We start from the raw sequence: 56,221 nt of genomic DNA on the forward strand, positions 1-56,221 counted from the left end.
GGACAAGCACCGTTCCGGCGACTGGTTTGTCAGCAAGCTTTTCGTCCGCCGCGGCCACTCCCTCTCCCCGTTGAGCCGGCTGCGCCGCAACGAGACCATGATCATCGACTGGGCAGACGCGCAGCAGGGCGCCAAGACGGAGCCGCAGGCCGCCACCCAGTTCGTCGCCACCCACGAGGACCTGAAGCCTGCCGACTTCGCCGAGGCCCTCCAGGAAATGAGCGATAAGCGCCGCTTCGAGGTCGCCAGCGAACTCCAGGACGAGCGCCTGGCCGATGTCCTCCAGGAGATGCCCGAAGGTGACCAGGTGGAAATCCTCTCCGCCCTCGACGTCAACCGCGCCGCCGACGTGCTGGAGGAAATGGACCCGGACGACGCCGCCGACCTCCTCGCCGAACTCCCCAGCGCCCAGGCGGAGGAACTGCTCCAGCTCATGGAACCCGAGGGTGCCGAAGACGTCCGCCGCCTACTGGAGTACGACGAGGACACCGCCGGCGGTCTGATGACCCCGGTCCCGGTCATCCTCCCGCCAGAGGCCACCGTCGCCGAGGCCCTCGCCCACGTCCGCCGCGAGGAACTCTCCCCTGCCCTGGCCTCGTCGATCTTCATTGCCCGGCCTCCGCTGGAGACGCCGACCGGCCGTTTCCTCGGCGTCGTCCACATCCAGCAGCTGCTGCGCTACCCGCCGCCGGAACCGCTGGGCAACCTCGTGGACAAAACCCTGGAACCGGTCTCGGACCAGGCGCACATCAGCGAGGTGGCTCGTACCCTGGCCACCTACAACCTCAACTCGCTCCCCGTGGTAAACAGCGACGGTCGGCTTGTGGGGGCGGTGACTGTTGATGACGTGTTGGATCACCTACTCCCGGATGACTGGCGCGCCCACGAGGACGACGCCCCGATAAGGAAGCTTGGAGGCCGCGTTGGCTGATAACAGCACACCCAGAACCTCCACTGCCCGGCCGGGCGGTAAGGGCGGCGGCAAAGGCGGCCTCGACACGCCCCTCAGCGGCCGTCAGCGCATCCTGCCTAATTTCCGGCCTGACCCGGACGCCTTCGGCCATGCCACCGAGGGCTTTGCCCGCTTCATGGGCACGCCGCAGTTCCTGCTCTACATGACGGTGTTTTGTGTGTTCTGGCTGGGCTGGAACACCTGGGCCCCGGTTGAATGGCAGTTTGATTCACGGGCACTCGGCTTCACGCTGCTGACCCTGATGCTGTCCCTCCAGGCCTCCTACGCCGCTCCGCTGCTGCTGCTCGCGCAGAACCGCCAGGATGACAGGGACAAGGTCTCGCTCCAGCAGGACCGCCAGCGCGCCGAGCGGAACCTCTCGGATACCGAGTACCTCACCAGGGAACTGGCGTCGCTGCGCATCGCACTGCGCGAAGTTGCCACCCGTGACTACGTCCGTGCCGAACTTCGCAGCCTCCTGGAGGACATGCTGGAGGCGCAGGAAGAACTCCGCACGCATGACCCGTCCGGTGCCGGCAGCCACGAGTCGCCCAAGGACAAGGTCAAGGAGCGGCTGAAGGAACGGCGCGACAAGCAGCGCAACCCGCGGACCCAGCAGATCCCCAGGGTCAGGCCGGAACATCCCGGATACCCTGCGCACCTAAATACCCCCGAAAGCTGAGCACCGACCGTATGAGCACCCCCCTGGCGCAGGCACTGGACGCTGCACTGGCCACTGTCATCGATCCCGAACTGCGCCGCCCCATCACCGAACTCGGCATGGTGGAGTCGGTGGATATCACCGACGACGGCCGGGTCCGGCTCGTTGTGCTGCTCACCATTGCGGGCTGCCCGCTTCGCGGCACCATCACCGCGGACTCAACGGCCGCCCTGTCCGCGGTCCCCGGAGTGACCGCGGTCGCCGTCGAGCTTAAAGTCATGACGCAGGAGCAGCGGGACGCCTTGAAAGAGCAGCTCCGCGGACCCGGCGGCCAGCGCGGGATTCCGTTCAACCAGCCCGGTTCACTCACCAAGGTCTTTGCCGTGGCCAGCGGCAAGGGCGGAGTGGGCAAGTCCTCCGTGACGGTCAACCTCGCCTGCGCCATGGCTGCCCAGGGCCTGCGCGTCGGCATCATCGACGCAGACGTGTACGGCTTCTCGGTCCCGGCCCTGATGGGCATCGACCAGGCCCCCACCCGTGTGGACGACATGATCCTGCCGCCGGTGGCGTACGGCGTGAAAGTTATCTCCATCGGCATGTTCGTCAAGGGCAACCAGCCGGTGGCGTGGCGCGGGCCCATGCTTCACCGGGCCCTTGAGCAGTTCCTCACCGACGTCTACTTCGGCGACCTGGACGCCCTTCTCCTTGACCTTCCGCCGGGCACCGGCGACATCGCCATTTCCGTGGCGCAGCTGCTTCCGAAAGCAGAGATCCTGGTGGTCACCACGCCGCAAACCGCCGCCGCCGACGTCGCCGAGCGGGCGGGTGCCATCGCCATGCAGACGGGTCAGTCCGTGGCAGGGATCGTGGAGAACATGTCCTACCTGGAAATGCCCGACGGCGGCAGGATGGAACTGTTTGGCAGCGGCGGCGGCGCTGTCCTCGCCGAGCGGCTGACCGCAACGGTCGGGTCCGACGTCCCGCTACTGGGCCAGGTGCCCCTGGACATCCTGCTCCGCGAGGGCGGTGACGCCGGCCGGCCGATCGTGCTGGGCCGGCCTGAGACTCCTGCAGCCAAGGCACTGACGGAAATTGCGGGGAAGCTCGCGGCAAGGCCGCGTGGGCTGACGGGAATGAAGCTGGGCCTGCAGCCCCGGTAATTGAGCCGTCAGCCCCGGTGATTGAGCCTGCCGAAACCGGGCCTAGGTGGCCTCGGTGTCGAACGGTGCCCGCTCGCCGTCGGCCAGCCGTTCAATAACGCGTGCCGGGCGCTCCTCCGCGTAGGACGCGGCCGAGGCCGAGGCGACGGCCGCAACCGCTGCGGGCGCCCCGGCGCTGACGGGCTTGGTGTCGTCGTCGAGCAGGGCTTCCTTGATAATCCGGCGGGGATCGTACTGGCGCGGGTCGTATTTCTTCCAGTCAACCTCGTCGATGTCGATCCCGACTTCGTCCTTGATCTGTTCCCGGGCGCCGGACGCCATCCGCCGGACTTCCTTGACCAGGTTCGCCAGCTTCTGGGTGTATTCGGGCAGCCGGCTGGGGCCGATCACCAGGACGCCGATGATCAGCAGAAGAAGAAATTCCGGACCGTTGATTCCAAACACCCTAGGAAGATTACCCTCTCCGGCACACTGGTGACGATTCTGACGCGGACCACAGCACGCCGCCCCCGGCGGGCTGGCAGCTCATGGCGTGAGCAGCTCGATCATGCGGCCCAGTCCGCGCTGCAGCCTCGCGGTCAGCTCTTCCGGAGCCGCGGCGGCAGTTCCGGCCGCTGCGTCCCTTGCGGGCTCCTCGATGGCGCGCACGGGCTTCACGGAACCCGTGCGGACCAGCTCTGCCACGCCGTCGTCCGCCGTGTCAGCGGGCAAATCCGAAATGTAGGTGAACGTCACACCCGGTGCCTGGTAAATGGCCCGCCACGGCGCCGCAGCGTTGATCCACAGTGCCCCGCCTGCGGAAGCGCCGGCAGCGCCGTCGGGCGCAGGCACGAACCCGTCGTCCGCGGCAGGACGGCCTGTCAGGATATTCGTGGGCGAGGACGCCGGCACCGCCGATGATTCAGCGCCCACTGCGTCCGGCTGCGGATGCTGTTCCAGGACGGTGGCAAAGTGCTTTCCGTCGGTAAGCCTCAGCTCCAGGACGCCCTGCCCCGCCACCGCTTCACGGCGGGCCCACAGCATGTGGAAGCCCATGTCCCGGAGCTCCGGGCATGACCATCCCTGCGCGCGGAGCCCCTCAAGGTCGGCGCTTGTCAGCATGCCGGCGGCCCCCAGGGACGCGGAGCCGGTCGACGACTGCAGCCCGAACGTGGTTTCCTCCTGCTGAACCGACGCTACGGGGGCTCCCTGTGCCACGGGCTGAGGGTCTCCGGCCATGAAATAAGCGGCTGCGGTGACTACGCCTGCCGCGGCAACGGCTCCGCCGGCTGCGAGGCCCAGCAGCCTCAGCGGCTGCGGCCCCGGGGCGCCGGCACCGGCTGCGTGCCAGGCCGCGGTGTTTCCGCCCGGCCCCGCGGGCGCGCTGGCGAGTTGCTGGGTCCGGGCCAGCAGCCTGGCCGTGAAGTCGTCGCTCGCCGCGGGGATCGAGGCGCGGCGCATGCGTTCAAGATACTGGCGCTCACGCCACTGCAGGGACGTGCATTCGGGGCAGGACTTAATGTGGTTGGCACTGCGGCCGCGCTTGCTGCGCGGCAGAAGTCCGCGCGTACAGCTGCCTCCAAGGCCACGCAGCAGGTTTATCAGCTGACCCATGGAGCCGATCAGAGGATGCCGGCGATGCGCGGCAGTTTGAGCCGCGGCTTGAGGGACTGCCTGGTGCGGGGATCACGGTGCGCCAGCTTTTCCCGGAGCATGGTGCGCCCGCGGTGGATGCGGGACCGCACGGTTCCGAGTTTGACGCCCAACGCCTCGGCCACCTCGTCATAGGACAGGCCTTCGAGGTCGCAAAGTACGACGGCGGCCCGGAAGTCCGGGGGCAGTTCCTCCAGGGCCGCCTGCACGTCGAGGTCCAGGTTGTTGAATTCGAAGCTCTGTTCCGGGCCGGGTTCGCGGCCGGGCAGCCGCGATTCGGCGTCTTCCGCGAGGGCGTCGAAGCGGATGCGGCTCTTGCGGCGGGCCTGGTCCAGGAAGAGGTTGGTGGTGATCCGGTGCAGCCAGCCGTCCAGGGTGCCGGGCTTGAAGTTCTCCAGCGACCGGAAGACGCGGACGAACACCTCCTGGGTGAGGTCTTCGGCGTCGTACTTGTTGCCGGTCAAACGGTAGGCAAGGCGGTAGACCTTGGCGGAGTGGTTCGTGACCACTTCCTCCCAGGTTGGCCTGACCCACTCGGCTTCTGACTGGGCCACTGAATCTTCAATTGCCGGGACAGGTGCCACAACTGATGCTGACATCGTCCACTCCCCTCGTGGATGGTACTAACGCCTGAATGGTGCTGACACCAGTACTTCGGCGCCGATCACCTCCTGGATGAGCGGATAATCATCATTTCAAAGTTGGCTGGGAATTTCCTGACTTTCCCGGGGCTTCAGCCTTGGGCGGAAACATGCCTCCCATGCCGGCGGACCGGAAACGGTGGTTCCTGTCACATCGGGCCGGAGCCACAGGCCGCCCGGCCGTCACCTCCGGGCCCGGCACCCCCGGACACAGTACGCTGTTAGGAACAATCCCCTGCCGCCCAGAAAGCGAATCCTCATGAGCGCCGATAAGTCCACGAGCTGGTCCTATGCAGAAGATCTGCCTGCCGAGGATGAAGTATTGCTGCATGCTCGGGAGCGTTCCTTTGAACTGGGCGTGACCCCGGTCGGACCGGGCGTCGGAGCGGTGCTGACCGTACTGGCGGCAGCTTCGAAAGCACAGACAGCGGTGGAAATCGGCACGGGCGCCGGCGTGTCCGGTGTCTGCCTGCTCCGCGGCCTCGGCCCCCAGGCGGTCCTGACCACCATCGACGTGGACGTGGAACACCTCAGGGCGGCACGGGAGGCATTCCAGGAAGCCGGAAGCCCTGCCAACCGCACGCGCACCATTTCCGGCCGTGCCGGCGACGTGCTGCCGCGGCTGACCGACGGCGCCTACGACCTTGTGTTCATCGACGCGGACAAGCCGGGCATCCCGGGCTATGTAGAGCAGGCCATCCGCCTGTTGAAGCGCGGGGGCCTGCTGATCATCAACGACGCCCTCGACAAGGACCGTGTGGCCAACCCGGCGGCCCGGGATTCAACCACGGTGGTTCTTCGCCAGGTGGGCAAGGCAATCCGCGACGACGAACGGCTGGCCTCGGCCATGCTGCCCACCGGTGACGGTTTGTTGGTAGCGGTCAAGAAATAAGGAAGGACCCGCAGCCATACGGCTGCGGGCCCTTCCCGAGCAAATCTATTCGGTAACGCCGACGAGGCATTCCTTGAGGTTTGCCGCCTCTGCCGCGTTAAGTTCGACCACAAGCCGCCCCCCGCCTTCGAGCGGCACACGCATAATCAAGCTGCGGCCCTCTTTGGTTACTTCCATAGGGCCGTCGCCGGTGCGTGGTTTCATAGCCGCCATGAGGAAAATCCCCTCCAATAGTCCCAGGACCTACCAGCCCGGGCGGGCTGTGGCCGCGTCGTCAATCAAGCCGCTATGGCGGCCTTGCAGCTACCGCCATGGCTGAACAGATGTGAATGCAATTTGTTCATGCTTAACCCCTATTATCCTGTAATTACCCGGCTGTAGCTAATTGATGGATTTTCTTCATCACTTGGAAAATTGTGGCCGACTGTGGCCTCCGTCATAATGCCGCGGACCGGCTCAGGGCGGATAGTCTCCCCCGCCCGGCAGCTGGGCCCAGGCCCACAGCCACACGATCCAGACAATCTGGAGCAGGACGAACATGGTGACCACGGTTCCCCGGTAGGCGCGGGAACGCGACAGGAGGGCTGCGCTCAGCGCCAGCGGAAAGAGCGGCAGCAGCATCCGGAATGTGCTGGTTTGCGGGTGCAGGAACACAAGCAGGTAACCCATGTAGCAGACACACCAGAGCCGCAACTCGGCCCCCAGGGCCACCACGGGCGGAGAACTCATCAGCAGCGCGAAGGCGGCAACGAACACAAATGGCGCCAGGATGCCCAGCACGGGCCCGAAAAGCTGGATCCCGGTGTCGAACCAGGGTTTAAAGGGAACCAGGTCATGGCCGCGCCAGACGGTTTCCGTCTTGGTATAGGCAGCGGGATCACCGGTTACCGCCCAGGCGATGGCGGGCCACATCAGGGCGCTGAGTCCGCTGATGGCGGTCAAAGCCGCAAGGGCCAGGAGGTCACGTCTGCTGTGCGGCGGGTCCGTCCGGCCACCCGGGACGGCGGGACGGGTGCGCTCCCACAGACGGTAGGCGAGCAACCCTCCGGCCATGGCGGCAAACGGAACCCCCGTGGGCCGGGAAAGGCACATCAGGACGACTACCGGCATAGCCCACAGATATCGCCTCTGCATGACCAGGAGCAGTGCCGACGCCAGCAGCAGCAGGTTCAGCGACTCGGCATAGGGAACCTGGAGGACGGCGGCCACGGGGAAGGTGGAGAAGAAGGCCACCCCCCACATCGCCGTGCGGTGGGCGGCTTTCTGCCGGAAGAGGCAATACACCACCAGGGCGGCGCCCAGCCCGGCAGCCATTGCGATGAACGTGAGTGCCAGGGCGGGATCCAGGCCCGTCATGGCCGACACTGCCCGCCCCAGCATCGGAAAGAGCGCGTAAAAAGCCCAGGCGTTCTCCCGCACGTTACCGCCGTCGTCCACGGGAAGCTGACGCGGGTAACCGTTCAGGAGCACCTCGCCGTACCAGCGGGCGTCCCAGATGTTGATGAAGTTCCAGTAGTCAGGCTTGGCGGGGAACCATGGATTGACTCCCTGGTGCAGGGCGGCCGCCATAAAGATGCAGGCGCTGACAATCCGTGCAGCGACATAGACGCATGCCACCTGCGCCCACCATGGCCACCCGCCCGCGCGTGCAGCGGCCGATCCCATCCTTTTCCGAACCAAGGCGTTCAGTCCCGGGTTTCCCTCCTGCACCACCCGTCCCGCGGAAGCGCCCTGTTGGCTCAAGGCCCGCTCTCCCCCCGCTGCGCCGGCGCGTGGAGTTCCATCCGCAGCCGTTCAATTTCGCGGTCCTTGGCGGCAAGCTGGTCCCTGAGATCGTCCAAGACCTGGTCAACCTGATCCATGCGGTAGCCGCGCAGTCCCAGGGCAAACCGGACCCGGTCAATATCGGCAGGCGAGGCCTCCGCAGGAAGCAGTACCGGGGGCAGCGAGGCGACGGGCTCGTCGAAACCGTCCAAAAGCGCGGACTCGGCGGCCCGCCGGCGACGAAAGACACCCGACGCGGAGTCAGCTCCGAAGAAGAGCGCGGCGCCGATCAGAGCGATGGCGAGGAATATCAGGAAGAAACTCACAGGCTCCATCGTGCCAGACGCCGGCGCAGCCGTTACTCCGGTCGCTGGTTGCCGTTCGGCCCGACCGCTCCGTTGCCTGCACTGGTTCCCGGCGACGGCCGGATGGCACCGTGGATCACCAGGTCCACAGCATGTGCAGGCTCGTCCACAACCTGGATGAGGCTCAGGTCCTTCTCGGAGATCATGCCGTCCTCCACGAGCGTGCCCCTGATCCAGTCGATCATCGGCCCCCAGAAAGCAGTGCCGAGGAGCACGATCGGGAACGAGGTGACCTTCCGGGTCTGGACCAGGACCATCGCCTCGAAGAGTTCGTCCAGGGTGCCCAGGCCGCCCGGAAGCACAATAAAGCCCTGGGCATACTTCACGAACATCGTCTTCCGCGCGAAGAAATAGCGGAAGTTGATCCCGAGGTCCACCCACTGGTTGAGGCCTTGTTCGAACGGGAGCTCAATGCCGAGACCTACGGAGACACCGTTGCCCTGGACGGCACCCTTATTGGCCGCTTCCATGGAGCCCGGCCCGCCGCCGGTAATGACCGCCACCCCGGCTTCGGCCAGCTTGCGGCCCACCTCAACGCCAAGCTCGTAGTAGACGGAGCCGGGCTTGGTGCGGGCGGACCCGAACACGCTGACGGCCGGCCCCAGATCCGCGAGTGCTCCAAAGCCTTCAACGAACTCGCTCTGGATCCTGAGGACCCGCCACGGATCCGTGTGGACGAACTGACCCGGCCCTTTCGTGTCCAGCAGGTGCTGGTCCGACATCTCCACTGCCGCCTGTTTGCGCCGCAGCTCCAGCGGACCCTTGTGACGGGTGGCAATGGGAGGTACTGGAGTTGGAGAAGGCTGCGGATCGGTACTCATCCACCAAGGCTAGCGCGGTTCGACAAGCGCGGCGGTCCGGCGCGTCCGAACCCGCAGGAGCAGGAACCCGGGGCGCTGACCTGCAGGTATCTCTTGAATTACGATCTGCATGAAGTTGGAGTGATTGCCGTCATATCCCGCTAATGTTCGCTAGATTCTCTCTTATGACTACTCAAGTGCCCGGCGATGCGCTCGTCTCCCTGAAAGCCGTGAACAAGCACTACGGCCAGCTGCACGTACTGAAGGACATCAACCTCAACGTCCGCAAGGGCGAAGTTGTTGTGGTCATCGGACCTTCCGGTTCCGGCAAATCCACTCTTTGCCGGGCCATCAACCGTCTGGAGACGATCGATGACGGCAAGATCGCCATCGACGGCAAGGAACTTCCGGAGGAAGGCAAGGAACTTGCCAAGCTGCGCGCCGACGTCGGCATGGTCTTCCAGTCATTCAATCTCTTCGCCCACAAGACCATCCTCGAAAATGTCACCTTGGGGCCCATCAAGGTAAAGGGTGTACCCAAGGCGCAGGCCGACAAGGACGCCATGGCGCTCCTGGAACGCGTCGGCGTCGGACACCAGGCACCCAAGCTGCCGGCCCAGCTCTCCGGCGGCCAGCAGCAGCGTGTGGCCATTGCCCGCGCCCTGGCCATGAAGCCGAAGGTCATGCTCTTCGACGAACCCACCTCTGCCCTTGATCCGGAGATGATCAACGAAGTCCTTGACGTCATGATCCAGCTGGCCAAGGAAGGGATGACCATGATCGTGGTCACCCACGAAATGGGCTTCGCCCGTAAGGCCGCCGACCGCGTGGTGTTCATGGCGGACGGCCAGATCGTCGAGGACGCGACTCCTGAAGAGTTCTTCACGAACCCGAAGAGCACCCGCGCCAAGGATTTCCTCTCCAAGCTCCTCACTCACTGATCACCCGAGTCCGCATCAACTCAGTTCGCACCCAGGCCACCACAGTGGCCGCCTATGAAAGGTAATGTCATGAAGGCATTTTTGACCCGACGAAAGTCCTTTGTGGTTGCAGCATCAGCAGCCCTCGCTCTGACACTGAGCGCCTGCGGCGGCGGCGGCGGAACCACCAGCAACCCCTCAGTCGCGGAGAAGCCAACCTTTGCGGCAGGCAGCACCATGGAGAAGCTCTCCAAGGCCGGTTCCATCAAGATCGGCACAAAGTTTGACCAGCCCCTCTTCGGCCAGGTTGGCCTGGACGGCAAGCCCATCGGTTTTGACGTTGAGATGGGGAAACTGATTGCTGCCAAGCTGGGCATCCCTGCCGACAAAATCGAATGGTCTGAGACCGTCTCGGCCAACCGCGAACCCTTCATCGAGCAGGGCAAGGTGGATCTGGTCATCGCCACCTACACCATCAACGACAAGCGCAAGCAGGTCGTCAGCTTCGCCGGACCGTACTACGAGGCCGGACAGGCCCTGATGGTCAACAAGGACAACGACACCATCAAGAAGCCCGAAGACGTCAAGGGCAAGAAGGTCTGCTCCGTGACCGGGTCCACCCCCGCTGGCACCATCGTTGAAAAGTACGGAGCCGAACTCGTTCCGGCAGCTACCTACTCGGCCTGCCTGGAACCGCTGCGCAACAAGCAGGTGGAAGCCATCACCACGGACAACGTGATCCTGGCCGGCTTCGTGGACAAGGAACCCGAAGCTTTCAAGCTCGCCTCGGATGAAACCTTCACCAAGGAGCCTTACGGCATCGGCCTGAAGAAGGACGACACCGTTTTCCGCAACTGGATCAACGACCAGCTGGAAGAGTTCAGCAAGGACGGGTCGTACAAGAAGGCCTGGGAAGCAACCGCTGGCTCCGTCATCAAGACGGCCCCGGAACTCCCCGCCATCAACCGCTACTAAGCAGCTCGGGGCGGTTGCCGGAGTCCGCTCACCGCGGTTCCGGCAACCGCCCACCCATCTTCGCTCCCGTCCGCGACACACAGCCGAAGGATGTTATGGACGTCATCATCGAAAACCTGCCACTTTACTGGGAGGGCTTTCTCCGAACCCTGTTCCTGTCTGCCGTATCCGGAGTCATCGCCCTGGTGCTGGGAACGGTGCTGGCCGCAGCCCGGGTCTCCCCCGTTGCTGCCCTCCGCGGCTTCAGCATGACCTATGTGGAGATCCTGCGGAACACCCCCCTGACGATTGCCTTCTTCTTTGCGGCGATCGTCCTCCCCAGGCTCGGGGTGAAATTCGAGCAGTTTGAAGTGGCCGCGATCATCGCCCTCAGCGCTTACACAGCAGCCTTCATCGCCGAAGCAGTGCGCTCGGGTGTCAACAGCGTTCCCGTCGGGCAGGCCGAGGCAGCACGCAGCATTGGCATGAAATTCGGCCAGGTGCTCTCCCTCATCATTCTTCCGCAGGCTTTGCGGACGGTGATCCCGCCGTTGATCAACATCCTGATTGCGCTCGTGAAGAACTCCTCCGTTGCCGGCGCGTTCTTCGTGCTGGAATTGTTCGGTTACGGCCGCCAGCTCGCCAATGCCAACGGTGATGCGGTGCTGGCCGTCCTCCTCGGTGTGGCCTTCTTCTACCTGCTGATCACTGTTCCGCTGGGCATCCTGGCGAGCACCGTCGAACGAAAGGTGGCGATCGCCCGATGAGCTCAGTCCTGTACGACGTCCCGGGGCCAAAAGCCCGAAGGGTCTCACTGATCGGCTCCGTTGTCGGTTCCCTCCTCATTCTTGGACTGCTGGCCTGGATCATCAGCACGCTTGCTCAGCAAGGCATTTTCGAGGGACGGCGCTGGGCCATCTTCACGCGCGCGGATGTCTGGACGCTGCTGGGCAACGGTATCGGCGCAACCCTCAGCGCTGCCGCTGTTGCCGCCGTCATCGCGTTCCCCTTGGGACTGCTGCTCTGCCTGATGCGTATTTCCGACCTCGCCGCCATCCGGGTTCCCACCCGGATCGTGCTGGAATTCCTTCGCGGCATGCCTGTCGTCCTGATGATGTTCTTCGTTCTGCTGGTCTTTGGCACCAACCAGTTCATCGCGGTGGTGGCAGGCCTTGTCCTGTACAACGCGGCCGTCTTCGCGGAGATCATCCGCGCCGGTATCCAGTCCCTCCCCAAGGGCCAGCGCGAAGCAGGTCTGACCATTGGTCTGACAAGCTTCCAGTCACGCATGATCATCGAACTGCCACAGGCGGTCCGAAGGATGATGCCCTCACTCGTGGCCCAGCTCGTGGTGCTGCTGAAGGACACGTCCCTGGGCTACATCGTTGCCTACGGTGAGCTGCTCCGTGCGGTACAGGTCATGGCGGACTTCCTGGGAACCCAGTTCCTGTTCCCGGTCTTCTTCGTGGCCGCCGCGATCTACATTGCCATCAACATCTGCGTTTCCCGCATCGCAGTCTGGATCGAACGCCGCGGCTCCAAGAAGGCCGCCGGCGGAGTCGCCAAGGCTGAGCCTGAGCCGATCGAGGCAGAAGTGGCATAGCAATCACGACGTGAAATACCAGGAAGGCCCGGATCGAGAGATCCGGGCCTTCCTGCATGTGAAGGGTCGTCGTCCTGCCTAGTTGGCCAGCCACATCCGCAGCGCCCGCAGGCATTCGCGGATCGCGTCGGCGTCGACGTGTTCGTTGTCCTTGTGCGCCAGCAGGGGATCGCCCGGGCCGAAGTTCACGGCGGGGATCCCCAGCTCACTGAAACGCGCGACGTCGGTCCAGCCGTATTTGGGTTTCGGCTCCGCGCCAACCGCGGCCACAAAAGACGCGGCAGCGGGATGGTTCAGTCCCGGCCGGGCGCCGGCGGCGCTGTCCGTCTTAACGACGTCGAACCCGTCGAGGAGCTCCCGTACGTGGGCTTCGGCCTGCTCCGGGGTCTTGTCCGGAGCAAAGCGGTAGTTGATTTCCACCACGCACCGGTCAGGAATGACGTTCCCGGCGGTGCCTCCGTTGATCTTCACCGCATTGAGGCTTTCGCGGTAGTCCAGGCCGTCCACATTAATGGTGGCCGGTTCATACGCGGCCAGCCTCGCGAGGACGGGCGCTGCGGCATGGATGGCGTTGCTGCCCATCCAGGCCCGGGCGGAGTGCGCTGCCTCCCCGACGGTGGTTGCCTCGAAACGCATGGTGCCGTTGCATCCGCCTTCCACTGTGCCGTGCGTCGGCTCCAGCAGGATCGCAAAGTCGCCGTTCAGCAGGTCGCCGTGGTTGCGGACCAGCCGCCCGAGCCCGCTCTTGACCGCCTCCACTTCTTCGTGGTCGTAGAACACGAAGGTGACGTCCTTGCCCGGCTCCGCGCCGCCGTCGAACATTGTTGCCGCCAGCGCCAGCTGCACCGCGACTCCGCCTTTCATGTCCGTGGTGCCGCGGCCGTACAGCAGTCCTTCCCCCGGGGCTCCGGACGGCCAGAACGAGGGGACGGTGCCGAGGGCCCCTTCGGTGGTCGGCAGGGGCACGGTATCCAGGTGCCCGGCAAGGATAACCCGCTCAGCGCGGCCCAGGTCGGTACGGGCAATGATGGAATCGCCGTCGCGGACGACGTCGAGCTGCGGAATCTTCAGCAGGGCATGTTCGACGGCGTCGGCCAGTTCCTTCTCGTTGGCCGAGACACTGTTGATGTCGATGAGTGCAGCGGTGAGGAGGGCAACGTCCTGGCGGAGATCCAGGCGGACAGAGGCGGTTTGAGCAGTCACGATGACAGTCTAGTTCGAGACCTGCTCCCGCCTCTCGATAGACTGGGGCCATGACTGAAACCGCTGCTGCTTCCGCCGTGCCCGCTGACAATTCCGCGTCCGCCGACGCCCGCTCCGCCTATGGCTACGGCGTGGCCACCATTTCCACCCGTAACGGCGAGGCTACGGTGCTGGACGTCTGGTTCCCCGCGCCGTCCCTTGGAACCGCAGCGGAGAGCCTCCGGAACGTGGAGGGTGCGGATCCCGTGCTGGCCGAGATCGCTGCAGCCGGTGCCGATGCGGACCGCGGCACCGAACAGCGCGTTGTTTTCGTCCAGGTGCACCTTGACGAAGCCCCTGCCGACACCGCGGATGCGTACCTCCGCCTGCACCTGCTCTCGCACCGTCTGGTCCGGCCCAACACCATTAACCTTGACGGCATCTTCGGCAAGCTCCCCAACGTCGTGTGGACGAATTTCGGTCCGGCTGCCGTTGACGGCTTCGAAGTGACCAGGGCCAAGCTGCGCAAGCGCGGCGCCGTGACCGTCTACGGCGTGGACAAGTTCCCGCGCATGGTGGACTACGTGGTTCCCGCAGGCGTCCGGATTGCCGACGCCGACCGCGTCCGGCTGGGAGCGTACCTTGCCGAGGGCACCACCGTGATGCACGAAGGGTTCGTCAACTTCAACGCCGGCACGCTGGGCACCTCCATGGTTGAAGGACGCATCTCAGCCGGCGTTGTCACCGGCGACGGCACGGATGTTGGCGGCGGCGCCTCGATCATGGGCACGCTGTCCGGCGGCGGCAAGGAGAAGATCTCCCTCGGCGAACGTGTGCTCCTGGGCGCCAACTCCGGTGTGGGAATCAGCATCGGCGACGACTCGGTGGTGGAGGCCGGCCTGTACGTCACAGCCGGAACCCGCGTCCGCGTGATCGGTCCGAAGGACGCCGACGGCGAGGACACCACCCGTGTGGTCAAGGCCGTTGAGCTCTCCGGTGTGCCCAACCTGCTGTTCCGCCGCAATTCGGCGAGCGGCGCCGTTGAGGTGCTCCCCCGCAAGGGCCAGACCGTGGAACTCAACGAGGCACTCCACGCCAACTGATTCCGCCCGCCCGCAGAAGTCGACCGGCCCGTCCAGGGCCTGAGGGAGTAGCCTCGTGTCACGGAGACGTGGCCTGCGCCGCCTGCTTGTACTGGGGCTGGCCCTGGCCCTGATTGCCGGCGGCGTCTACACGGCCGTGGCCTTTATCCAGCGCTCGGAAACGCTCATCGCCGAAAAGTGCACCGCCGCCGTCGGGTCCCGGAAAGCCGAACTGGCCACCGACCAGGCAGCCAATGCCGCACTGATCACCGCCGTCGCCGTTCGCCGGGGGCTGCCGCCCAGGGCGGCGAGCATCGCGTTGGCCACTGCCATGCAGGAATCCAAGCTGCGCAACATCGAGCACGGGGACACGGCCGGGCCGGATTCGCGCGGACTGTTCCAGCAGCGCCCCTCGCAAGGCTGGGGCACCGCGGAACAGGTCATGGACCCGTACTATTCGACCGGGGCCTTCTACGACGCACTGGTGAAGATTCCGGGATATGAGTCGCTGGAAGTCACGGCCGCCGCGCAGCAGGTCCAGCGCTCGGCCTACCCCGCAGCCTATGCCGAGCATGAGGACATGGGCCGGGCCTTTGCCTCCGCCCTGACCGGCCAGTCGCCCGCGGCATTGGACTGCACCCTCAAATCGCCCGAGCGCGCCGGGGATGTCCAGGCCGTCCTCGCTGAACTGAACGCGGCTTTCGGGAATGTCCAGGCGTCGGCGGACGGCAGCACGATCGCGCTCGAGGCGGACGGCAGCGAGGCCTGGGCCGTGGCGCAGTGGGCTGTGGCCAACGCGAAGTCGTTGTCCGTGACGGAGGTCGGGGTGGAAGGACGCAGCTGGGACCGGGCGTCCCGGAACGGCTGGCAGCCCTCCGCGGCCCAGGCCGGCCAGGTCACGGTCACGGTCGCCGCCGGGACTCCCTGACGGTCAGACGAGCAGTTCCACCACGGGCTGGACGTAGCTCCGGAACACCTCGGGCTGGGATAGCAGTTCCCTGCTCATGATGATTTTGTCCGGCTCCAGGTACCAGGCCCGTGGTTCAGTCAGCGGAAGTTCGATGATGGTCAAGTCGAAGTCCCGCGACCCGCGGCCCACTTCCAGCAGGCGGTCCTCCACCATGTCGCCCAGGAGTTGCGGTGCGCCGCTGGCCTCCCGTTCGGCTTCCAGCGCCGCGTATTCGGCGCGACGCTCCCGCGCCCACGTCAGGGCTGAACCGAAATGTGCCTGCAGCACGCGCTGGAGGGCCGGGGAGTTGCCAAAGGCCTCGAAGTCGGGCGGCGTCACGTCGGGAGTCATTTGGGGATGCGCCTTGAGCAGCTGCTCCCACCAGGCCTCCCATTCAGTCTTCAGCGCGCTGATCCCGCCTACTTCGGACGTGAGGTTGGTGTGGTCCACGGAACGGATTTTGGGTGCCAAATGGCAAAGTGCCGGGCGCCCGGCGGAGTTGAGGCCTGCGGCGTCGCGAACATAGAGCGCAATGAGCATGGGACCCGAGGTGTCCATGGTGATTCGCCAGCCAGGACCGCCTGTTTGGTGCATCCGAATGGCCTCCCTTGGCATGTTTACTGTCCCAGTGTATTCCCGATGACTACTGACGTTAATGGCTGGCTGAAGACTAGCCCAGACTCTGCAGATGCGAGGACAGGACGTCCCTGCACATGTCGGCAGTCATCCATTCCGGCTGCAGCAGGGCGTGCATCGTCAATCCGTCGAGGGTGGCCAGGAGCCGCTCCGCTTCGGTGACCAGGGCCTGGTGCCCGTCGCCGTCCCCCGGATCCCCGGCCGGCCGGAGTTCCATGATCAGCCACCCCACCAGGGCGGCCACTGCACGGTGGCTGCGGTCAGCTTCAGCAGCCAGGAACGGCCTGATCCGGGCGGCGTTCTTGAATGCCATCCAGACGCATGCGTCCACCGCCCGCTCCTCGTCCAGCGGGAGGAACTGGCCCAGCAGGGTTAAGACGCCTTCCCGGTGCCCGGGTGTCCCGGGTTCCTGCTGGCTGAGGTGTCCCCTGGCCTGGTCCAACCTGGCGGTGATCCTGTCCACCACAACCCCAAAGGAATGGGCCAATAACTCGTCGCTGCTGGCGAAGTAATGGCGGACGGAACCAACTGCCAGTCCGGCTTCGTCGGCCACCTCACGCAGCGAGGCCCGTTCCAGTCCGTCCGCCGCGATGATCCTGAAAACTGCTTCGACAACTTCCTGGCGCCGGACTGCGGCATCAACAATTTTGGGCACCCCTATTATTTAGCACAGTTGTGCCGCCAAGGTGTGGGCAACACGGGCGGAAGCCCTGCGACTTGGGATAGCGTTGAGTCCATGAGAATTCTGGTTACAGGCGGCACCGGCTACATCGGGTCCCACACTGTTCTGTCCCTGCAGGAAGCCGGCCATGAGGTAGTGGTCATCGACAACCTGGTCAATTCAAGCGAGGAGTCGCTGCGCCGCGTAGCCGAGCTCAGCGGCAAGGAAACTGTATTCCACAACGTCGACCTCGTGGACGAGCCGGCCGTCGACGCCGTCTTCGCGCAGGACCGGATCGATGCAGTGATCCACTTCGCCGGGCTCAAGGCCGTGGGCGAATCCGTCCGGGAGCCGCTGAAGTACTACTACAACAACCTCGTAGGCACCCTGAACCTCATCCGCGCCATGGACCGGCATGATGTACGCTCCCTGGTGTTCAGCTCCTCCGCCACTGTGTACGGCGAGCACAATCCCATCCCCTACGTGGAAAAGATGGAGATCGGCGCCAACAATCCCTACGGCCGGACCAAGGAACAGATCGAGGACATCCTCTCCGACCTCGGTGCCGCGGACAACCGCTGGCACATTGCACTCCTGCGGTACTTCAACCCCGTGGGAGCGCACCCCTCCGGCCGGATCGGAGAAGACCCGCAGGGCATTCCCAACAACCTGGTTCCGTTCATCGCCCAGGTCGCCGTGGGCCGCCGCGAGAAGCTGATGGTCTTCGGTGGCGACTACGACACTCCTGACGGCACCTGCCTGCGTGACTACATCCACGTCGTGGACCTTGCCGAGGGCCACGTCGCGGCCCTCAACCATGTGGCTGACCGCGCCGGAGTCTTCCGCTGGAACCTCGGCTCCGGCAAGGGATCTTCTGTGCTGGAAGTGCTGCGTTCCTTCGAAAAGGCCGTGGGCCACAAGCTCCCCTACGAGATCACCGGCCGCCGGGCGGGAGACCTCCCGGCGTTCTGGGCTGACGCCACATCGGCACTGGCGGACCTGAGCTGGTCCACCACGAAGACCGTGGACCAGATGTGCGAGGACCACTGGCGCTGGCAAAAGAACAACCCGCTGGGCTATAACTCCTGATCTCGACACGCTCGATCCACGGACTCGGTCACGGGTGAGATAACAAACGACGCCGGCCGCGCACCTGGGGTGCGCGGCCGGCGTCGTTCTTCTTTATGCCACCTGGCTAGCTGGCCGGGTAGTTGCGCTCCGGCTCTCCTGTGTAGAGCTGGCGCGGACGGCCGATCTTGGTGCTGGGATCGTTGATCATTTCGCGCCACTGGGCAATCCAGCCCGGGAGGCGCCCGATCGCGAACAGCACCGTGAACATCTTCTCCGGGAAGCCCATGGCCTTGTAGATCAGGCCGGTGTAGAAGTCCACGTTCGGGTAGAGCTTGCGCTGGATGAAGTAGTCGTCGCCCAGGGCCTTCTCTTCGAGGCGCATGGCGATGTCCAGCAGTTCGTCGTTGCCGCCGAGCTTGCCGAGCACTTCGTGTGCCGTGTCCTTGACGATCCTGGCCCGCGGGTCGTAGTTCTTGTAGACGCGGTGCCCGAAGCCCATGAGGCGGACGCCGTCTTCCTTGTTCTTGACCTTCTCCATGTAGTCCTCGGGCTTGATGCCCTCGGTCTGGATCTGGCGCAGCATCTTGAGCACTGCCTCGTTGGCGCCGCCGTGGGCAGGGCCGAAGAGCGCGTTGATGCCTGCGGATACGGAGGCGAAGAGGTTGGCGTTTGACGAGCCCACCAGGCGCACAGTCGACGTGGAGCAGTTCTGCTCGTGGTCCGCGTGCAGGATCAGGAGCAGGTCCAGGGCCTTGACCATGACCGGGTCCAGCTCGTACTGCTCGGCCGGGAGGCCGAAGCTGAGGCGCAGGAAGTTCTCCACGAGGTTCATGGAGTTGTCCGGGTAGAGCATGGGCTGGCCGATGCTCTTCTTCAGCGCGTACGCCGCGATGACCGGCATCTTGGCCAGGAGCCGGTACGTGGAGACTTCCACGTGCTCGGCGTTGAACGGGTCCAGGGAGTCCTGGTAGAAGGTGGAGAGTGCCGACACCGCCGAGGACAGCACGGGCATCGGGTGCGCGTCGCGCGGGAAGCCGCCGAAGAAGCCCTTCAGCTCTTCATGCAGCAGGGTGTGGCGGCGGATGCGCTGGTCGAAGGCGTCCAGTTCGGTGGGCGTCGGCAGGTTGCCGTAGATCAGCAGGTAGGAAACTTCCAGGAAGCTGGAGTGCTGGGCCAGCTGCTCGATCGGGTAACCGCGGTACCGCAGGATCCCGGCATCGCCGTCGATGTAGGTGATGGCCGAAGTGGTGGCCGCGGTGTTCATGAAACCGGGGTCAAAGGCAACGGCGCCTGTCTGCTTCAGCAGTTTGGAAACGTCGTAGCCTTCGTTTCCTTCTACAACCTTGATGCGCGGGAGTTCGAGTTCGCCGCCCGCGTGGCGCAGGGTTGCGCTGGTGGTCTCAGTCATGGAGTCTCCTCATGAGGCGCCAGGGCCTCTCTGTAGAAAGCTTGATCCAACCTCCGGTGGAGCCGCCCGAGGAGCCTGCAAGGCAGGGATTCCAACGGCCGGGCTGCCTTCTTGTAGAAAGCCACCATTGATAGTCAGTTAAAAAGTACCGCTCCAAGGCAGGCTCGCACTAATCCGATAGTGCCGAAATGCCCCGAAAACGCCCCCGTTGTGTTGCGTGTCACACCATTGTTACGGACCCGTAGCCGCTACGCCCCGGCGGTCAGCCTCGCCGCCGCAGCGTCGATCCGCTCGTCCGCGGCCGTCAGTGCCACCCGGATGAAGCCGTTGCCGGCATCGCCGTAGAAGACGCCGGGACCCACTACGATGCCGAGCTCGGCCAGCCTGCCTACGGTGTCCCAGGTTGCCTCCCCGGCAGTGCACCACAGGTAGAGCCCGGCCTGGGACTCGTGGATTGTCAGTCCGAACGCTTTGAGTGCCGGAACGATCCGTTCCCGCCGCCCGCGGTAAAGGTCCTTTTGCGCCTGAACGTGGGCGTCGTCCGCCAGTGCCACCCGCATGGCTTCCTGCACCGGGTAGGGAACGATCATGCCGGCGTGCTTGCGGCTGTTGACCAGGTTGGCCATGATCACCGGATCACCGGCCACGAAGGCAGCACGGTACCCCGCCAGGTTGGACTGCTTGCTCAGCGAATACACTGCGAGCAGGCCGTCGTGGGATGCCCCGGCGACGCGGGGATCCAGGATGCTGGGCACCGGGCTGCCGCCGCGCTGGACGTCCCACTCTCCCCAGCCGAGCTCCGCGTAGCATTCATCGGAAGCAACCACGGCGCCCACTTCGCGGGCCTGGTCCACGATCCGCTTCAAGGACGCCGCGTCACGGACGCTTCCGGTGGGGTTGGCAGGCGAGTTGACCCAGACGAGCCGGACGCGCTGCCGTGTCTCCGGATCCAGTTCATCGAGGTCGTCAGCGGCGATCTGTTCAGCGCCGGCGAAGGTCGCCCCGATGTCGTAGGTGGGGTAGGCAACCGTGGGGCGGACGACGACGTCGCCGGACTTCAGGCCCAGGAGGAACGGCAGCCATGCCACGAGTTCCTTGGACCCGACGGTGGGCATCACGTCCCGGGGATCAAGGCCGGGAACTCCGCGGCGGCGTGCAAACCAGTCGGCAATGGCTGCCCGTAGCGCTGGCGTGCCGTGCACTGTGGGGTACCCGGGGGCGTCAGCGGCCCGCTGGAGCGCCTCCTGGATCAGGGCGGGCGTGTGGTCCACCGGGGTGCCGATGGAAAGGTTGACAGCCCCTCCGGGATGCTCCGCGGCCCTGGCGAGATACGGTGCCATGGCCTCCCACGGGTAGTCGGGCAGGCTGAGGCCGAAGCTGCGTACCGCTGATGTCACGCCAGGCGCCTCAGTGATCCTGGTTCTGGGGCGGCAGGGCGGCGATCATGGGGTGGTCGGTGTGGGTGTTGCCCACCTTCGCGGCACCGCCGGGCGATCCCAGTTCGTCGAAGAATTCAACGTTGGCCTTGTAGTAGTCGGCCCATTCGTCGGGGGTGTCATCCTCGTAGTAGATGGCTTCGACGGGGCAGACCGGTTCGCACGCGCCGCAGTCGACGCATTCATCCGGGTGGATGTAGAGGGACCGCTCACCCTCGTAGATGCAGTCGACGGGGCATTCCTCGATACATGCCTTGTCCTTGACATCTACACACGGCTGCGCGATTACGTACGTCACGTCCCTTGCCTCTCCACGTTGGTTCCGGCGTTTGGCCGGATATCATTCCCGGCCTGAGCGCCGGACTGCTGACTTCTGAGCCTATTATCTACCAGCCTGTTCCCGCGAACCTAGCGCGTCATACAAACCCCCGGCGTCATACTGGCGCAGCGTCCTAGTATGAAGTGGTGAATTCGCAGACCCCAGCTCCCCGCCAGTTCCTCGAAGGCGCCCCCCTGGGCACGAGGGTGGTGGTGCGTTACAGGATATCGGAGGGCCTGACGGATGCGCTGGGCGACCTGGTGGGGATCAGCCAGACGGAATGCACCGTCCGGACCCGGCGGACCGACGTCGTCATTCCCCTGGCCATGGTGGTGGCAGCGAAGCCGGTGCCACCGGCGCCGGCGCGGCGTGCCCCGCGGAGCGCGCCCTAGAGAACCACAATGCCTGGCCACACTGCTTCTACGAATCGGCCCGGTGCGCCGTCAGGCCGGCAGCTGCGGCTTCCGGTAGCGCCGGCACCACAGGAGCATCAGCACGGTTGTCCCGGCGATGCCGTAGATCCAGGTGTTCCCCGGAAGGTCTGCGGCGATGAGCCGTTTGCCGGGCTCCAGCATCGCCAACCAGCCCGCCAGGACATAGGCCAGCAGGCCGAGTACCGCCGTCGGGATAACCGACCGAAAGGCCGCTCCGAGGAGCAGCTGGACGGACCCCAGGAGGACCAGCGCTGCCACAGCACCCCAGGGAAGCACGACGCCGGCCAGCATCCACTGCTGGCGGTGCAGGGCCGTGCCGGCCATGGCAACAAAAAGGGCTGCCGGTACGGCGGCGGCGATGCCGCCTGCCATACCGGCAGCCCTAGTGCTCACGACAGTGATGACCCGAACGTGCCGGGATCAGACCTTGGCGCGGGCGCGGTTGGCCTTGGCACGCTCGTTGGTGTCAAGGATGACCTTGCGGATACGGATGGACTCCGGGGTCACCTCAACGCATTCGTCCTCGCGGGCGAATTCGAGGGACTCTTCGAGGGTCAGGTCGCGCGGCGGCGTCAGGTTCTCGAAGGTGTCGGAGGAGGCTGCACGCATGTTGGTGAGCTTCTTTTCCTTAGTGATGTTGACGTCCATGTCGTCCGCGCGGGAGTTCTCGCCGACGATCATGCCCTCGTAGACCTCGGAAGTGGGCTTCACGAAGAAGGAGCCGCGTTCCTGCAGGTTGATCATGGCGAACGGCGTCACAACACCGGCGCGGTCGGCGATCATCGAACCGTTGGTGCGGTACTCGATCGGACCGGCCCAGGGCTCGTAGCCCTCGGAGATGGAGGCCGCGATGCCGGCACCGCGGGTGTCCGTGAGGAACTTGGTGCGGAAGCCGATCAGGCCACGGGCCGGAACGATGAATTCCATGCGGCACCAACCGGTACCGTGGTTGGCCATGTTGGTCATGCGGCCCTTGCGGGCTGCCATGAGCTGGGTGACGGCGCCAAGGTACTCTTCCGGCACGTCGATGGTCATGTGCTCCATCGGCTCGTGGATCTTGCCGTCGATGGTCTTGGTAACAACCTGCGGCTTGCCAACGGTCAGTTCGAAGCCTTCGCGGCGCATCTGCTCGACCAGGATGGCCAGCGCCAGCTCGCCACGGCCCTGTACTTCCCAGGCGTCGGGACGCTCGGTGGGGAGAACCTTGATGGAGACGTTACCGATCAGTTCCTTGTCCAGGCGGTCCTTCACCTGGCGTGCCGTAACCTTGGCGCCCTTGACCTTGCCGGCCAGCGGCGAAGTGTTGATACCGATGGTCATGGAGATCGCGGGATCGTCCACCGTGATCAGCGGCAGCGGCTGCGGGTTCTCGGCGTCGGTCAGGGTCTCACCGATGGTGATGTCCTCGATGCCGGCGACGGCCACGATCTCGCCCGGGCCGGCGGACTCGGCCGGAACACGGTCGAGGGCCTTGGTGGCCAGCAGTTCGGTGATCTTGACGTTCTTCAGCTCGCCATTGGCGCGTGCCCAGGCAACGGTCTGGCCCTTGCGCAGGGTGCCGTTGTAGATGCGGAGCAGAGCCAGGCGGCCCAGGAACGGGGAGGCGTCAAGGTTGGTGACGTGTGCCTGCAGGACGCCGTTCGGGTTGTACGTCGGTGCCGGGATGTGCTCGATGATGGTCTTGAACAGCGGCTCAAGGTCCTCGTTCTCCGGAGCCGTGCCGTCGGCCGGCTGCTCGAGGGAAGCGCGGCCAACCTTGGCGGCTGCGTAGACAACCGGGACTTCGAGGATCTTGTCCAGGTCCAGGTCCGGAACTTCGTCGGCAAGGTCGGAGGCAAGGCCCAGGAGCAGGTCCATGGACTCGTGGACAACTTCTTCGATCCGCGCATCGGGGCGGTCGGTCTTGTTGACGAGCAGGATCACCGGCAGGTGGGCGGCCAGGGCCTTGCGCAACACAAAGCGGGTCTGGGGCAGGGGGCCCTCAGAGGCATCGACGAGGAGGACGACGCCGTCGACCATGGACAGACCGCGCTCCACCTCGCCGCCGAAATCGGCGTGGCCTGGGGTGTCGATCACGTTGATCGTGATGGTCTCGCCCTTGGAGGACGGTCCGTTGTAGGCCACCGTGGTGTTCTTGGCCAGGATGGTGATGCCCTTTTCGCGTTCCAGGTCACCGGAGTCCATGACGCGGTCTTCGAGGTGGTTGTGCTCGGCAAAGGAGTTGGTCTGCTTGAGCATGGCGTCGACCAAGGTGGTCTTGCCGTGGTCAACGTGGGCCACGATCGCGACGTTGCGCAGGTCACTGCGCGATGCAGTGGCTACCGCGGTGTTGGTGGTGGTTTCAGACATGCGTTATTGCTCGATTCAGTGGTGAAGTCAGCTGTGGTATCGCGACATTTCCAACCGGAACGCACGACGGACGAGACCCTTTGGCACAGGGCGCCTTCTACAAGTCTAAGCGCTAGGTCATTTATTGGCCTAAAAACCCGAATTCGGCGTCCGTCGGCCGCCGTTACAGGATCGTCACCGCCATGGGACGAATAGTGCCCAAAGTTACTGGATATTCGCTCTGCTATGCCCCATCATTACGGAGGTAACAACAAGCACAGCCGGAGACCATAGATGCGCAACGCCTCAGTTCCACCCCGCTTCGTCGCACCTATGATCGCCCTCGGCGTTCTGATGGCCGGCTGCGGGCAGGTACCACAGACCCCGGCCGCCGCGCCTGAACCAGCCGGCTCCTCCGCCAGTGCCACGGCCCAGCCGCCTGCAGGGGCCGTTCCTTCGAAATCTGCAGCTGCACCGAAGAAGGCATCCGCGCCGCCGGTCGCTGCCTCGCCGGGCGCCCCGGTTGCCGCCGGCTCCGCAGTGAAGCCGCAGCTCGTTCCGGAGCTCGACCCTGCCGCCATGGCCCCCGGATCCGTTTATAAGAACCCTGCCAACGGCCGCAACGAAGTGATCGTGGCCAACATGCGGCGGACCGCCGTCCTGATCGGGGATTCCCAGTCCGAACCGGAAGCCGGCTGGCCGCGGCAGGGCCTGGCCGCCATGGGCTACAACGTTTTCTTCTGCGGCCGCGGCGGTACAGGGTATGTCGCTTCGAACGGCAAGACCGGCAACTACATCGACGCCCTGCAGCGCGGTGACTGGCAACTCCCCTACGGCTCCCCCGCGCTGGTTGTCATTGAGGGCGGTGGAAATGATGCCGCACGCGGAGCCACGGATGCCCAGATCGTGGCTAATGCCGAACGCCTGATTGCGTCGCTCAAGCAGCGCTACCCGGGGTCCAAGTTCGCGATGATCGGCACCCTGGCCCGCGGGATCAACTACGGCGGGGGACGCCGGTCACAGGTGGATGCACTGCTCAGCACGGTCGCGGCCAAGCACACCATTCCTTTCATCAGCGTCGGAGACTGGCTGACCAAATACAACCTGGCCAAGGAACTGGCCGACGGTGTACATATGAACAGCGTCGGCCATAAGGCGCTGGGCACGATCCTGGCTGGAAGACTGAAGGAACTGGGTCTTGAGGCGCCGGTCCTGCCCGCCACCTCGGCCTTGCCGGTAAGTTGATCCGGGCATCCGGCCTGGGGCTGAAGCTTTCAGCCTAAGATCCGGCAAAGAAGGAGCCGGTGCCCACCCACAACGGGCGGATACCGGCTCCTTCTTTATGCGCCCTGAGGCGACCCCTGCTCAGGCTACCTCGGGCGGCAGCATCAGCCGGGCGCCCGGAATGGCGTTGAGCAGCGCCTTCGTGTAGTCCCGCTGCGGCGCGTCGAAGACTTCATCCGTTGAACCGGTTTCGACCAGCTTGCCCTTTTCCATCACGCACACGTGGTCGGCGATCTGCCGGACCACCGCGAGGTCATGGGTAATGAAGAGGTAGGTCAGGCCCAGCCTGGACTGGAGTTCAGCGAGCAGGTTCAGCACCTGCGCCTGGACCAGCACGTCGAGGGCGGAGACCGCCTCGTCGCAGATGATCACCTCGGGGTCGAGCGCCAGCGCACGGGCAATGGCAACACGCTGCCGCTGACCGCCGGACAGTTCGTTCGGGTAACGCTGCATGGTGGACTGCGGCAGCGCCACCTGGTCCAGCAGTTCCCGGACCTTCTTCTCGCGGCTGGCCTTGTCGCCGATCTTGTGGGTGCGCAGCGGTTCCTCGATGGTCCGGAAGATGTTGTACATCGGGTCGAGGGAACCGTACGGATCCTGGAAGATCGGCTGCACGCGGCGGCGGAACGCGAAGATCTCCTTGTTGTTCAGCGTGGACGTGTCCACGCCGTCGAACACGATCTTGCCTGACGTCGGCTGCAGGAGGTTCAGCACCATCTGCGCCACAGTGGACTTGCCGGAACCCGACTCCCCCACGATCGCCGTCGTGGTGCCGCGTTTGACGCTGAAGGAGACGTCGTCCACAGCGGTGAAGTCGGTCGACTTACCGAAGCCGGAACGCAGCTTGAAAACCTTCTTCAGGTTCTGGATCTGCAGCACGTCTTCGGTCATGGTCGGCTCGACAACGACCGCCCCGCGCGGAGTCGTGCCGGGAGCAAGCAGTTCGTCCGATTCAACGCCAAGCTCCTTGGCCACCTGGATGCGCCGTGAGGCCAGCGACGGGGCCGAGGCAACAAGGCGCTGCGTGTACGGGTGCTGCGGGTTCTGCAGCAGCTCCAGCGAGGGTCCTGCTTCCACGACCTGGCCGCGGTACATCACCACCACTTTGTCCGCGCGCTCGGCGGCGAGGCCGAGGTCGTGCGTAATCAGCAGTACGGCCGTGCCCAGTTCCGCCGTCATTGTTTCAAGGTGATCGAGGATCTGGCGCTGCACGGTCACGTCGAGCGCGGAAGTGGGCTCGTCGGCGATGAGGAGCCGCGGCTGGCAGGAGAGGCCGATGGCGATCAGCGCGCGCTGGCGCATGCCGCCGGAGAACTCGTGCGGGTACTGCTTCGCGCGGCGCTCGGCATCGGGAAGGCCTGCCTGAGCCAGGACTTTGGCAACGTCCGCCGGGCCGCTGGGACGGCCGTTGGCCCGCAGCGTTTCCTTGACCTGGTAGCCGATCTTCCAGACCGGGTTGAGGTTGGACATCGGGTCCTGCGGGACCATGCCGATGGTGTTGCCGCGCAACTCGATCATGCGCTTTTCCGGGGCATGGGATATGTCCTCGCCGTCAAGGAGGATCTGCCCGCCGGAGACCCGGCCGTTGGCCGGCAGCAGGCCGATGGCGGCCAACGCCGTCGTCGACTTACCCGAGCCCGACTCCCCCACAATTGCGACGGTTTCGCCCGGCATGATGGTCAGGTGGGCGTTCCGGACGGCCTGGACCTCACCGGAACCGGTCTTGAAGGAAATGGCCAGGTCACGGATCTCCAGCAGCGGCTTGTCCGCCAGGTCCGCCTCACTGATTCGGACGTCTGCAGTTGTCATGATTGCCTCGTTCATCGTTGGCGGCTCTTCGGATCCAGGGCGTCGCGCAGGGCATCGCCGAGCATAATGAAGCTCAGGACAGTGACCGAGAGCGCCATTGCCGGGTAAAGCAGGATCGCCGGGTTGGTGCGGACAGAGGATTTGGCTGCGGCGATGTCGTTGCCCCAGGACATGATGCTGCCTGGCAGACCGATACCGATGAACGACAGCGTGGCTTCCGCGACGATGAAGACGCCGAGCTCCATGGTGGCGAGGACGATGATCGGAGCGAGGGCGTTCGGCAGCACGTGCCTGATGAGTGAGCCGATGCGCGAGACGCCCAGCGAACGCGCAGCAGTCACGAAGTCGGCGTTGCGCACTTCGATCACCGCTCCGCGCGTGATCCGGGCCATCTGCGGCCAGCCCAGCACCACCAGGACCATGACCACGGTCCAGACACCCCGGTTTTCCCGCATGAAGGGCAGCTGCGAGACCACCAGCGCGCCCAGGATAAGGGGCAGGGCGAAGAATATGTCGCCGAGACGGGCAATTACCGAGTCGATCCAGCCGCCGTAGAATCCCGCGAGGGCGCCGAGGGTGACCCCGATGATGAGGACGAAGATCACGGAGAAGACGCCCACCATCAGCGATGCCTGGGTGCCGTGGATGATGCGGGAATACACGTCGCAGCCCTGGAAGGTGAAGCCGAGCGGGTGCCCGGCTGCCGGGGCGCCGTCGGAATTCGCCAGCTGGCAGTTGTCGTTCGGTGCCACCTGGGTGAACAGGCCCGGAAAGAGCGCCACGATGATGATCAGTGCGATCATCACGGCGGAAATGATGAACAGCGGACGACGGCGGAGCTTGCGCCAGGCATCGGCCCAGAGGCTCAGCGGTGCCTGGTCTGTTTTGAGCGAGTCTGTTGCGAGCAGAGGGGTCTCCTCCACGGGGGCAACGAAGTGCTCGATTACGCGGTTAGTTTTCATAACGGATCCTTGGATCAAGCCAGGCGTACAGCAAATCGACCAACAGGTTGGCAATGACGAAGACAAGCACCAGGACGCTGACGATCGCGACCACGGTGGGGCCCTCGCTGCGGATGACAGCCTGGAACAGCTTCTGGCCGACGCCCGGGACGTTGAAGATGCTCTCCGTGACGATGGCGCCGCCCATCAGGCCGCCGAGGCTGGCGCCCAGGTAGGTGATGACCGGAATCATCGAGTTACGCAGGATGTGGGTGACCACAACGCGGGGCCGTGACAGGCCTTTCGCGGTGGCGGTGCGCACGTAGTCCGCGTTCATGTTCTCGATCACCGATGCACGGGTGAGCCGCAGGACGTAGGCGAAGGAAACCAGTCCCAGCACAGTGGCCGGCAGGATCAGGTTGCCCCAGTCCGCGTTCGCTCCCACCGTTGGTTTCGCCCAGCCAAGCTGCACACCGATCAGCAGCTGCAGGACGAAGCCGAGTACGAAGGTGGGGATGGCGATGACCACCAGCGACGCGACGAGCACCGTCGCGTCGAAGATCTTCCCCTTGCGGAGTCCGGCAATGAGGCCGAAGGTCACGCCGAAAACAGTCTGGATAATGAGGGCTTCGACGGCAAGCATGACCGTCACCGGGAAGATCCGGCCAAGGGATGCCGCGATCGGCTGGCCGGTGAAATCGACTCCCAGGTTGAAGGTGAACAGGTTCTTGAGGAAGAGCCCGTACTGCACCCAGAACGGCTGGTCGAGGTTGTACTGCTGGCGGAGCTGCGCGATGACGGCTTCGCTGGGGGGCCGGTCGCCGAACAGCGCCCGGATGGGGTCGCCCGGAAGGGCAAAGACCATGAAGTAGACGAGCAGCGTGGTTCCGATGAACACCGGAATGATCTGCAGCAGGCGCCGGAGGATGTACTGGATCACAGCAACGCCTCCCGGGCGTTTATGGAGCTAAGGGGGATCATGTAGGACAGCTTTCGTGCCGGTTCCAAGGCTATGGGGGCCCGGCTTTGTGGCCGAACCCCCATGAGCTTTTTGACGTGGATTTGTGCCGAGGACTACTTGGCGGTGATGGCCCAGTACTGCAGAACACCGTTCCAGCCAGCGTCAACGTTGCTGACGTTCTGGCTCCAGACAGCCTGGCGTGCGGAGTACCACAGCGGCAGGTTGGGGAGTTCCTCGAAGAGGATCTCCTGCGCCTGGGTGAACTTCTTGTTGGCGTCGTCCGTGGACTTGGCGCCGAGGCCTTCGGTGAGGAGCTTGTCGAACTCAGGGTTCGTGTAGCCCTCGTAGTTGGCGCTGGCACCGGTCTTCAGGAGCGGGCCGAGGAAGTTGTACAGCGACGGGTAGTCGGCCTGCCAGCCGGCCCGGGTCAGGCCGGGAAGGTCCTTGGCCGTGCGCAGCTTCAGGATTTCAGCAAACTTGGCGAACGGCTGGCCTTCGGCCTTGATCCCCAGGTTGTTCTTGAAGTTGTTGGCAACGGCGTCGATCCATTCCTTGTTGCCGCCGTCAGTGTTGTAGGCGAGCTGCAGGGTCTTGTCAGCCGGCCACGGGCTGATGGCGTCGGCCTTCGTCCACAGGTCCTTCGCCTTGGCGGCGTCGAACTTCAGAACATCGGAACCGGCAACATTTTCGTTGTAGCCGTCAACGGCGGGGGAGGTGAAGTCCTTGGCCGGGATGCGGGTTCCGGAGAAGATGACCTTGGTGATCTCTTCACGGTTGATGGCCATGGACAGCGCCTGGCGGCGGAGCTTGCCCGCCTCGCCCTGGAACTCGGGCAGGTAGCCCGGGATGTTCAGGGTGGAGTTGCCTGCATACGGCTTGTTCAGGTGGTTCTCCGGGAAGTCCGTGGTGTAGGTCTTCAGGGCGTCGGTCGGCAGGACGTCCGTGACATCGAGGTTGTTGCTCTGGATGTCGGTGTAGGCCGGAGCGGGATCGGTGTAGAACTTGAAGGTCACGCCGCCGTTTTTGGCAGCACGTGCACCCTGGTAGTCGGCGTTCTTGACCAGTTCGATCTGGCTGTCGTGCTGCCAGGCACCTTCCTTGGCCATTTTGTACGGGCCGTTGCCAACCGGGTTTTCGCCGAACTTCTTCGGGTTCTTGATCGCCTCGGCGGGCAGCGGCATAAAGGCGGAGTAGCCAAGGCGGAGGGGCCAGTCGGCTTCAGGCTGGGTCAGCTTGACCGTGATGGTTGAATCGTCCTTCAGTGCCAGGCCTGAGAGAGTTTCCGCGGTGGGGGCCGGAACGTCGGTGTCCTTGCCGTCCGCGCCCTTCTCCGTCTTGGTGGCGCTCACTGCGTCGTAGCCTTCGATGGATTCGAAGAAGCTGCTGTTGCTCTGGGCGTTGGTGCTCAGGGCGGCGAAGTTCCAGGCGTCAACAAAGCTCTTGGCGGTCACGTCCTCGCCGTTGGTGAACTTGCTGCCGGACTTGACCTTGATGGTGTAGTTCTGGCCGTCCGGGGACTCGATGGACTCTGCCAGTGCGTTGACCGACTTGCCGCTGGGGTCGTAGCTCCGCAGGCCCTCGAACAGGAGCTCGACGACGCGGCCGCCGTAGACCTCGCCCGTATCGGCGGGCATCAGGGGCTTCTGCGGTTCGTTGCTGTACGCGGTGATGACCTTGTTGGGGTCGCCTGCAGCCTGGCTGGCACCGTCTGTGGAGCCGCCTCCGGCGCCGCATCCGGTCAGGGCAAGGGCCGCGATGGCAACCATGCCCAGTGCTTTGGAAGTGCGCGAAAAACGCATTCCGCCTCCTATGAGTTGTGGGAGTTGAGTAGGGAAAGGCTTGTGCTTCCCCGCAGGCCGGGCACAGAGGTGTCCTGTGACGTGGCATACATAAGTGAGTAGCCTAACCTCACAATGTCCAAATATTGGAACTCTGTTGCCAAACTGTAACTCGGTCACAATTTGACCACTAGCGTCAACACTGGAGCATTTCAAGTCATATGTTACTCACTGGTATGCTACCTCCAATGTGACGGAGGCTACTCCACTCCACTCGCCAGCAACTGCGCCCGCAGCTCCCGCCGCTCACGCTGTTTTTCGGGGTCCGGCAAGGGCACCGCGGCAAGGAGTCGCTGGGTGTAGGGCACCTGCGGGTTGCGGAGGATCTGGTCGCGGGTGCCTTGTTCCACGATCCTCCCCCGCTGCATCACGCAGATGCGGTCGGCCAGCACGTCGACCACCGCCAGGTCGTGCGTCACGAAGAGGCACGCGAAGCCGAGGTCCTTTTGGAGGTTCTGGAAAAGTTCAAGCACTTTGGCCTGGACGGACACGTCGAGTGCGGATGTCGGCTCGTCCGCCACCATCAGCTTGGGTTTGAGCGAGAGTGCCCGCGCAATGCCCACACGCTGCTTTTGTCCGCCAGACAACTCATGCGGATACCGGTTGCGGTAGCTGCGGGGCAGTTCAACCTGGTCAAGCAGGGCCTCGATCCGCTTCTGCAGGCCGCTTCCTTTGGCCTCCCCGGCCAGGAACATAGGTTCGCCGATGCTCTCGCCGATCGGAAGGCGCGGGTTCAGCGACGACGACGGGTCCTGGAACACCATGCCGATGTGCCGTCGGACCTGATGCAGCTGCTTGCCGTTTTTCTTGGCGGCGGAAATGTCCTGGCCCACCACCCGCATGGTGCCGGCGGCGACTGGAAGCAGCCCCACGGCGGCCCGTCCGATGGTGGTCTTGCCGGAACCTGATTCGCCCACGAGCCCCACCACCTGGCCCGGGTAGATCATGAGGTTTGCGCCTTCGACGGCCCTAAAGGCGGGCACACGGCCCTGTTTGGGGTACTCGATGGCCACATCGGTAAGTTCAAGTACCGGTTCGCCCTGCGGCCGCTCGGCAGCCGCAGCGGCAGCAAGCGCGGCAGCGTTCTCCCGCTCTCGCCGGACCAGTTCCTCAGGATCCACCGACTCCAGTTCGGCGTGGGTCGCTGCGGCCAGCGCGGCGGTAACGTCCACCTCTTCGCCGGCCTCCGCACCGCCCTGGCCGAGGTGCGGCACTGCCGCCAGAAGTGCCTGGGTGTACTCGTGCCGGGGGTTGCGGAAGACCTGCTCGGCCGTTCCCGTCTCGACTATCAGGCCCTGCCGCATCACGGCGATCCGGTCTGCAAGGTCCGCCACCACGCCCATGTCGTGGGTAATCAGCACAATGGCGCTGTCCAGCTTGTTCCGCAGGTTGCGCATGAGATCCAGGATCTCGGCCTGGACCGTCACGTCCAAGGCTGTGGTGGGCTCATCGGCAATCAGCAGTTTGGGGTCGCAGGACAGCGACTGGGCAATCATGGCCCGTTGACGCTGGCCGCCGGACAACTGGTGCGGATAGGACCTGAAGGCCTTCTCCGGGTCCGGAAGCTCCACCAGTTCAAGCATCCGCAGCGCACGTTCCTTGGCCTGGGCCGGTGAAACTTCATTGTGTAGCCGTACTGTCTCCACGATCTGCGCGCCCACCGTGTACACGGGGTTGAGGGCGGTCATCGGCTCCTGGAAGATCACGGCCACATCCTTGCCGCGCACCTCCCGGATGTTGGCGGCGTTGGCGCCGAGGAGCTCTTTCCCGGAGAGTCGGACGCTGCCGGACACCCGGCTGTTGCTGGGCAGGAGGCCCAGCAAGGCCATGGAACTGGCACTCTTGCCGGAACCTGACTCCCCCACAATCGCCAGGACTTCGCCTGCCCTGACCTCGTAATTCAGGCCGATGGCCGCGGGCACCCACTTCTTGTCCACGCCGAAGTCCACGCTAAGGTCGCGGACCTCGAGGACAACCGCTCCCTTCGCCGGATCATGCGCCGGCGCGGGGTCCTGGTTCGGAGTGATGTTGTCAGTCATGACGGTTCCCTTCCGCCCAGGCCGCGTACGCACCGGAGATTAGTGCTGGGGCCTGGAATCCTGAATTATTAGGGGCATGAGCAGTGTGCCGCACGCCGGAAATGTTGAAGTCTTCAAAGCCCGCACCAACAAGTGGTTCGCGTGGCTCGCCTGGCTGGTTGCAGCGCTCGGCCTCGCCGTCACTGCGGCCGCCGGAGAACCGGCCGCCCTGCTGGGCACGGGCCCGCTGCTGCTGATCGGCTTTCTGGGCTGGCTGCTGTTCTGGATGCCGGCTGTGGTGATCCACGACGGGGGCATAACCCTGGAGAATCCGTTCCGCTCCGTTGACATTCCGTGGGCCGCCCTCGTGAACGTCGATACCCGGTTCGCCCTGACCCTGGTTACGCCGGCACGGAACTACGTCTCGTGGGCGGCCCCCGCGCCAGGCATCTGGGGCGGCCGCAACGCCCGTCCCGAGGATCTCAAGGGCCTTCCTTCCGCGACCTACGGACCGGGAAAGTCCGTGCGCCCGGGGGACCTGAAAACCACCGATTCCGGCCAGGCGGCCCGGCTGGTGCGCGGGCGCTGGGAAGAACTGGTCGAAGCGGGCGCGCTGGATGCAGGCAATGCCGAGACAGCCGCCGTCACCGTGACATTCCGCTGGATGGCAATTGCCGCCACGGTCGCGCTCCTGGCCGCAAGCTGCTGGGGCGTGGCGATTCCGTAGGGAGAATACCCGGACAGCCCGCATTCAGTCGCCCGCAGAGCCGTCGGCTGCCGAAGCGGAAATCTTCCGCGCCTCCGCAGCGGGCTTTACGTCTTTAGCCTTCTTGGCGTTGAACTTCTTCTGCCGTGGATCGAACGCATCACGAAGTCCGTCGCCGATGAAGTTGATGCTCAGGCAGATCAGGACGATGAAGAGGCCCGGGAACCAGAACAGCCATGGCCGGGTGGCGAATGCTTCCTGGTTTTGTGAGATGAGCAGGCCCAACGAAGTGTCCGGTGACTTCACGCCGACGCCGAGGTAGCTCAGGGCCGTTTCCAGCAGGATGGCAGCGGACATGGTCAGGGTCACGTTGACGATCAGCACGCCTATGGCATTGGGCAGGATGTGCTTGAAAATGATCCGTGAATTGCTGGCGCCCGAGATGCGTGCCGCATCGACGAACTCCCGTTCACGGAGGGTGAGGAACTCCCCGCGCATCAGCCGGGCGAGGCCGACCCAGCTGACGAGGCCGAGGAAGATTCCAAGGATCAGGATGCCGTTGCTGGCCGCGAACCCCGAAAACCAGCCGCCCTGGTCCCTACGGTTGACGCTCTGGGCCACCACGGCGGCGAGCAGCAGCACGGGGATGATGATGATGACATCGGTGATCCGCATCAGCACGGCTTCGACCCAGCCGCGGAAGTACCCGGACAGGCCGCCGATCACGGTGCCCAGCAGGCCCGCGATGGTCCCGATGAGGAGCATGATGATGATGGACTGCTGGGCTCCACGCATGGTCATGGCGAAGAGGTCGCGGCCGATCCGGTCCTGTCCGAACGGGTGTTCGCCCCAGGCCGGCGGCCACAGGGACGCGGTCGGAACGCCGTCATTGACGAGCGGCGAGACGTCCAGGTGGTTGTATTTCCACCAGCCCGGAATCCCGGCCCAGCCCACGGAGGTGAACGCCATCAGGAAGATGATGGCAAAAATGAACAGGCCTACGATGGCTCCGCTGTGGCCCAGGAACCTCTTTCGGACTATCTGCCCCTGGCTCAGCCCTTTCGCGTCCGGCTCAAGGGACGCACCCGGCAGCCTGGGGTGTGAGTGCTCGGCGAGGAATTCTTCCTGCTGGGTTGGCTGGCTCATGCCTTAATCCTTACGCGGGGATCGAGTGCGGAATACGCAAGGTCTGCGATCAAGTTGAACACCATCGCGGTCACTGCCACGCAAACGAAAACGCCCATGACGGGATTGGGATCCGTGTGCATGATGCCGTCCAGGAAGAGGAACCCCATGCCCCGGACGGAGAACACGGTCTCCGTGATGACGGCACCGCCGATGAGGGCCCCGATATCAAACGCAACGATGGTAGCGATGGGAATCAGTGCGTTGCGGAACGCGTGTCCCATCACCACGGACCTCTCAGAGAGGCCTTTGGCCCGGGCCGTCCTGATGTAATCCATGTTCATGATTTCCAGCATGGACGACCGGGTGAACCGCGTGTAGCTTGCCAGCGAAACAAGGATCAGGGCCATGGTCGGAAGAATCAGATGGGTGAAGGTGTCCAGCGTCAGGATCCAGAAGTCGCCCTGGATATTGGGGGTGCCTGCCCCGATGGTGGCGATCGGCCTGCCCCGGACCCTGCTGTTGCTGAAGTAGCTCGGCCAGGCCTGCATGAATCGGTCCATGAGGACCAGGCCGCCCACCAGGAAGGAAGTGATGCCGGCGGCGCGCATTGACTGGCCCCGGTCGTAACCGCCCATCAGGTAGCCCACGGCAACGCCCACGCCGACTGTCGCGATGCCCAGCAGGACGATCATGACGGCCGTCGCCTGGTTCAGGAGCGGCTGGACCGCGAAGTACGCCACCACTCCAAGTGCCACAACGATCAGCGACGCTTGCAGCGCCTTACGGTTCTTGAGCCCCGCCACCAGGAGGGTGACGGCGAAGGCCAGGCCCACCCCGGCAATTGCAATGACCACGGGGCCAAGGCCGGGGTTCCGGAACCACTGGACAACGGAGAAATAGACCAGGATGAGGCTGACCGCGAGGAACACAATGCCGCCTGAAACTATGCGGCGACGGGCCGCCCCGCCCACGGCTACGGCCACTATCAGGCCCGCGACGGCGCCGATCCCCAGGGCCACGGGCAGCGGAATTTCAGGATTGCGGAGAAAGTCGTTGAACCCGATGGCCCCGTATTCCTTCAGCAGCACCGCAACCCAGAAGATGGGTAGCGAGAAGAACAGGAAGGCCATGAACGTCACGCCGTAGTCCAGGGCGCTGTACTGCCGAAGCGCCGTGATGATGCCCAGGGCAATGCCGATAAGGATGGCCAGGATCGTGGCGCCGGTGACAAGTGTCAGGGTCTGCACCAGCGCAAATCCCAGCGCATCGGTAATCGGCTGTCCGGCGATATTCTTTCCGAGGTCGCAGGAGCTGCCGAAAGGAACGAGGCACCTGGCTGCCCCGCTGAGCCATTTGAAGTACCGCAGTGGCGCGGGGGTGTCCAGGTCAAGAAGCTGGCTGCGCGAGTCCATGAGTTGTTGTTTGTTCGGAGCGCTGCTTGCGCGGAACTCCTCCAGCGGATCCCCTGACGACGCTGTCAGAAGATACACGAGGAATGATGCCCCGAGAAGTATGAGTGCGGCCGTAATCAGTCGCCGGACGATGTACGTCACCATGGTGCAAAGCCTCGATATCCGGGCCGGGGTCTCACCGGGCCCATCGCTGAATCAGTCCGGCTGCCCGCATGAGGTGGGCGGGAAGCGGCAGAGTGCCGGTGGTGCCGGAGAAGGCGCCGGGACGTTCGTGCATTTGTCCCGGCGCCTTCACCTGCTGTTTGCTCGCTGAGCGGGGGCCTTACTTCTCAGCCCACTCCCAGAAGTTCCACCAGACACCGGTCTGGTTCGGCATGAACTTCACGCCCGTGATCCGGTCGCTGTAAGCGTCCACTCCGACGGACTGGAAGAGCGGAAGGCCGTAGGCGGACTCCCAGATCTTCTTGTCGATCTCCTTGCTGAGCTCATCCTGCTTGCTGCGGTCGGTGGTGACGATCAGTTCGTCCATCAGCTTGTCTGCTTCCGGATCGCTGAACTGGTTGAAGTTGGATCCGTTGCCGCTGCGGAAGATCTGAGGTACGCCGGAAACACCGACACCCGGGTTGATCCAGCCGAAGATGGTGGCGTCATAGCTGCCGTCGCCGAGGGCCTTGCCCCAGTCAGATTTGCCGAGGCCGCCGTCAACGATCTTGAAGCCGGCCTTGGTGGCGGATTCGCGGATCAGGGAGAAAGCGTCAACGCGGTTGGGGTTGTCCTTGTTGTACATGATCCGGATTTCAGGCGTCTTGCCGGCAAGCAGCGCCTTGGCACCGTCGATGTCCACGTCCTGGTATGCGGAAGAACCGTTGTTCTTGGCCGAATCGGCATATGCAGCCTGGGCCGGAACAAACAGCTGCGAGTCCAGCGGCTTGGCCTCCGGGTCGAGCTTCTTCACAATCTTGTCCACGATGTCCTTGCGCGGGACGGTCTTCATGAACGCCTCGCGGACGCTCTTTTCGGCCAGCGGACCCGAGTAGTTCAGGTCGATGTGGTCGTAGGAGAGCTGGTTGCCCTGTTCCACGGTGACGCCCTGGCTTTCCAGCGCCTTGAGCTGCTCGATGGTATCTGCCGAGGCCTGCGGGGCAATGATGTCCGCTTCACCGTTCTTGAGTGCCTGCACCTGTGCCGGAGCGGAACCGATGTAGCGGACCGTGATTTCGTCCAGGCTGGCTTCCGGGCCCCAGTTGTAGTCCTTGTTGCGGACCATGGTCAGGGACTGGTCCTGGGTGACGCTCTTAACGATGTACGGGCCGTTGGAGAGGAAGAGGCTCGGATCGGACGGCAGGGTCTTGGTGTCGAAGCCGGTGTTCCAAAGATCCGCCATGGCCTTCAGCTTCTCGTCGGCCGGCTTCGGGGCCTTGGGGTCGCCCTTCGGCTTTTCCTTCAGGTAGTCCACCAGCGCCTGCGCGTCGGTCAGTCCGGCTTTCTTGGCCAGCACGTGCGCTGCGATGTCGATCCCGGGGCCGCCAAGGATGGTTTCCCAGTCGGCGAAGGGCTTGGAGTACTTGATGGTCATGGAGCGGTTGCTGTCACCGATTTCGGGGAAGTCGGTGAGCTTGAGGCCGGTGGGATCACCCGCGTAGGAGAAGTAGGACGTGCCGGTCTTCGCTTCCGGGTCGGCGTCGTCGTAGTAGCCCGAGAAAGCAGTCCACTGCAGCAGGAGGTCGGCTGCCGTCACCGGAGTGCCGTCGGACCATTTGACTCCCTCATTGATGGTGTACTTCACCGTCAGGGGGTCATCGGAAGTCTTTTCCATCTTGCCGAACTTCTCGTTGCGAACAACATTCAGCTGGTTGTCGATGTAGTAGAAACCCGAGTGGGTGGCGTAGCTGATCTTCGAGTTGATGTCAGTGTTGCCGTCGGCAGTGTTGGGGTTGAACGTGTTGAACGCGTTCACCTCGACCACCGTGGCTGAACCACCCTGTTTGCCGGCAGTAGCGCTTGACGGGGTTGTCCCGCCGCTGTTGCCGGCGCAGGCGCTGAGAGCTAGCGCAGCAGCAGCCGCGACGCCTATCGCTTTGGAAATACGACCTAAGCGCATTCCGCCTCCTATGTTTCTGTGGTGTTGAAAAGACCGCCGCTGTAGGCGCCGGCCAGACCGCCCATTCCCCCAGTGAGAATGTGGCTAGCCTCACATGAGCAGTAGCCTAAACCCGAAAAGAATGCCCATGGGACCAAAGTTGCCCGTGGGTAAAGGTTGTTACCGAGCTGCAACAATGGACAGCCGAACCGTTGTTAACCGCGGGAGAACGCGGAAGAGGATAACTCCGCCCGGGTTGGTCCAACCACAAGAAAAGCCCCGATTCCGGAGGAATCGGGGCTTTCACTGTTAATGCTCAATCACTGACTGTGTCTGAGCCTTGCGGCGCTGCCTGCTAGACGTTGAAGCGGAACTCCACCACGTCGCCGTCGGCCATGACATATTCCTTGCCTTCGATGCGGACCTTGCCGCGGGCCTTGGCCTCAGCCATGGAGCCGGCCTCGATGAGGTCGTCGAAGGAGACGACTTCGGCCTTGATGAAGCCGCGCTGGAAATCGGAGTGGATCACGCCGGCCGCCTGCGGAGCGGTGTCCCCTTGGTGGATGGTCCAGGCGCGGGTTTCCTTGGGACCGGCCGTCAGGTAGGTCTGCAGTCCCAGCGTGTGAAAGCCGACGCGCGCCAGCTGGTCGAGCCCCGACTCGTCCTGGCCGTTCATTTCCAGCATTTCGCGGGCTTCTTCCTCGTCCAGCTCCACGAGGTCGGATTCAAGCTTGGCGTCGAGGAAGACGGCGTCCGCCGGAGCGACCATGGCGCGCAGTTCTTCCTGCTTTTCGGGGTTGCCCAGAATTCCTTCGTCCGAGTTGAAGACGTAGATGAAGGGCTTGGCGGTGAGAAGGCCGAGCTCCTTGAGGTGCCCCATCTCGAGCTTGTCGCTCTTGATCGAGGAGAAGATGGTGTCGCCGCGTTCAAGTACGGCCTGTGCCGCCTTGATGGCGGCCAGTTCGGCCGCGTCGCGCTTTTTGATCTTGACTTCTTTTTCGATCCGGGGAATGGCATTTTCGATGGTCTGAAGGTCAGCCAGGATCAGTTCGGTGTTGATGGTCTCCATATCGGAGCGGGGATCCACCTTGCCGTCAACGTGGATGACGTCGGGGTCATCGAACACGCGGACGACCTGCGCGATGGCCTCCGCTTCGCGGATGTTGGCGAGGAACTTGTTGCCCAGGCCTTCGCCCTCCGACGCGCCCTTGACGATACCGGCGATGTCGACGAACGACACCGCAGCAGGCAGCAGGCGCTGCGATCCGAAGACAGCGGCCAGCTTGGCAAGCCGCGGGTCCGGCAGGTTGACCACACCGACGTTCGGCTCGATCGTTGCGAACGGGTAGTTCGCAGCGAGCACCTGGTTGCGGGTCAGTGCGTTGAAAAGGGTTGATTTGCCGACGTTGGGCAGTCCGACGATGCCAATAGTAAGAGCCACGAGCACTAATTCTACCGGTAATCGGGCCCGGCCCTTATCTGACGCCTGGCGCGCGGGCGTCTGCGCCAAAAATGTCAGGGGCCCGTGCCAAAGTGAACCCATGGACGCTTTTGCACTGATACTTGCCCTGCTGATGCTGATACTCGGCGCCGTGATAGGCGCAGCCTGCACCTATGTCGTGTTCCGGCGCCGGACCGTGGCCCTGGAGCAGGATTTCGACGGCGTCTCTGCCCGCCTTTCGGAGGTCAACGCGCAGTTCGCGGCGGCCGACGCCGAGCGGCGCCTTCTGTCGGTACAGAACCGGGAGCTGGGCGAGTCACGCAACCAGGACGGCAGCGTCCTCCGGGCCCTCGCCCCCGTGGCGGAGAAGCTCACGGCGGTGCAGCAGCAGGTGTCCCTGCTGGAACGCGACCGCTTGGAACAATACGGGCAGCTGGCACAGCAGTTACAGGAAGCACGTCTCTCCGACGAGCAGCTTCTCCGCTCAACCCATGCCCTGGAGTCCGCCCTGCGGTCCAACAGCGCCCGCGGCCAGTGGGGTGAAGTCCAGCTGCGGCGGGTTGTGGAAGCCGCCGGCATGCTCCGCCACGTGGACTTCCACGAGCAGCAACACAGCGCCGGTGCGGGCGCCGCTGTACGGCCCGACCTCGTAGTCCAGCTCCCTGGTGAGAAGCAGCTGGTGGTCGACGCCAAGGTGCCCTTGTCGTCCTACCTTGAGGCCCAGGACCTGGGGACTTCGGCGGGACGCCAGCAGCAGGGGCCCGCACTCAACGGCCAGAACGCGTTGCTGGCAGCACACGCCAAAGCCCTCAAAGCCCATGTGGACGCACTGAGCAACAAGAAGTATTGGGACATTCCCGGCAACTCGCCGGAACTCGTGATCTGCTTCCTGCCGGCAGAATCCATTCTGGCCGCCGCGCTGGCGGCGGATCCCGGCCTCCTGGACTACGCGCTGGCCAAGAACGTGGTGCTGGCGTCCCCCGGCACATTGTTGGCCGTCTTGAAGTCCGTGGCTTTCACCTGGCGCCAGGACGTGCTGACAGACAGCGCACGGGAGCTGTTTGAGCTGGCGCGGCAACTCTACGAGCGGATGGGAACGCTCGGCGAAAACGTCACCAAGCTGGGGTCGTCGCTGAAAACGTCCGTGGACCGCTACAACTCGATGGTCGGAACACTCGAAGCGCGTGTCCTTCCCACGGCGCGAAAGCTCAACGCACTGGAAGCCGACGGGCTGGTGACGCCGCCCGCGATCGAGGTGATGCCGCGGTCGGTGGCTGCCCCGGAACTCCAATCGGAGGAGTCAGCCGCGTAGCACGCGGTGGCGCTTCCCGTCCGGCCGCGTAACCCGCAGCCGGGCGGGAGGCAGCCGGCTGGCTGTCAGGCCCGGCAGGAGTGAGCCGGCTGGCTGTCAGGCCCGGCAGGAGTCAGCCGGCTGGCTGTCAGGCCCGCGCTCCGCGTCCGCCCAGGGCACGAGTCACGTCGCCGGACTTCTTGAGAGTGGCGCGCAGCTCCTTGGGCAGGGAGAAGAGCAGGTCTTCCTCCGCAGTAACCACTTCTTCCACGGCACCGTAGCCGTAGTCGGCCAGGAGCCGGAGCACGTCCTTGACCAGGACCTCCGGAACAGATGCGCCGGACGTCACGCCAACTGTCGCGACGCCTTCGAACCAGGCCTCGTCCACTTCGTTGGCGAAGTCGACGCGGTAGGAGGCCTTTGCACCGTACTCCAGCGCAACCTCCACGAGGCGGACGGAGTTTGAGGAGTTGGCTGAGCCCACCACAATGACCAGGTCGGCCTGCGGAGAGATCTTCTTGATGGCCACCTGCCGGTTGGTGGTGGCGTAGCAGATGTCATCGCTGGGCGGATCCTGGAGCGTCGGGAAGCGTTCCTTCAGCAACCGGACCGTTTCCATCGTTTCATCCACGCTCAGAGTTGTCTGCGAAAGCCAGATGACCTTTTCCGGATCCCGGACCGTCACCTTGTCCACCTCGTGCGGGCCGTTGATGATCTGGATGTGCTCGGGCGCTTCGCCGGCCGTTCCTTCAACTTCCTCGTGGCCGTCGTGGCCAATGAGAAGGATGTCGAAGTCGTCCTTGGCGAAACGGACGGCTTCCCGGTGCACCTTGGTCACCAGCGGACACGTGGCGTCAATGGTGCGCAGGCCGCGGTCCTCTGCCGACTGCACCACTGCGGGCGATACACCGTGGGCCGAAAAGATCACCAGGGCACCTTCGGGGACCTCATCGGTCTCATCAACGAAGATGGCTCCCTTCTCCTCCAGCGAGCTCACGACGTGGACGTTGTGAACGATCTGCTTGCGGACGTACACCGGCGGGCCATAGTGTTCCAGCGCCTTCTCAACCGCAATGACTGCCCGGTCCACTCCGGCGCAGTATCCGCGGGGAGCCGCAAGCAGCACCTTCTTGGGACCCTGCACGGGGGCCGCAGCCAGCACGTCCTCAGGCGACCGGCGCCTGCGTGGAATTGACGGCATGGGGATGGAGACTGCTGAGGTGGTCATTGTTCAATGCTACCGGGAACGCTGGTCACGTCCGGCGCCCGAAACAACGGCGCCGGCAACGACGCGGAGAATGACACCGGCAACGATGAGGACTGCGCCCGCGATGAGTGTCGCCAGGATCCACTGACCGAACCGCTCGGATGATGCCGCCACAAATTCGCTCTTGAAGATGTCCGCCACTTCGTTCCCGCTTGCTGTCCCGCCGACCGCGAGGCCGGCCGCGTCGGAGCCGAGTTTCCACACCGCCGCCAGCACCAGCGCTCCTGCTCCCGTGCCCACCAGCACAATCCAGCGACGCCGCGCGGCAATGAGGGCCAGCAGGAGCGCAATAGCGGAGCCGGCAGCCACCGCACTACCCATGGGGGCATAGGCCGACACCTGGTCCACGAGTTGCCGCTGGCTCGGCTGTCCGATGCCGATGAGCGTCTGATCCGGCGCGTCCAGCGGAACGTTCGTTGCTTCCGAGATCTGTTTGGTCAGCAGGCCGACCAGGGGCGCTACGTCCAGGGTGAGGGATGTGGACGGTTCAGCGTCCGTCGAGCCGGATCCGGAACCCTGGAAATTAAGCCGGTGGCTTTTCCTCAGCGTCTCCTCCCAGGCCGCCGGATAACCCGGGAGCGTCGTCAGGGACTTGGCAGCCGCATCCAGGATCGGCTGCACCAGTTCCGTGAACGGCTCAGGAATCCGGCCGGCGGGATCGATGCTGCCAACTGCTGCCGAGGCCAGCCGCTCCTGGAAGACGGCGTCCTTGCCCAGCGGAGCGGCGAGGGACACAAAGCCGTCCTCCTGGACAATGTTCCGGTCAACCCAGATGGCGGGAACGGCGACGGCGGCCAGCAGCAGTCCAAGGATGACGGCGGCAGCTGAGACAAAGGTGCGCAAGGGATTCCTCGGTTGTTGGGGGCGGTACTGCCATCCTAGGGGTGCCGGCGGGGAAGCAAAAAATGTCGCCGGACAGTGGTAGAGCTATGGATAGAGTTGATTCGGTTTGATGCCAGTCCGTTTTGATGCACTGCCACCCGCAAAGGATTCCCATGCCCCAGGCTCCCTCCCCTCACGGGCTTCCCGTGCCTGACAAGATGCCCGCGGCCACCACCGTTCCTGCCACGGCTGCCGAAACGAGCCCGGACAACCCGTGGCCCCTGCAGCTCCTGTCCCAGAAGCTCAAAGCACACATCGACCGGACGCCCTCAGCGTGGGTCGAAGGCCAGGTCATTGAGTTGAACCGCAGGGGCGGCAGCGCCTTCATGACGCTCCGGGACGTCGACGCCGAGATTTCGCTGCCCGCGTCGATTTGGTCGAAGGTGCTGGACCGCCAGGACGTTCCCCTGGAGCGGGGATCCAGGGTGGTGGCACTCCTGAAAGCCGAATTCTGGCTGAAGACCGGACGCCTCAACATGTCGGTGAAGGACATCCGGCCGGTGGGGCTCGGGGATTTGCTGGCGCGGATTGAGCGGCTTCGCCATGCTCTTTCCATGGAAGGACTTTTTGCCGATTCCCGGAAGAAACGCCTCCCGCTCCTCCCCCACCGGATCGGCTTGATCACCGGACGCGACTCCGACGCCAAGAAAGACGTGTTGCGCAATGCCGCGCTCCGGTGGCCCGCCGTCGAATTCGAAATCCGGGAAGTCGCCGTGCAGGGAAACACCGCCGTTTCCCAGATTATGGGCGCGCTCCGGGAACTCGATGCCGATCCCCATGTTGACGTCATTGTGATTGCCCGCGGCGGCGGTGCACTCGAGGACCTCCTCCCCTTCAGCAATGAGGATCTGATCAGGGCGGTGTCCAACGCCTCCACGCCGGTGGTCAGCGCGATCGGCCACGAGGCGGACCGCCCCATCCTCGACGACGTCGCGGACCTTCGGGCGTCCACCCCCACGGATGCCGCCAAGCGGATTGTTCCCGACGTCGTTGAGGAACTTGCCCGTGTGCGGCAGGCCCGTGACCAGCTCCGGCGCGGAGTGAACCGGCTGGTGGAGCGGGAATCCGACCGGCTGGCATCCCTGCATTCACGGCCCGTGCTCGCTGCGCCGGAGGTCATGGTCAGCGCCCGCGCCGAAGACGTGGCACGGCTTAGCAGCCGCTCCCGTGCAGCCATCAGCACGGCAGTGCTGAGGGGGGCCGATCAGATCCACCATCTCCGCAGCCAGGTGCGCTCCCTCTCCCCGCAGCAGACGTTGGACCGGGGCTACGCCGTGGTGCAGGTCGCCGGAACGGCGCAGGCCGAAGACGCACCGCTGGCAGTCGTTCGGCACCCCTCGCAGGCTCCGGAGGGCTCGGATCTTTTCGTACGGGTTGCCGGCGGCTCCTTTTCCGCCCGGTCCACGGGCGGCCAGCGGATTTCCGACAGCTGAACCAGCAGCGCGCCGGACACATCCCGGCAGCACCCATCCACTCACCTAAGCAGGGAGCAACACATTGGCAGCAGAACAGAACCCGAACGCGGACATCGAGGCACTGAGCTATGAGGAGGCCCGCGAGCAGCTCGTGGCGGTCGTGGGCAAACTGGAAGCAGGGGGTGCCAGCCTGGAGGACTCACTGGCGCTGTGGGAGCGGGGCGAGGCCCTGGCCCAGCGCTGTGAGGAGTGGCTGGAGGGCGCCCGCAAGCGGCTTGCCGCCGCCCGCAACCAGGCCGGTCCGGAGTCCTAGGCCGCAGCGTCCTTGGCGCCGCTAACCGTCAGGATCTTTCCACGAGGCTGCGCTCGAGGTCCACGTCGAACTCCGTGGCCGGCCATTCGAGGTTGAGGTCTTCCAGGGCCTGGAGCAGTAGCTGCTGCACGGCGATGCGCGCGTACCACTTCTTGTTCGCGGGGATCACGTGCCAGGGCGCCACTTCGGTATGCGTCTTGTCGAAGGCAGCCTGGTAGGCGGCCATGTAGTCGTCCCAGAAGGCACGTTCCTTCAAGTCGCCGCTACTGTATTTCCAGTGCTTTGAAGGATCGTCCAGCCGGGCCAGCAGGCGGGATTTCTGTTCGTCCCGGCTGATGTTCAACATCACTTTGACGATTCGGGTGCCGTTGGCCGCAAGCCGTGCTTCAAATTCGTTGATCGCCGCATAGCGTCGCTCCAGCTCCTCGGGCGAAGCCCAGCTGTGGACGCGGTGGATGAGGACGTCCTCATAATGCGACCGGTCAAAGACGCCCACCATGCCGGCGGCGGGCACTTCCTTTTCGATCCGCCAGAGGAAGTCGTAGGACTTTTCCTCATCGGTGGGCGCCTTGAACGCCTTGAGCTGCACACCCTGCGGGTCCATGGCCCCCACAACGTGGGCCACGATGCCGCCCTTTCCCGCCGTATCCATGGCCTGGAGGATGAGCAGGACGCGCTTGGTGCCACCAAATTTGGCTTCGGCGAACAACTTCTCCTGGAGGGTGGCAAGCTTGCCGTCGACTTCGGCGAGGAGGGCCTGTCCGTCGGATTTGCCGCCCGGGTATCCCGGAGTGGAATCCGGATCCACGTCGGACAGCCTGAATCCATCACCAGCTGCGAGGGTTCCGGAGGGGTGTTCGTCGAATGTTTCGATTCCTGACATGTGAAGCCTTCCGCCGATGTGCCGCCAGTCCGGAGCACCGCTTCCTCGCGGCCGCCTCCGGCTGCCGCCGCCCGGGAGACACCGGGCGGCACTGCTGCCATCAGGCTAGTTCCCCTGGTACCGGCTCAGGAAGTCCCCCATCCGGCCAATTGCCTCTTCAATATCCTTAACGTTGGGCAGCGTGACCATCCGGAAGTGATCCGGGCGTACCCAGTTGAAGGCGCGGCCGTGGGAAACGAGGATCTTCTGCTCGCGGAGCAGGTCGAGGACAAACTTTTCGTCGTCCCGGATGTGGAAGACCTCCGGATCCAGTTTCGGAAACAGGTACAACGCTCCCCTGGCCTGCTGCGTACTGACGCCGGGGATGGCATTGAGCAGGTCGTAAGCCTTGTTCCGCTGTTCCAGCAGGCGGCCGCCGGGCAGGATCAGATCGTTGATGCTTTGGTATCCGCCCAAAGCCGTCTGGATGGCGTGCTGGGCGGGAACGTTGGCGCACAAGCGCATGTTGGCAAGGAGGCTGATGCCCTCGAGGTAGTCTGCTGCGTCCTTCTTCGGCCCGGAAATCGCCATCCAGCCGGCCCTGTAGCCGCACACGCGGTACGCCTTGGACAACCCGCTGAAGGTCAGGCACAGGACGTCGTCGCCGGTGAGGCCCGCGAGGTTCACGTGGACGGCGTCCTCGTACAGGATCTTCTCGTAGATTTCATCCGCGAAAAGAACCAGTCCGTGCTTTTCAGCCAGGGCCACGATCCTCTTAAGGGTCTCCTCGGGATACACCGCGCCGGTGGGATTGTTCGGGTTGATCACCACGATTCCCTTGGTCCGCGGGGTGATCTTGGATTCGAGGTCCTCCAGGTCCGGCTGCCAGCCGGACTCTTCATCGCAGAGGTAGTGCACGGGCTTTCCGCTTGCGAGGGCCACGGAGGCAGTCCACAGCGGGTAGTCGGGGGTGGGGATCAGAACCTCGTCGCCGTCGTCGAGCAGCGCCATGAGCGACATGGTGATGAGCTCGCTGACGCCGTTGCCGAGGTAGATGTCGTCCACGTGGATGTTCTGGATTCCGCGGGTCTGGTAGTACTGCGACACCGCGGTCCGGGCGGAGAATATGCCCCGGGAATCACTGTAGCCCTGGGCATGCGGCAGGTGGCGGATCATGTCCACCAGGATCGCGTCCGGCGCTTCAAAACCAAACGGGGCCGGGTTTCCGATGTTCAGTTTGAGGATCCGGTGACCCTCTGCCTCCATCTGCTGGGCGGCCTGAAGAATCGGTCCACGGATGTCGTAGAGGACATTATGAAGCTTGGTGGACTGCTTGAATTCTGCCATCCATCAAATATGCCATATGGAGGATGTACTTCAGCTGAGACTTGACTCACACGCGAAACGACGACGGCGCCTGCCGGACCAGGCAGGTCCGGGAGGCGCCGTCGGGCTCGTTTTACGTGGCTGGGGCTACTTGACCAGTCCCTTGTCCTTGAGCCAGGCAGCCGCAGCGTCCTTCGGATTCTGCTTCTGCGTCCCGCTGACAGCGCGGTTGAGGTTGATCAGGTCCTCCGTGGTGAGGATCTTCGAAACGGAGTTGAGCGCTTCCTTCGCCTTGTCGGTCATCTTGGCCTTGTTGTACAGGGGCAGGACCTGCTGGGCGATGAAGTTGTTCTTAGGGTCATCCAGGACCACCAGGTCGTTGTCGGCGATGGCCGGCGTGGTGGTGTAAATGTCCGCGACCTGCACCTGGTCCCCGAGCAGCGCCTTGACGGTGATGGGGCCGCCGCCGTCGCTGAACGGTTCCAGCTTCTTGGGCTCGCAGCCATAGTTCTTCTTCAACCCCGGCAGGCCGTAGGCGCGCTCGGCGAAGGTAGCCGGGGCCCCGACGACAAGCTCGCTGCAGACCTTGGCTAGGTCCTCAATCGACTTGAGCTGGTACTTCTCCGCCGTAGCCTTGGTCACCACCATGGCGTCCTTGTCCTCGGCTTTGGACGCTTCCAGCACGGCCAGGCCCTCCGGCAGCTTGGCCGGGAGCGCGTTGTAGATGTCCTCCGCCGAAACCTCGGTGGCTTCCTTGTTCACATGCAGCAGGAGGTTGCCGCTGTAGTCGGGAATGACGTCCACGGAGCCGTCCTGCACAGCCTTGAAGTACACCTCGCGCGAGCCGATGTTGGGCTTGGTGCTTGCGGTCACGCCGGCGGCATTCAGGGCGCCGGCATAGACCTCGGCGATGATCTGGCTTTCGGGGAAGTCCGCAGATCCGATCACCAGCGCAGAACCTGATCCGGAACCGCTGGTGGCCGGCGCACTTCCAAGCGGATCCGAACCGCCACCGCATGCGGACAGGGCCAGGGCCAGCCCGACTCCGGCGGCCAGGCCGCCGAATGCGCGGCGCCCCAGGATACTAGGGTGGGTTTCCTTCATGATGTACCTCCTTGAACAACAGGCTCCGCGGTCACGGAGTCTGTGAGATCAACCGGTGCCTGCTGGCTCCGGCCTGGCGTGGCAGAGGCTCCCCTGGTCAGGAACAGCCTCTGGAAAACAGCGAGCAGCAGATCGACGGCGATTGCCAGCGCTGCGATGAGCAGCGAGCCGCCCAGCATCTGCGGAAAATCAGACAGCACCAGGCCGTCGAACAGATACCGGCCAAGGCCACCGAGGTTGATGTAGGCCACCACTGAAACTGTGGCGATCACTTGGAGCACACCGGTCCTGAACCCGCCGAACATCACGGTCAGGGCATTGGGAAATTCCGCCCGGAACAGCACCTGCAGTTCGGTCATGCCCATGGCCCGGGCCGCGTCAACGACGTTCCGGTCCACGCTGGCAATCCCGGCGTAGGTTCCGGCGAGCAGCGGGGGCACCGTAAGGATCACCAGCGCCCAGATGGGAGGCATCAGTCCGATGCCGGCGAGGAGCACGAAAAGGGTCAGCAAGCCCAGGGTGGGCAGTGCCCGCAACGCGCCGGCCAAGGCAACCACCGCCACGCGGCCGCGGCCGGTGTGGCCGACATAAAGGCCGATGGGGACGGCTATGGCGGTGGCAATCAGCATCACGAGACCCGTGTATTGCAGGTGCTCAGCCAGCCGGGCAGGAATGCCCGCGCTTCCGGTCCAGTGCAGCGGGTCGCCCAGCCAGGCGAACGTGTCCGTAAAGACGTTGCTCATGCCGACGCACCGCCCGCCCGGACGTCGGACAGTCGCTCTGCAGCCGAAGGAAGCGCAGCCTTGTCAGTCCGTGCAGCGGCCCTGGTCCAGGGCGTCAGCAGCCGTTCAAGGAGCACCAGGACGGCATCCATGAGCAGAGCCAGCACCAGGATGGCGATGATTCCGACCACCACCTCGGTGATAAAGCCCCGCTGGAGGCCCGACGTGAACAGCATCCCCAGGTTGCCGATGCCCAGGAGGGCGGCCACGCTCACCAGCGAGATGTTGCTGACGGACACCACCCGCAGCCCGGCGAAAAGGACCGGAAGGGAAAGCGGGAGGTCGATCTGGAGGAAACGCGCACCGGGCTTGAAGCCCATGGCGACTGCGGCCTGGCGGAGATCGTCATCCACGGAGTCGAAGGCATCGAGCGCTGCCCGCACCAGGAGTGCCACGGCGTAGATCGTGAGGGCCACAATCACGTTGACCGGGTCCAGGACCCTGGTCCCCAGGATTGACGGGAGAATGATGAACAGGGCGAGGGACGGGATCGTGTAGAGCAGTGACGTGGCCGTGACAACCACGGAGCGCAAGGTCCTGTTCCGGCGGGCGAACTGGGCCAGAGGAATCGAGAGCACCAGGCCAAGGACCATCGGAATTATGGCCAGCACCAGGTGCTGGCCGGCGAGCTCGAACACCCGTGCGCTGTTGGCCAGGAACCATTCCATCAGAGGGCACCCTGCCGGACGAGCCGGGCCGATTCGATCACCGCGAGCACCTCATCCGCCTTAAGGACGCCGGCAAACCTGCCGTCCGCGTCGACGGCCACGCCCAGACCCGAGGGGGAGGACAGCGCCGCGTCAAGGGCACGCCGGAGCGTGTCCCCTTTCCGGAAGAGCGAGCCACCGGGGATCAGCACCGGACCGGCACCCGGGCTTGCCCAGCCCTGCGGACGGGACTCAGCATCCAGAACCAGCATCCAGTCGCCGCCCAGTCCGGCTGCACCGGACTCCAGGTCGCGGTGGCTGACGGTCGGAACGTCATGGAGGGTGACGGCGTCCGAGGGACTGAACGCCAGGTGACGGAACCCCCGGTCCTTGCCCACGAAGGAAGCCACGAAGTCGTTGGCGGGCGCCCTGAGGATCTCCTCCGGGGTGGCGTACTGGGCCAGTATGCCTCCTGTGGCGAACACAGCGACCTTGTCGCCCAGCACGGTGGCTTCGTCGATGTCGTGGGTGACGAAAACGATGGTCTTAGCCAGGTCCCGCTGCAGCCGGAGGAGCTCCTGCTGCAGTTCATCCCGCACCACCGGGTCCACGGCGCTGAACGGTTCGTCCATGAGCAGCACCGGCGGGTCCGCTGCGAGCGCCCGTGCCACCCCTACCCGCTGCTGCTGGCCGCCGGACAACTGGGAGGGGTACCGCCTGCCCAGCACCGAGGCGAGCCCGACGACGTCGAGAAGTTCTTCGGCGCGCTTGCGCGCCTCTGCCTTGGGCACCCCGTTAAGCCGCGGGACTGTGGCGATGTTGTCCAGAACCGAGCGGTGCGGCATCAGTCCGGAGGATTGCATCACGTAGCCCATGGACCGCCTCAGCTGCGCAGCAGGCACCGAGGTAACGTCCTTCCCGTCGACGGTGATGGTGCCGGACGTGGGCTCCACCATGCGGTTGATCATCCGCAGGGAGGTGGTCTTGCCGCACCCCGAAGGACCAACGAAAGCCGTGATAGAGCCTTTGTCGATGGACATGGTGAGGTTGTCCACGGCCGGCTGCCCGCCCTGGTACTGCTTGGTGACGCTCTGGAATTCGATCATGGCTTCAGCCATTTCCGGGCTTACCTAACTGTTGGCGGCAACATCGGACGGTCAAGCCGGAAGATCATAAGCATGCTGATTTTCGGCTGTAAAGCAGGTAATACACAGCGTAACCAGCGGCCCGGACAAAGTCAGCGGTGCCGCGGCTACCGTAAGCATTCGGTGACCTGCGCCTTTTGGATGGGTGGCGGTGCCGGACTGCGCCATTCATGCAGCCGGGCACCGCCGCCGTATCTCCTTCGCGCGTCAACTGCGCTTCCGTTTGCCCCGCTTCCCATCGCCGCCGGCGCGGTCGCCGGCCTTTTCATGTCCGTAGCGCTCGGCCGCCCGCTGGCTCTTGCCCGCAACCACCACCTTCTGGTGCCATTCCCGCTGGTACGCCCGCCGGGCTGCAGCGTCATGCCGGCGGTTGAGCGCCGCAAGCTCACGCTGGAGCTTGAGGTAGCTCTCCCACCTGCGGATCTCCAGCGTCCCGTCGGCGAGCGCCGCCTGGACAGCACAGCCGGGCTCCCGATCGTGCGCGCAGTCGGCGAAGCGGCACCCGCCGAACAGCTCCTCGAGATCCCCGAACATCTCCCCCATGCCGTCCTCGGCGTCGAAAAGCCCGAAGCCGCGCACGCCGGGGGTGTCCATGAGCACCGCACCCCCAGGCAGCGGGACAAGCTCCCGGGATGTGGTGGTGTGCCTGCCTTTGCCGTCGCCGGACCGGACCGGCCCAACGTCCTGGGCGTGATGCCCGGCCAGGGCGTTGATCAGCGTGGACTTTCCGGCGCCGGAGGGGCCCAGCAGGACCAGGGTCCCCCCGGCCGGCACGTGTCCGAGCAGTTCGTCGAGGCCGTCGCCCTGTTCCGCCGAGGTGGTGACCACGGCAACGCCGGCAGCCTGCAGGATGACCTTCCCGACGACGTCGTCCGCGATGTCGGCAAGGTCCGCTTTGGTGATGATCACCAGCGGGGTGGCTCCCGAATCCCACGCTGCCACCAGCGTCCGCTCCAGCCGGTTGTGGGTGAGCGGCCGGTCCACCGGGACTACCACCCCCACAACATCGACGTTGGCGCCCAGGACCTGTGCCTCGGAGGATGCCTCGAAGGCGCGCTTGCGGCTCAGCGCCGACTGGCGGGGCAGCACAGCGATGACGGCGGGCTCTCCCGCCGAATTAGCGCCGAGCCACACCCAGTCGCCGGTGGCGGGAATTTCGCCGTGGACCGGGTAGGGCAGGTGCCGGAGCTCCGCGGCCCCGGCAACCAGGACCCTGTTCCGGTCCACGCGGACCACCCGCCCGGGGCTCTCCCCGCCGGGGGCGGGATGGGCGTCGAAGAGTGCTGCCGTCCGCGCTGTGAAGCCATAGGGCACGGGACCGGCCATCGGTGAAACTGACGGGGTCAAAACTGAACGGGTAGTTGTTGAATCTTTTTCGGTCAGCACGTGACCTGGAGTTGTTTTCAATGAAGAACCTCTGGTGAGGCCCCGTAGGCACGGACTCCGCTGTTTGATTCAGCCGGTAGGGGTCAGGACGTGCGGTTGGCCGGGGCAGGAATAATGACGTGGCTGGCGCGCGTGGCGCGCAGGAATATTGCAGTCATCGTCTCCACCTCCCCTGTCCGCGATCATGACTTTTTGACGTCAGTCCATGTGCTTCGCCGGGTGCATTCGCCGGCGGCTTTTCAAGGGTAAACCGTCCAGCGCGGCTTGGCTAGGGGTCACGCCGTGCCGGGCAGCGGGCCAGGGCGGCTGCCCGGAAGGCCGACCATGCGCCTGAGCTTGCTGACCCCTCCCGGCGACTGGTCCTTCGGCCTAGAGTGGGTCTGTGACGAACCTCGAAGTAAGCCCCAAGGAAGAACTGTGCCCGCCGGGACAGCCGGGAGGATATGCCGGAAACGGTCCGTGCCTGCAGTTGTGGCCGGCGCGGGAAGTTCCGCTCGGCGGAGTCCGGGCCATGAACGTCTTCCGGACCCTTCCGCAACGGGGCCTGCCCACCGTGGGCGCCTGGTGCTTCCTGGACAGTTTCGGCCCGGACCGGGTGGCCATGTCCGTCCTGCCGCACCCGCACACCGGCTTGCAGACCGTAACGTGGCCCCTGGCCGGCACCATCAGGCACCGCGACAGCGTGGGCAGCGATGTGATTGTGCGTCCGGGAGAGCTCAACATCATGACCGCTGGCAACGGCGTCTCGCACTCCGAGTTCGCCGTGCCGCCGCACCGCCCGTCCCCCGGCGAAACGACCAATGCCGGTCCTTCGGGCGCCGGGACCGTCGCGGCGGGGGCTTCCGATGCCAGGACGGAACTGCCGCTGCAGCGCGGCCTCCAGTTGTGGGTCGCCCTTCCGGACGGCGAGCGCCACCGGGCACCGGCCTTCGAGCAGCACCGCAACCTCCCGGAAGTAACCGGAGACGGTTTCACGGCAACGGTGATGGTGGGAAGCTTCGCCGGAGCGACCTCTCCGGCCACGATGTACTCCCCGATCGTTGGTGCGGACATCACCTGCACCGGATCAGTCGTCCTGCCGCTTGACCCCGTCTTTGAGCATGCGGTGCTGGTGCTCGACGGCGGCATCAGCCTCGACGGGCAGGACGTGCCGCCGGGTCCGCTGGGTTACCTCGGGACCGGCCGGCGCCTGCTGGAAGTCGACGCGCTGCCCGGAACACGGTTCATTTTGCTGGGCGGGGAACCGTTCCAGGAAGAGCTGCTGATGTGGTGGAACTTTGTGGGCAGGACCCACGATGAAGTTGCCCAGGCCCGCCAGGACTGGGAGGACCAGGCGGACCTCCCGGACCCGAAGGCTGCGGACTCGCGGTTCGGGCTGGTCCGCGGGCACGGACCGGAGGCGGGGGCCGAGGCCGGGCGCATTCCCGCGCCTCCCCTGCCGGGCGTCCGGCTCCGCCCCCGCACACGCTCCTAAGGTGTGTTGCCGGCCGACGGATGCCGCGCGGAGTCCGGAGGCTACCCCTGTTCGGCCACCAGTTGCAGGACCCCGAAGACGGGGTCCTGCTGCAGGACCCGAACGTCCGTGACGCCTTCGGCGGCGAGGGTCCGCTTGAAGGAGTCCTGCAGGCGGACCACGTTCATCCCGAGGCCGCTGCCCAGGATCACCGGGCCCTGGATGCCCAGTTTCCGCAATGCCTGGGCGGCAAGTCCGGCGAGATCCCGGCCTGCCTGCTCAACAAGGGCCTGGCTGGCGGCGTGCCCCGCGTCCGCCGCCTCCACAACGAGCCGCGCCTGCTGGGCCCAGTAGCGCCGGCCGGTCTCCGGTGAGTGGAAAAGCGCTATCAGCTTGTTGGGGTCGTCGATCTTGCAGGACCGCAGCAGGGCGGTGGTGAGTTCGTCTGGCTCCAGGCCCTGGTTCATGCGGCGGAGGCTGTGCCGGACAGCTTCGCGGCCCAGCCAGTAACCGCTGCCTTCGTCCCCGAGCAGGTAGCCCCAGCCGCCCGCCCGTGCCTCCTCGCCCCGGTCATTCTTGCCCCAGGCAGCCGAGCCGGTGCCGGCAATGACGGCCACCCCGGTGCTTGCCCCGCCGGCCGCCAGTAGCAGCCGGGAGTCATGGACCACCGTGATTTTGGCGCCGGGCACATGGGGGGCGATCAGCGCTGAAAGCGCGGCAGCGTCCTCGTCCGTGTCGATACCCCCGGCCCCGGCGTAGACCTGGGAAACCGCCCCTCCGCCGATCTTTGCGAACAGCTCGGCCAGGTGCAGTGCCGCCTCCTCGCGGCTGACGTTCTGCACGTTTGAGCTGCCAACGCTTTCATCGGCCACGGCCCTGCCGCTTTCAAAGCGGACACCGCGGGTCTTCGTGCCGCCGATATCCAGGCCGATCACCGCACCGGGCAGCCCCCCGGACGGCGAGGCCGGCGCGGCCGGAGCGTCGGGGACGCCGCCGGTGGAAGGAACAGAATCCGTTGCCGGCAGGTTGTCAGAATTAGTCACGTGAACAGACTACTGAGTGACCACAAGGAGCAGGGAATGACGGACGCCATTTTCGGTACACGAATCATCGCCGCACCCATGGCAGGGGGAACATCGACACCCCGGTTTGTGCAGGCCGTGCACCGCGCCGGCGGGTTGGGCTTCCTGGCCGCGGGCTATAAGACAGTCGCAGCCATGCAGTCCGACATCCGCGAGGTCCGCGCCGCCGGTGCACGCTTCGGCCTGAATCTCTTCGTCCCCGACCGGGCGCAGCTCAATCCGCCGCCCGCTGCCAGGGATCAGTTGGAGAGCTACCGGCGGAGCCTCGAGCCGGACGCCCGTCGCTACGGGGTGGCCCTTCCCGGGCTGCGGCTCGACGACGATGACGCCTGGCAGGACAAGATGGACGCGCTGCTGGCGGATCCGGTGGAGTTTGTCAGCTTCACCTTCGGACTGCCGGAGCAAGACGAAGTGCGCGCGCTCAAGGGCGCCGGTTCCATGGTCATTGCCACCGTCACCAGTACGGCGGAAGCCGCGCTTGCGGCGGAACGCGGAGCGGACGTCCTGGCGGTCCAGCACAGCAGTGCGGGCGGCCACAGTGCAGCCTTCCTGCCCCCGGGAAGCACAACCCGCTCCCCTGGCCCCGCGACGACGGCGGAACTGCTCGCCGCGGTGCGCAGCACAGTCGGTGTGCCCTTGGTTGCGGCCGGCGGGATCATGGATTCCGCAGGCCTTGACTCGGTGCTGGCCGCGGGCGCAACGGCAGCCCAGCTGGGTACGGCGTTGCTTCGCAGCGACGAAAGCGGCTCGCGCCAGCTCCACAAGGACGCCCTCGCCAGCCAGGCCTTTACGGAGACCCGGATGACCCGTGCGTTCACCGGCCGGCAGGCACGGGCCCTGGCTAATTCCTTCGTCCGGGATCATGAAGACGCGCCGGAGGGGTACCCTGCGATCCACCACCTCACCGCTCCGATCCGGGCGGCAGCCGCCGCTGCGGGAGACCCGGAGAGGCTGAATCTGTGGGCGGGAACCGGGTGGCGGCAGGCGGAAACCGGTCCGGTCGCGGACATCATGTCCGGGATGCTCGGGGGGTCGGAGCTTTCCTGACCGCCCGCGCAACACCAGGTGCCGCAATGTCAGTGTCCCGCGCAACGCCAGGTGCCGGCGCGGGCGGTGGCCTCAGCCTTCAGAACGTGCCCGGATCAGTCCCGCCAGCAGCCCGGGCCCCTCGGTCAGGACCATTTCCCGGAACAGCCTGACCTGATCCGGCTCGGCCTCGTGGCCGCTGCGGCGTTCGCGCCATGCCAGGCCGATTTCACGGAACGCCAGTCCGGATGCCAGCGGCACCTCCACCCAGCCAAGGTTTCCGGTGTGCTCACTCACTGTCCGGCCCGGAGCCAGGCCGCCGGGCGGGAGGATGCTGACACCGAGCCCGGCGGATACAAGCCCACGGACGGTGTGGGAATCCTGGCTTTCGAAGGCGATGCGGGGGCGGAACCCGGCTTCGCGGAACAGCGCGTCCGTGAGCGACCGCATGCCGTATCCGTGCCCCATCGCCACGAACGGATCCTGCCTGATGTCAGCGAGCCGGGCGCTCTTCCGGCGGGCCAGCGGGTGTTGATGGTGCACCACCAGCCGCAGGGGTTCCCGGTAGAGGGCGGCTGAGCCGATGCTGCGTCCCGCAGGGGCAACGGGCGCCGTCAGGACGAGATCAGCGGTCCCCGCCGCGAGTTCCGCCAGGCAGCCGTCCCGGGCGCCCTGGCTCAGGTCGAAGGCAGTCTGCGGGTGGCGGTGGTGGAACGCGTTGATCAGCAGCGGCAGCGTGGCCTCGCCAAAGGTGTGCTGGAATGCCACGGCA

At 64.9% G+C, this 56,221-nt stretch carries 54 protein-coding genes (2 of these 54 only partly in view); 19 read left to right on the forward strand and 35 right to left on the reverse strand.

Annotated elements, in window-relative coordinates:
- The 3 genes in view from TV39_RS14455 to TV39_RS14465 are tightly spaced (at most 11 nt apart) and all read left to right on the forward strand, a layout consistent with a single transcriptional unit that may run on beyond the window.
- Positions 1-931, forward strand: partial view of a magnesium transporter MgtE N-terminal domain-containing protein gene (locus TV39_RS14455; RefSeq protein WP_011692630.1) — the 3' portion only. Its footprint begins 353 nt before the window's first position; only the last 931 of its 1,284 coding nucleotides appear in the window; its start codon lies beyond the left edge, outside the window; the stop codon is at positions 929-931.
- On the forward strand, positions 912-1,634 hold the full coding sequence (locus TV39_RS14460; protein WP_043482753.1) for a DUF1003 domain-containing protein: 723 nt from the start codon (positions 912-914) through the stop codon (positions 1,632-1,634). Before TV39_RS14455 ends, TV39_RS14460 begins: the two co-directional genes overlap by 20 nt.
- Positions 1,635-1,645: 11 nt before the next feature.
- The gene (locus TV39_RS14465) at positions 1,646-2,773 is read left to right on the forward strand and encodes an Mrp/NBP35 family ATP-binding protein (protein ID WP_043482754.1); all 1,128 of its coding nucleotides are present in this window, start codon (positions 1,646-1,648) and stop codon (positions 2,771-2,773) included.
- A 42-nt stretch (positions 2,774-2,815) separates the two neighbouring features.
- Here the strand turns inward: TV39_RS14465 and TV39_RS14470 are convergent, their stop codons facing one another.
- The 3 genes from TV39_RS14470 to sigE form a co-directional block, all read right to left on the reverse strand.
- The gene (locus TV39_RS14470; protein WP_043482756.1) at positions 2,816-3,217 is read right to left on the reverse strand and encodes a protein translocase TatA; all 402 of its coding nucleotides are present in this window, start codon (positions 3,215-3,217) and stop codon (positions 2,816-2,818) included.
- A gap of 81 nt (positions 3,218-3,298) precedes the next feature.
- On the reverse strand, positions 3,299-4,366 hold the full coding sequence (locus TV39_RS14475; RefSeq protein WP_235347401.1) for an anti-sigma factor: 1,068 nt from the start codon (positions 4,364-4,366) through the stop codon (positions 3,299-3,301).
- A gap of 8 nt (positions 4,367-4,374) precedes the next feature.
- Positions 4,375-5,004 (reverse strand): RNA polymerase sigma factor SigE, encoded by a 630-nt coding sequence (gene sigE, locus TV39_RS14480; protein ID WP_011692635.1) that lies wholly within the window; start codon positions 5,002-5,004, stop codon positions 4,375-4,377.
- 301 nt (positions 5,005-5,305) lie between these two features.
- Between sigE and TV39_RS14485 the strand changes: the two genes are divergently transcribed.
- Positions 5,306-5,938, forward strand: coding sequence for an O-methyltransferase (locus TV39_RS14485; protein ID WP_043482758.1), 633 nt, complete (start codon positions 5,306-5,308; stop codon positions 5,936-5,938).
- Positions 5,939-5,983: 45 nt separating this feature from the next.
- Here TV39_RS14485 and TV39_RS14490 read toward each other — a convergent pair whose 3' ends face one another.
- From TV39_RS14490 to TV39_RS14505, 4 genes are all read right to left on the reverse strand, one after another.
- On the reverse strand, positions 5,984-6,151 hold the full coding sequence (locus tag TV39_RS14490) for a DUF3117 domain-containing protein (protein ID WP_009357720.1): 168 nt from the start codon (positions 6,149-6,151) through the stop codon (positions 5,984-5,986).
- Positions 6,152-6,394: 243 nt separating this feature from the next.
- Complete coding sequence (locus tag TV39_RS14495) at positions 6,395-7,603, reverse strand: hypothetical protein (protein ID WP_043482762.1); 1,209 nt, start codon at positions 7,601-7,603, stop codon at positions 6,395-6,397.
- Positions 7,604-7,677: 74 nt separating this feature from the next.
- A complete protein-coding gene (locus tag TV39_RS14500) occupies positions 7,678-8,037 on the reverse strand; it encodes a DivIVA domain-containing protein (RefSeq protein ID WP_043482764.1) in 360 nt (119 codons plus the stop codon).
- 23 nt (positions 8,038-8,060) lie between these two features.
- Positions 8,061-8,888: a TIGR00730 family Rossman fold protein gene (locus tag TV39_RS14505; RefSeq protein WP_043482766.1), complete on the reverse strand. Its 828-nt coding sequence runs from the start codon at positions 8,886-8,888 to the stop codon at positions 8,061-8,063.
- A 164-nt stretch (positions 8,889-9,052) separates the two neighbouring features.
- Here TV39_RS14505 and TV39_RS14510 point away from each other — a divergent pair, with 164 nt between their 5' ends.
- The 4 genes from TV39_RS14510 to TV39_RS14525 all read left to right on the forward strand — a co-directional run bounded on the left by TV39_RS14510 (position 9,053) and on the right by TV39_RS14525 (position 12,344).
- Entirely contained in the window at positions 9,053-9,808 is a 756-nt protein-coding gene (locus TV39_RS14510) for an amino acid ABC transporter ATP-binding protein (protein ID WP_043482768.1), read from the forward strand.
- Positions 9,809-9,877: 69 nt separating this feature from the next.
- On the forward strand, positions 9,878-10,762 hold the full coding sequence (locus TV39_RS14515; protein ID WP_043482770.1) for a glutamate ABC transporter substrate-binding protein: 885 nt from the start codon (positions 9,878-9,880) through the stop codon (positions 10,760-10,762).
- Between the two features lie 95 nt (positions 10,763-10,857).
- On the forward strand, positions 10,858-11,508 hold the full coding sequence (locus TV39_RS14520; RefSeq protein ID WP_011692642.1) for an amino acid ABC transporter permease: 651 nt from the start codon (positions 10,858-10,860) through the stop codon (positions 11,506-11,508).
- Complete coding sequence (locus TV39_RS14525; RefSeq protein WP_043482772.1) at positions 11,505-12,344, forward strand: amino acid ABC transporter permease; 840 nt, start codon at positions 11,505-11,507, stop codon at positions 12,342-12,344. Before TV39_RS14520 ends, TV39_RS14525 begins: the two co-directional genes overlap by 4 nt.
- Before the next feature lie 78 nt (positions 12,345-12,422).
- Here the strand turns inward: TV39_RS14525 and dapE are convergent, their stop codons facing one another.
- Positions 12,423-13,547: a succinyl-diaminopimelate desuccinylase gene (gene dapE, locus TV39_RS14530; RefSeq protein WP_043482774.1), complete on the reverse strand. Its 1,125-nt coding sequence runs from the start codon at positions 13,545-13,547 to the stop codon at positions 12,423-12,425.
- Positions 13,548-13,597: 50 nt separating this feature from the next.
- On the opposite strand from dapE, the gene dapD reads away from it, so the two are divergent.
- Positions 13,598-14,629, forward strand: coding sequence for a 2,3,4,5-tetrahydropyridine-2,6-dicarboxylate N-succinyltransferase (gene dapD / locus TV39_RS14535; protein ID WP_043482775.1), 1,032 nt, complete (start codon positions 13,598-13,600; stop codon positions 14,627-14,629).
- A gap of 55 nt (positions 14,630-14,684) precedes the next feature.
- Positions 14,685-15,536, forward strand: coding sequence for a hypothetical protein (locus TV39_RS14540; protein WP_043482777.1), 852 nt, complete (start codon positions 14,685-14,687; stop codon positions 15,534-15,536).
- Between the two features lie 3 nt (positions 15,537-15,539).
- Here TV39_RS14540 and TV39_RS14545 read toward each other — a convergent pair whose 3' ends face one another.
- On the reverse strand, positions 15,540-16,151 hold the full coding sequence (locus tag TV39_RS14545) for a hypothetical protein (RefSeq protein WP_043482779.1): 612 nt from the start codon (positions 16,149-16,151) through the stop codon (positions 15,540-15,542).
- Between the two features lie 76 nt (positions 16,152-16,227).
- Positions 16,228-16,848: a TetR/AcrR family transcriptional regulator gene (locus TV39_RS14550; protein WP_043482781.1), complete on the reverse strand. Its 621-nt coding sequence runs from the start codon at positions 16,846-16,848 to the stop codon at positions 16,228-16,230.
- Between the two features lie 81 nt (positions 16,849-16,929).
- Between TV39_RS14550 and galE the strand changes: the two genes are divergently transcribed.
- Entirely contained in the window at positions 16,930-17,943 is a 1,014-nt protein-coding gene (gene galE / locus TV39_RS14555) for a UDP-glucose 4-epimerase GalE (protein WP_043482783.1), read from the forward strand.
- A 106-nt stretch (positions 17,944-18,049) separates the two neighbouring features.
- On the opposite strand, the gene TV39_RS14560 is transcribed toward galE, so the two are convergent.
- The 3 genes from TV39_RS14560 to fdxA form a co-directional block, all read right to left on the reverse strand.
- Complete coding sequence (locus tag TV39_RS14560; RefSeq protein WP_043482784.1) at positions 18,050-19,333, reverse strand: citrate synthase; 1,284 nt, start codon at positions 19,331-19,333, stop codon at positions 18,050-18,052.
- A 248-nt stretch (positions 19,334-19,581) separates the two neighbouring features.
- Positions 19,582-20,730: a succinyldiaminopimelate transaminase gene (dapC, locus tag TV39_RS14565; protein ID WP_043482786.1), complete on the reverse strand. Its 1,149-nt coding sequence runs from the start codon at positions 20,728-20,730 to the stop codon at positions 19,582-19,584.
- A 10-nt stretch (positions 20,731-20,740) separates the two neighbouring features.
- Complete coding sequence (gene fdxA / locus TV39_RS14570) at positions 20,741-21,067, reverse strand: ferredoxin (protein WP_011692652.1); 327 nt, start codon at positions 21,065-21,067, stop codon at positions 20,741-20,743.
- A gap of 167 nt (positions 21,068-21,234) precedes the next feature.
- Here fdxA and TV39_RS14575 point away from each other — a divergent pair, with 167 nt between their 5' ends.
- On the forward strand, positions 21,235-21,480 hold the full coding sequence (locus tag TV39_RS14575) for a putative acetyltransferase (RefSeq protein ID WP_043482788.1): 246 nt from the start codon (positions 21,235-21,237) through the stop codon (positions 21,478-21,480).
- Positions 21,481-21,531: 51 nt separating this feature from the next.
- On the opposite strand, the gene TV39_RS14580 is transcribed toward TV39_RS14575, so the two are convergent.
- Positions 21,532-21,894 (reverse strand): hypothetical protein, encoded by a 363-nt coding sequence (locus TV39_RS14580; RefSeq protein WP_043482790.1) that lies wholly within the window; start codon positions 21,892-21,894, stop codon positions 21,532-21,534.
- Positions 21,895-21,942: 48 nt separating this feature from the next.
- The gene (gene typA / locus TV39_RS14585) at positions 21,943-23,871 is read right to left on the reverse strand and encodes a translational GTPase TypA (RefSeq protein WP_043482792.1); all 1,929 of its coding nucleotides are present in this window, start codon (positions 23,869-23,871) and stop codon (positions 21,943-21,945) included.
- 273 nt (positions 23,872-24,144) lie between these two features.
- Between typA and TV39_RS14590 the strand changes: the two genes are divergently transcribed.
- Complete coding sequence (locus tag TV39_RS14590; protein ID WP_043482794.1) at positions 24,145-25,095, forward strand: SGNH/GDSL hydrolase family protein; 951 nt, start codon at positions 24,145-24,147, stop codon at positions 25,093-25,095.
- A gap of 120 nt (positions 25,096-25,215) precedes the next feature.
- On the opposite strand, the gene TV39_RS14595 is transcribed toward TV39_RS14590, so the two are convergent.
- The 5 genes from TV39_RS14595 to TV39_RS14615 form a co-directional block, all read right to left on the reverse strand.
- Positions 25,216-26,943: an ABC transporter ATP-binding protein gene (locus TV39_RS14595; protein WP_043483166.1), complete on the reverse strand. Its 1,728-nt coding sequence runs from the start codon at positions 26,941-26,943 to the stop codon at positions 25,216-25,218.
- An 11-nt stretch (positions 26,944-26,954) separates the two neighbouring features.
- Positions 26,955-27,905 carry an ABC transporter permease gene (locus TV39_RS14600; protein WP_043482795.1) on the reverse strand — a complete coding sequence of 317 codons (951 nt, stop codon included), beginning with the start codon at positions 27,903-27,905 and terminating at the stop codon, positions 26,955-26,957.
- The gene (locus tag TV39_RS14605) at positions 27,895-28,824 is read right to left on the reverse strand and encodes an ABC transporter permease (protein WP_043482797.1); all 930 of its coding nucleotides are present in this window, start codon (positions 28,822-28,824) and stop codon (positions 27,895-27,897) included. Before TV39_RS14605 ends, TV39_RS14600 begins: the two co-directional genes overlap by 11 nt.
- Positions 28,825-28,958: 134 nt before the next feature.
- Positions 28,959-30,644 carry a peptide ABC transporter substrate-binding protein gene (locus TV39_RS14610; RefSeq protein WP_043482799.1) on the reverse strand — a complete coding sequence of 562 codons (1,686 nt, stop codon included), beginning with the start codon at positions 30,642-30,644 and terminating at the stop codon, positions 28,959-28,961.
- A gap of 239 nt (positions 30,645-30,883) precedes the next feature.
- Positions 30,884-32,722, reverse strand: a complete 1,839-nt coding sequence (locus TV39_RS14615; RefSeq protein ID WP_043482801.1) for an ABC transporter ATP-binding protein — start codon at positions 32,720-32,722, stop codon at positions 30,884-30,886.
- A gap of 76 nt (positions 32,723-32,798) precedes the next feature.
- On the opposite strand from TV39_RS14615, the gene TV39_RS14620 reads away from it, so the two are divergent.
- A complete protein-coding gene (locus TV39_RS14620; protein ID WP_043482803.1) occupies positions 32,799-33,428 on the forward strand; it encodes a PH domain-containing protein in 630 nt (209 codons plus the stop codon).
- Between the two features lie 24 nt (positions 33,429-33,452).
- Here TV39_RS14620 and TV39_RS14625 read toward each other — a convergent pair whose 3' ends face one another.
- The 4 genes from TV39_RS14625 to ychF all read right to left on the reverse strand — a co-directional run bounded on the left by TV39_RS14625 (position 33,453) and on the right by ychF (position 39,468).
- Positions 33,453-34,553: an ABC transporter permease gene (locus TV39_RS14625; RefSeq protein WP_043482805.1), complete on the reverse strand. Its 1,101-nt coding sequence runs from the start codon at positions 34,551-34,553 to the stop codon at positions 33,453-33,455.
- Positions 34,550-36,091 (reverse strand): ABC transporter permease, encoded by a 1,542-nt coding sequence (locus tag TV39_RS14630; protein WP_043482807.1) that lies wholly within the window; start codon positions 36,089-36,091, stop codon positions 34,550-34,552. Before TV39_RS14630 ends, TV39_RS14625 begins: the two co-directional genes overlap by 4 nt.
- Positions 36,092-36,269: 178 nt before the next feature.
- Positions 36,270-38,048 carry an ABC transporter family substrate-binding protein gene (locus TV39_RS14635; RefSeq protein ID WP_043482808.1) on the reverse strand — a complete coding sequence of 593 codons (1,779 nt, stop codon included), beginning with the start codon at positions 38,046-38,048 and terminating at the stop codon, positions 36,270-36,272.
- Positions 38,049-38,382: 334 nt separating this feature from the next.
- On the reverse strand, positions 38,383-39,468 hold the full coding sequence (gene ychF / locus TV39_RS14640) for a redox-regulated ATPase YchF (protein WP_043483168.1): 1,086 nt from the start codon (positions 39,466-39,468) through the stop codon (positions 38,383-38,385).
- A gap of 100 nt (positions 39,469-39,568) precedes the next feature.
- Between ychF and TV39_RS14645 the strand changes: the two genes are divergently transcribed.
- Positions 39,569-40,780, forward strand: coding sequence for a DNA recombination protein RmuC (locus TV39_RS14645; RefSeq protein ID WP_043482809.1), 1,212 nt, complete (start codon positions 39,569-39,571; stop codon positions 40,778-40,780).
- Positions 40,781-40,907: 127 nt separating this feature from the next.
- Here TV39_RS14645 and TV39_RS14650 read toward each other — a convergent pair whose 3' ends face one another.
- Entirely contained in the window at positions 40,908-41,987 is a 1,080-nt protein-coding gene (locus tag TV39_RS14650) for a 4-hydroxy-3-methylbut-2-enyl diphosphate reductase (RefSeq protein WP_043482810.1), read from the reverse strand.
- A gap of 9 nt (positions 41,988-41,996) precedes the next feature.
- On the reverse strand, positions 41,997-42,869 hold the full coding sequence (locus TV39_RS14655; protein WP_043482811.1) for a hypothetical protein: 873 nt from the start codon (positions 42,867-42,869) through the stop codon (positions 41,997-41,999).
- Positions 42,870-43,021: 152 nt separating this feature from the next.
- On the opposite strand from TV39_RS14655, the gene xseA reads away from it, so the two are divergent.
- Together xseA and TV39_RS14665 are read left to right on the forward strand one after the other, a co-directional pair.
- A complete protein-coding gene (gene xseA, locus TV39_RS14660; protein WP_200891028.1) occupies positions 43,022-44,341 on the forward strand; it encodes an exodeoxyribonuclease VII large subunit in 1,320 nt (439 codons plus the stop codon).
- A gap of 64 nt (positions 44,342-44,405) precedes the next feature.
- The gene (locus TV39_RS14665) at positions 44,406-44,636 is read left to right on the forward strand and encodes an exodeoxyribonuclease VII small subunit (protein WP_043482812.1); all 231 of its coding nucleotides are present in this window, start codon (positions 44,406-44,408) and stop codon (positions 44,634-44,636) included.
- 28 nt (positions 44,637-44,664) lie between these two features.
- On the opposite strand, the gene TV39_RS14670 is transcribed toward TV39_RS14665, so the two are convergent.
- From TV39_RS14670 to rsgA, 7 genes are all read right to left on the reverse strand, one after another.
- On the reverse strand, positions 44,665-45,519 hold the full coding sequence (locus TV39_RS14670) for a polyphosphate kinase 2 family protein (protein WP_043482813.1): 855 nt from the start codon (positions 45,517-45,519) through the stop codon (positions 44,665-44,667).
- A 105-nt stretch (positions 45,520-45,624) separates the two neighbouring features.
- Positions 45,625-46,845: a pyridoxal phosphate-dependent aminotransferase gene (locus tag TV39_RS14675; protein ID WP_043482814.1), complete on the reverse strand. Its 1,221-nt coding sequence runs from the start codon at positions 46,843-46,845 to the stop codon at positions 45,625-45,627.
- A 126-nt stretch (positions 46,846-46,971) separates the two neighbouring features.
- Positions 46,972-47,928, reverse strand: a complete 957-nt coding sequence (locus TV39_RS14680; protein ID WP_043482815.1) for an ABC transporter substrate-binding protein — start codon at positions 47,926-47,928, stop codon at positions 46,972-46,974.
- Positions 47,925-48,671, reverse strand: a complete 747-nt coding sequence (locus TV39_RS14685) for an ABC transporter permease (protein WP_043482816.1) — start codon at positions 48,669-48,671, stop codon at positions 47,925-47,927. The genes TV39_RS14680 and TV39_RS14685 overlap by 4 nt, the downstream gene beginning before the upstream one ends.
- Entirely contained in the window at positions 48,668-49,378 is a 711-nt protein-coding gene (locus TV39_RS14690; protein WP_043482817.1) for an ABC transporter permease, read from the reverse strand. Before TV39_RS14690 ends, TV39_RS14685 begins: the two co-directional genes overlap by 4 nt.
- Positions 49,378-50,475 (reverse strand): ABC transporter ATP-binding protein, encoded by a 1,098-nt coding sequence (locus TV39_RS14695; RefSeq protein WP_043482818.1) that lies wholly within the window; start codon positions 50,473-50,475, stop codon positions 49,378-49,380. The genes TV39_RS14690 and TV39_RS14695 overlap by 1 nt, the downstream gene beginning before the upstream one ends.
- Before the next feature lie 234 nt (positions 50,476-50,709).
- Positions 50,710-51,828 (reverse strand): ribosome small subunit-dependent GTPase A, encoded by a 1,119-nt coding sequence (gene rsgA, locus TV39_RS14700; protein ID WP_235347402.1) that lies wholly within the window; start codon positions 51,826-51,828, stop codon positions 50,710-50,712.
- Between the two features lie 442 nt (positions 51,829-52,270).
- On the opposite strand from rsgA, the gene TV39_RS14705 reads away from it, so the two are divergent.
- The gene (locus tag TV39_RS14705) at positions 52,271-53,362 is read left to right on the forward strand and encodes a pirin family protein (RefSeq protein WP_043482820.1); all 1,092 of its coding nucleotides are present in this window, start codon (positions 52,271-52,273) and stop codon (positions 53,360-53,362) included.
- Between the two features lie 41 nt (positions 53,363-53,403).
- Here the strand turns inward: TV39_RS14705 and TV39_RS14710 are convergent, their stop codons facing one another.
- Positions 53,404-54,384: an N-acetylglucosamine kinase gene (locus TV39_RS14710; protein ID WP_442853502.1), complete on the reverse strand. Its 981-nt coding sequence runs from the start codon at positions 54,382-54,384 to the stop codon at positions 53,404-53,406.
- 36 nt (positions 54,385-54,420) lie between these two features.
- On the opposite strand from TV39_RS14710, the gene TV39_RS14715 reads away from it, so the two are divergent.
- Positions 54,421-55,470, forward strand: a complete 1,050-nt coding sequence (locus tag TV39_RS14715; protein WP_043482821.1) for a nitronate monooxygenase — start codon at positions 54,421-54,423, stop codon at positions 55,468-55,470.
- Positions 55,471-55,542: 72 nt separating this feature from the next.
- Here the strand turns inward: TV39_RS14715 and TV39_RS14720 are convergent, their stop codons facing one another.
- On the reverse strand, positions 55,543-56,221 hold the 3' portion of the coding sequence (locus TV39_RS14720; protein ID WP_043482822.1) for a LysR family transcriptional regulator. 305 nt of this gene lie beyond the right edge of the window; only the last 679 of its 984 coding nucleotides appear in the window; the start codon falls outside the window, past its right edge; it ends in the stop codon at positions 55,543-55,545.

The organism is Arthrobacter sp. SPG23, assembly GCF_000876655.1.
Classification (GTDB): domain Bacteria; phylum Actinomycetota; class Actinomycetes; order Actinomycetales; family Micrococcaceae; genus Arthrobacter.

Bases quoted from the DNA above. Each gene is read 5' to 3' on its own strand.
- TV39_RS14465 (WP_043482754.1), top strand. From the start codon at position 1,646: ATGAGCACCCCCCTGGCGCAGGCACTGGACGCTGCACTGGCCACTGTC.
- TV39_RS14475 (WP_235347401.1), bottom strand. From the start codon at position 4,366: ATGGGTCAGCTGATAAACCTGCTGCGTGGCCTTGGAGGCAGCTGTACG.
- sigE (WP_011692635.1), bottom strand. From the start codon at position 5,004: ATGTCAGCATCAGTTGTGGCACCTGTCCCGGCAATTGAAGATTCAGTG.
- TV39_RS14485 (WP_043482758.1), top strand. From the start codon at position 5,306: ATGAGCGCCGATAAGTCCACGAGCTGGTCCTATGCAGAAGATCTGCCT.
- TV39_RS14490 (WP_009357720.1), bottom strand. From the start codon at position 6,151: ATGGCGGCTATGAAACCACGCACCGGCGACGGCCCTATGGAAGTAACC.
- TV39_RS14495 (WP_043482762.1), bottom strand. From the start codon at position 7,603: ATGGGATCGGCCGCTGCACGCGCGGGCGGGTGGCCATGGTGGGCGCAG.
- TV39_RS14500 (WP_043482764.1), bottom strand. From the start codon at position 8,037: ATGGAGCCTGTGAGTTTCTTCCTGATATTCCTCGCCATCGCTCTGATC.
- TV39_RS14505 (WP_043482766.1), bottom strand. From the start codon at position 8,888: ATGAGTACCGATCCGCAGCCTTCTCCAACTCCAGTACCTCCCATTGCC.
- TV39_RS14510 (WP_043482768.1), top strand. From the start codon at position 9,053: ATGACTACTCAAGTGCCCGGCGATGCGCTCGTCTCCCTGAAAGCCGTG.
- TV39_RS14515 (WP_043482770.1), top strand. From the start codon at position 9,878: ATGAAGGCATTTTTGACCCGACGAAAGTCCTTTGTGGTTGCAGCATCA.
- TV39_RS14520 (WP_011692642.1), top strand. From the start codon at position 10,858: ATGGACGTCATCATCGAAAACCTGCCACTTTACTGGGAGGGCTTTCTC.
- TV39_RS14525 (WP_043482772.1), top strand. From the start codon at position 11,505: ATGAGCTCAGTCCTGTACGACGTCCCGGGGCCAAAAGCCCGAAGGGTC.
- dapD (WP_043482775.1), top strand. From the start codon at position 13,598: ATGACTGAAACCGCTGCTGCTTCCGCCGTGCCCGCTGACAATTCCGCG.
- TV39_RS14545 (WP_043482779.1), bottom strand. From the start codon at position 16,151: ATGCACCAAACAGGCGGTCCTGGCTGGCGAATCACCATGGACACCTCG.
- galE (WP_043482783.1), top strand. From the start codon at position 16,930: ATGAGAATTCTGGTTACAGGCGGCACCGGCTACATCGGGTCCCACACT.
- TV39_RS14560 (WP_043482784.1), bottom strand. From the start codon at position 19,333: ATGACTGAGACCACCAGCGCAACCCTGCGCCACGCGGGCGGCGAACTC.
- TV39_RS14580 (WP_043482790.1), bottom strand. From the start codon at position 21,894: ATGGCAGGCGGCATCGCCGCCGCCGTACCGGCAGCCCTTTTTGTTGCC.
- typA (WP_043482792.1), bottom strand. From the start codon at position 23,871: ATGTCTGAAACCACCACCAACACCGCGGTAGCCACTGCATCGCGCAGT.
- TV39_RS14590 (WP_043482794.1), top strand. From the start codon at position 24,145: ATGCGCAACGCCTCAGTTCCACCCCGCTTCGTCGCACCTATGATCGCC.
- TV39_RS14595 (WP_043483166.1), bottom strand. From the start codon at position 26,943: ATGACAACTGCAGACGTCCGAATCAGTGAGGCGGACCTGGCGGACAAG.
- TV39_RS14600 (WP_043482795.1), bottom strand. From the start codon at position 27,905: ATGAAAACTAACCGCGTAATCGAGCACTTCGTTGCCCCCGTGGAGGAG.
- TV39_RS14610 (WP_043482799.1), bottom strand. From the start codon at position 30,644: ATGCGTTTTTCGCGCACTTCCAAAGCACTGGGCATGGTTGCCATCGCG.
- TV39_RS14615 (WP_043482801.1), bottom strand. From the start codon at position 32,722: ATGACTGACAACATCACTCCGAACCAGGACCCCGCGCCGGCGCATGAT.
- TV39_RS14620 (WP_043482803.1), top strand. From the start codon at position 32,799: ATGAGCAGTGTGCCGCACGCCGGAAATGTTGAAGTCTTCAAAGCCCGC.
- TV39_RS14625 (WP_043482805.1), bottom strand. From the start codon at position 34,553: ATGAGCCAGCCAACCCAGCAGGAAGAATTCCTCGCCGAGCACTCACAC.
- TV39_RS14630 (WP_043482807.1), bottom strand. From the start codon at position 36,091: ATGGTGACGTACATCGTCCGGCGACTGATTACGGCCGCACTCATACTT.
- TV39_RS14635 (WP_043482808.1), bottom strand. From the start codon at position 38,048: ATGCGCTTAGGTCGTATTTCCAAAGCGATAGGCGTCGCGGCTGCTGCT.
- TV39_RS14645 (WP_043482809.1), top strand. From the start codon at position 39,569: ATGGACGCTTTTGCACTGATACTTGCCCTGCTGATGCTGATACTCGGC.
- TV39_RS14650 (WP_043482810.1), bottom strand. From the start codon at position 41,987: ATGACCACCTCAGCAGTCTCCATCCCCATGCCGTCAATTCCACGCAGG.
- xseA (WP_200891028.1), top strand. From the start codon at position 43,022: ATGCCCCAGGCTCCCTCCCCTCACGGGCTTCCCGTGCCTGACAAGATG.
- TV39_RS14670 (WP_043482813.1), bottom strand. From the start codon at position 45,519: ATGTCAGGAATCGAAACATTCGACGAACACCCCTCCGGAACCCTCGCA.
- TV39_RS14675 (WP_043482814.1), bottom strand. From the start codon at position 46,845: ATGGCAGAATTCAAGCAGTCCACCAAGCTTCATAATGTCCTCTACGAC.
- TV39_RS14680 (WP_043482815.1), bottom strand. From the start codon at position 47,928: ATGAAGGAAACCCACCCTAGTATCCTGGGGCGCCGCGCATTCGGCGGC.
- TV39_RS14685 (WP_043482816.1), bottom strand. From the start codon at position 48,671: ATGAGCAACGTCTTTACGGACACGTTCGCCTGGCTGGGCGACCCGCTG.
- TV39_RS14690 (WP_043482817.1), bottom strand. From the start codon at position 49,378: ATGGAATGGTTCCTGGCCAACAGCGCACGGGTGTTCGAGCTCGCCGGC.
- TV39_RS14695 (WP_043482818.1), bottom strand. From the start codon at position 50,475: ATGGCTGAAGCCATGATCGAATTCCAGAGCGTCACCAAGCAGTACCAG.
- rsgA (WP_235347402.1), bottom strand. From the start codon at position 51,828: ATGGCCGGTCCCGTGCCCTATGGCTTCACAGCGCGGACGGCAGCACTC.
- TV39_RS14715 (WP_043482821.1), top strand. From the start codon at position 54,421: ATGACGGACGCCATTTTCGGTACACGAATCATCGCCGCACCCATGGCA.